General features: G+C 70.1%; 68 protein-coding genes (2 of these 68 only partly in view). 58 read left to right on the plus strand and 10 right to left on the minus strand.

The window, feature by feature from the left end:
• Together ABTZ54_RS05365 and ABTZ54_RS05370 are read right to left on the minus strand one after the other, a co-directional pair.
• Positions 1 to 435: the 5' portion of a phage tail tube protein gene (locus ABTZ54_RS05365; protein ID WP_351657455.1), read on the minus strand. The gene continues 177 nt to the left of window position 1, outside the view; only the first 435 of its 612 coding nucleotides appear in the window; the start codon lies at positions 433 to 435; its stop codon lies off the left edge, out of view.
• A gap of 150 nt (positions 436 to 585) precedes the next feature.
• A complete protein-coding gene (locus ABTZ54_RS05370; protein ID WP_351657457.1) occupies positions 586 to 996 on the minus strand; it encodes a phage tail termination protein in 411 nt (136 codons plus the stop codon).
• 321 nt (positions 997 to 1317) lie between these two features.
• Between ABTZ54_RS05370 and ABTZ54_RS05375 the strand changes: the two genes are divergently transcribed.
• Complete coding sequence (locus ABTZ54_RS05375; protein WP_351657459.1) at positions 1318 to 2148, plus strand: ATP-grasp domain-containing protein; 831 nt, start codon at positions 1318 to 1320, stop codon at positions 2146 to 2148.
• Between the two features lie 70 nt (positions 2149 to 2218).
• Here the strand turns inward: ABTZ54_RS05375 and ABTZ54_RS05380 are convergent, their stop codons facing one another.
• Genes ABTZ54_RS05380 through ABTZ54_RS05390 form a run of 3 tightly spaced genes read right to left on the minus strand, consistent with a single transcriptional unit; the run spans position 2219 to position 3502 of the window.
• A complete protein-coding gene (locus ABTZ54_RS05380) occupies positions 2219 to 2428 on the minus strand; it encodes a hypothetical protein (protein WP_351657461.1) in 210 nt (69 codons plus the stop codon).
• Complete coding sequence (locus ABTZ54_RS05385) at positions 2422 to 3165, minus strand: hypothetical protein (RefSeq protein ID WP_351657463.1); 744 nt, start codon at positions 3163 to 3165, stop codon at positions 2422 to 2424. Before ABTZ54_RS05385 ends, ABTZ54_RS05380 begins: the two co-directional genes overlap by 7 nt.
• Positions 3158 to 3502, minus strand: a complete 345-nt coding sequence (locus tag ABTZ54_RS05390; protein WP_351657464.1) for a WhiB family transcriptional regulator — start codon at positions 3500 to 3502, stop codon at positions 3158 to 3160. Before ABTZ54_RS05390 ends, ABTZ54_RS05385 begins: the two co-directional genes overlap by 8 nt.
• Positions 3503 to 3745: 243 nt before the next feature.
• Here ABTZ54_RS05390 and ABTZ54_RS05395 point away from each other — a divergent pair, with 243 nt between their 5' ends.
• The 6 genes from ABTZ54_RS05395 to ABTZ54_RS05420 all read left to right on the plus strand — a co-directional run bounded on the left by ABTZ54_RS05395 (position 3746) and on the right by ABTZ54_RS05420 (position 11689).
• The gene (locus tag ABTZ54_RS05395; RefSeq protein ID WP_351657466.1) at positions 3746 to 4195 is read left to right on the plus strand and encodes a helix-turn-helix domain-containing protein; all 450 of its coding nucleotides are present in this window, start codon (positions 3746 to 3748) and stop codon (positions 4193 to 4195) included.
• A gap of 311 nt (positions 4196 to 4506) precedes the next feature.
• A complete protein-coding gene (rpsL, locus tag ABTZ54_RS05400) occupies positions 4507 to 4878 on the plus strand; it encodes a 30S ribosomal protein S12 (protein WP_003948652.1) in 372 nt (123 codons plus the stop codon).
• A 2-nt stretch (positions 4879 to 4880) separates the two neighbouring features.
• Positions 4881 to 5351, plus strand: a complete 471-nt coding sequence (rpsG, locus tag ABTZ54_RS05405) for a 30S ribosomal protein S7 (protein ID WP_046908238.1) — start codon at positions 4881 to 4883, stop codon at positions 5349 to 5351.
• Positions 5352 to 5390: 39 nt separating this feature from the next.
• Positions 5391 to 7517 (plus strand): elongation factor G, encoded by a 2127-nt coding sequence (gene fusA / locus ABTZ54_RS05410; RefSeq protein WP_351657468.1) that lies wholly within the window; start codon positions 5391 to 5393, stop codon positions 7515 to 7517.
• A gap of 149 nt (positions 7518 to 7666) precedes the next feature.
• Positions 7667 to 8860, plus strand: a complete 1194-nt coding sequence (gene tuf / locus ABTZ54_RS05415; protein WP_351657470.1) for an elongation factor Tu — start codon at positions 7667 to 7669, stop codon at positions 8858 to 8860.
• Between the two features lie 297 nt (positions 8861 to 9157).
• Positions 9158 to 11689: an N-acetylmuramoyl-L-alanine amidase gene (locus tag ABTZ54_RS05420; protein WP_351657472.1), complete on the plus strand. Its 2532-nt coding sequence runs from the start codon at positions 9158 to 9160 to the stop codon at positions 11687 to 11689.
• A gap of 61 nt (positions 11690 to 11750) precedes the next feature.
• Here ABTZ54_RS05420 and ABTZ54_RS05425 read toward each other — a convergent pair whose 3' ends face one another.
• On the minus strand, positions 11751 to 13727 hold the full coding sequence (locus tag ABTZ54_RS05425) for a PIG-L family deacetylase (protein WP_502997182.1): 1977 nt from the start codon (positions 13725 to 13727) through the stop codon (positions 11751 to 11753).
• Positions 13728 to 13966: 239 nt separating this feature from the next.
• Here ABTZ54_RS05425 and ABTZ54_RS05430 point away from each other — a divergent pair, with 239 nt between their 5' ends.
• The 33 genes from ABTZ54_RS05430 (at position 13967) to truA (ending at position 33515) form a co-directional block, all read left to right on the plus strand.
• A complete protein-coding gene (locus ABTZ54_RS05430) occupies positions 13967 to 15127 on the plus strand; it encodes a hypothetical protein (RefSeq protein ID WP_351657474.1) in 1161 nt (386 codons plus the stop codon).
• A 25-nt stretch (positions 15128 to 15152) separates the two neighbouring features.
• Positions 15153 to 15977, plus strand: a complete 825-nt coding sequence (locus ABTZ54_RS05435; protein ID WP_351657476.1) for a hypothetical protein — start codon at positions 15153 to 15155, stop codon at positions 15975 to 15977.
• A gap of 422 nt (positions 15978 to 16399) precedes the next feature.
• Positions 16400 to 16708, plus strand: a complete 309-nt coding sequence (gene rpsJ / locus ABTZ54_RS05440) for a 30S ribosomal protein S10 (protein ID WP_003948644.1) — start codon at positions 16400 to 16402, stop codon at positions 16706 to 16708.
• Between the two features lie 11 nt (positions 16709 to 16719).
• Positions 16720 to 17364, plus strand: a complete 645-nt coding sequence (rplC, locus tag ABTZ54_RS05445) for a 50S ribosomal protein L3 (protein WP_351657478.1) — start codon at positions 16720 to 16722, stop codon at positions 17362 to 17364.
• A gap of 7 nt (positions 17365 to 17371) precedes the next feature.
• Entirely contained in the window at positions 17372 to 18022 is a 651-nt protein-coding gene (rplD, locus tag ABTZ54_RS05450; RefSeq protein ID WP_351657480.1) for a 50S ribosomal protein L4, read from the plus strand.
• On the plus strand, positions 18022 to 18345 hold the full coding sequence (gene rplW, locus ABTZ54_RS05455; RefSeq protein ID WP_024755407.1) for a 50S ribosomal protein L23: 324 nt from the start codon (positions 18022 to 18024) through the stop codon (positions 18343 to 18345). Before rplD ends, rplW begins: the two co-directional genes overlap by 1 nt.
• Positions 18346 to 18385: 40 nt before the next feature.
• The gene (gene rplB / locus ABTZ54_RS05460) at positions 18386 to 19222 is read left to right on the plus strand and encodes a 50S ribosomal protein L2 (protein WP_351657482.1); all 837 of its coding nucleotides are present in this window, start codon (positions 18386 to 18388) and stop codon (positions 19220 to 19222) included.
• Positions 19223 to 19234: 12 nt separating this feature from the next.
• Positions 19235 to 19516 (plus strand): 30S ribosomal protein S19, encoded by a 282-nt coding sequence (gene rpsS / locus ABTZ54_RS05465; RefSeq protein ID WP_015035577.1) that lies wholly within the window; start codon positions 19235 to 19237, stop codon positions 19514 to 19516.
• Between the two features lie 42 nt (positions 19517 to 19558).
• Positions 19559 to 19906, plus strand: a complete 348-nt coding sequence (gene rplV / locus ABTZ54_RS05470; protein WP_004571827.1) for a 50S ribosomal protein L22 — start codon at positions 19559 to 19561, stop codon at positions 19904 to 19906.
• Entirely contained in the window at positions 19906 to 20739 is an 834-nt protein-coding gene (gene rpsC, locus ABTZ54_RS05475) for a 30S ribosomal protein S3 (RefSeq protein ID WP_046908247.1), read from the plus strand. The genes rplV and rpsC overlap by 1 nt, the downstream gene beginning before the upstream one ends.
• A gap of 5 nt (positions 20740 to 20744) precedes the next feature.
• A complete protein-coding gene (gene rplP / locus ABTZ54_RS05480; protein WP_351657484.1) occupies positions 20745 to 21164 on the plus strand; it encodes a 50S ribosomal protein L16 in 420 nt (139 codons plus the stop codon).
• Positions 21164 to 21388 carry a 50S ribosomal protein L29 gene (gene rpmC, locus ABTZ54_RS05485; protein ID WP_351657486.1) on the plus strand — a complete coding sequence of 75 codons (225 nt, stop codon included), beginning with the start codon at positions 21164 to 21166 and terminating at the stop codon, positions 21386 to 21388. The genes rplP and rpmC overlap by 1 nt, the downstream gene beginning before the upstream one ends.
• A complete protein-coding gene (rpsQ, locus tag ABTZ54_RS05490; RefSeq protein ID WP_046908249.1) occupies positions 21388 to 21669 on the plus strand; it encodes a 30S ribosomal protein S17 in 282 nt (93 codons plus the stop codon). The genes rpmC and rpsQ overlap by 1 nt, the downstream gene beginning before the upstream one ends.
• Positions 21670 to 21782: 113 nt before the next feature.
• Entirely contained in the window at positions 21783 to 22151 is a 369-nt protein-coding gene (gene rplN, locus ABTZ54_RS05495) for a 50S ribosomal protein L14 (RefSeq protein ID WP_003956455.1), read from the plus strand.
• 2 nt (positions 22152 to 22153) lie between these two features.
• Positions 22154 to 22465: a 50S ribosomal protein L24 gene (gene rplX / locus ABTZ54_RS05500; RefSeq protein ID WP_024755412.1), complete on the plus strand. Its 312-nt coding sequence runs from the start codon at positions 22154 to 22156 to the stop codon at positions 22463 to 22465.
• Entirely contained in the window at positions 22462 to 23019 is a 558-nt protein-coding gene (gene rplE, locus ABTZ54_RS05505; RefSeq protein ID WP_351657769.1) for a 50S ribosomal protein L5, read from the plus strand. Before rplX ends, rplE begins: the two co-directional genes overlap by 4 nt.
• A gap of 5 nt (positions 23020 to 23024) precedes the next feature.
• Positions 23025 to 23210: a type Z 30S ribosomal protein S14 gene (locus tag ABTZ54_RS05510; RefSeq protein WP_003948630.1), complete on the plus strand. Its 186-nt coding sequence runs from the start codon at positions 23025 to 23027 to the stop codon at positions 23208 to 23210.
• Positions 23211 to 23433: 223 nt separating this feature from the next.
• Complete coding sequence (rpsH, locus tag ABTZ54_RS05515; RefSeq protein ID WP_132912404.1) at positions 23434 to 23832, plus strand: 30S ribosomal protein S8; 399 nt, start codon at positions 23434 to 23436, stop codon at positions 23830 to 23832.
• A 20-nt stretch (positions 23833 to 23852) separates the two neighbouring features.
• Positions 23853 to 24392 (plus strand): 50S ribosomal protein L6, encoded by a 540-nt coding sequence (gene rplF / locus ABTZ54_RS05520; RefSeq protein ID WP_351657490.1) that lies wholly within the window; start codon positions 23853 to 23855, stop codon positions 24390 to 24392.
• A 3-nt stretch (positions 24393 to 24395) separates the two neighbouring features.
• Positions 24396 to 24779, plus strand: coding sequence for a 50S ribosomal protein L18 (gene rplR, locus ABTZ54_RS05525; RefSeq protein ID WP_351657492.1), 384 nt, complete (start codon positions 24396 to 24398; stop codon positions 24777 to 24779).
• A gap of 45 nt (positions 24780 to 24824) precedes the next feature.
• Entirely contained in the window at positions 24825 to 25427 is a 603-nt protein-coding gene (gene rpsE, locus ABTZ54_RS05530; RefSeq protein WP_017239585.1) for a 30S ribosomal protein S5, read from the plus strand.
• A complete protein-coding gene (gene rpmD, locus ABTZ54_RS05535) occupies positions 25427 to 25609 on the plus strand; it encodes a 50S ribosomal protein L30 (RefSeq protein WP_005313525.1) in 183 nt (60 codons plus the stop codon). The genes rpsE and rpmD overlap by 1 nt, the downstream gene beginning before the upstream one ends.
• 1 nt (position 25610) lies before the next feature.
• Entirely contained in the window at positions 25611 to 26066 is a 456-nt protein-coding gene (gene rplO, locus ABTZ54_RS05540; protein ID WP_188269137.1) for a 50S ribosomal protein L15, read from the plus strand.
• Between the two features lie 213 nt (positions 26067 to 26279).
• The gene (secY, locus tag ABTZ54_RS05545; protein WP_351657495.1) at positions 26280 to 27599 is read left to right on the plus strand and encodes a preprotein translocase subunit SecY; all 1320 of its coding nucleotides are present in this window, start codon (positions 26280 to 26282) and stop codon (positions 27597 to 27599) included.
• Positions 27599 to 28246 (plus strand): adenylate kinase, encoded by a 648-nt coding sequence (locus ABTZ54_RS05550; protein WP_351657497.1) that lies wholly within the window; start codon positions 27599 to 27601, stop codon positions 28244 to 28246. Before secY ends, ABTZ54_RS05550 begins: the two co-directional genes overlap by 1 nt.
• Before the next feature lie 106 nt (positions 28247 to 28352).
• Positions 28353 to 29204 carry a type I methionyl aminopeptidase gene (map, locus tag ABTZ54_RS05555; RefSeq protein ID WP_351657499.1) on the plus strand — a complete coding sequence of 284 codons (852 nt, stop codon included), beginning with the start codon at positions 28353 to 28355 and terminating at the stop codon, positions 29202 to 29204.
• A 139-nt stretch (positions 29205 to 29343) separates the two neighbouring features.
• Entirely contained in the window at positions 29344 to 29565 is a 222-nt protein-coding gene (gene infA / locus ABTZ54_RS05560; RefSeq protein WP_003956442.1) for a translation initiation factor IF-1, read from the plus strand.
• Positions 29566 to 29627: 62 nt separating this feature from the next.
• Positions 29628 to 29741: a 50S ribosomal protein L36 gene (gene rpmJ / locus ABTZ54_RS05565; protein WP_003956441.1), complete on the plus strand. Its 114-nt coding sequence runs from the start codon at positions 29628 to 29630 to the stop codon at positions 29739 to 29741.
• 206 nt (positions 29742 to 29947) lie between these two features.
• Positions 29948 to 30328 (plus strand): 30S ribosomal protein S13, encoded by a 381-nt coding sequence (gene rpsM, locus ABTZ54_RS05570; protein ID WP_030214048.1) that lies wholly within the window; start codon positions 29948 to 29950, stop codon positions 30326 to 30328.
• 66 nt (positions 30329 to 30394) lie between these two features.
• Positions 30395 to 30799: a 30S ribosomal protein S11 gene (rpsK, locus tag ABTZ54_RS05575; protein WP_003956432.1), complete on the plus strand. Its 405-nt coding sequence runs from the start codon at positions 30395 to 30397 to the stop codon at positions 30797 to 30799.
• A gap of 139 nt (positions 30800 to 30938) precedes the next feature.
• Entirely contained in the window at positions 30939 to 31961 is a 1023-nt protein-coding gene (locus tag ABTZ54_RS05580) for a DNA-directed RNA polymerase subunit alpha (protein WP_003966937.1), read from the plus strand.
• A 166-nt stretch (positions 31962 to 32127) separates the two neighbouring features.
• Positions 32128 to 32571 (plus strand): 50S ribosomal protein L17, encoded by a 444-nt coding sequence (gene rplQ / locus ABTZ54_RS05585; protein ID WP_351657501.1) that lies wholly within the window; start codon positions 32128 to 32130, stop codon positions 32569 to 32571.
• An 86-nt stretch (positions 32572 to 32657) separates the two neighbouring features.
• Positions 32658 to 33515, plus strand: a complete 858-nt coding sequence (gene truA / locus ABTZ54_RS05590; protein WP_351657503.1) for a tRNA pseudouridine(38-40) synthase TruA — start codon at positions 32658 to 32660, stop codon at positions 33513 to 33515.
• Here the strand turns inward: truA and ABTZ54_RS05595 are convergent.
• Positions 33486 to 34451 carry a hypothetical protein gene (locus ABTZ54_RS05595; protein WP_351657505.1) on the minus strand — a complete coding sequence of 322 codons (966 nt, stop codon included), beginning with the start codon at positions 34449 to 34451 and terminating at the stop codon, positions 33486 to 33488. The two genes, truA and ABTZ54_RS05595, sit on opposite strands and share 30 nt — an antisense overlap.
• 56 nt (positions 34452 to 34507) lie before the next feature.
• Here ABTZ54_RS05595 and ABTZ54_RS05600 point away from each other — a divergent pair, with 56 nt between their 5' ends.
• The 4 genes from ABTZ54_RS05600 to glmM all read left to right on the plus strand — a co-directional run bounded on the left by ABTZ54_RS05600 (position 34508) and on the right by glmM (position 38878).
• Complete coding sequence (locus ABTZ54_RS05600) at positions 34508 to 36130, plus strand: ABC-F family ATP-binding cassette domain-containing protein (RefSeq protein ID WP_351657507.1); 1623 nt, start codon at positions 34508 to 34510, stop codon at positions 36128 to 36130.
• A 247-nt stretch (positions 36131 to 36377) separates the two neighbouring features.
• Complete coding sequence (rplM, locus tag ABTZ54_RS05605) at positions 36378 to 36821, plus strand: 50S ribosomal protein L13 (RefSeq protein WP_351657509.1); 444 nt, start codon at positions 36378 to 36380, stop codon at positions 36819 to 36821.
• A 44-nt stretch (positions 36822 to 36865) separates the two neighbouring features.
• The gene (gene rpsI / locus ABTZ54_RS05610) at positions 36866 to 37378 is read left to right on the plus strand and encodes a 30S ribosomal protein S9 (protein ID WP_030750225.1); all 513 of its coding nucleotides are present in this window, start codon (positions 36866 to 36868) and stop codon (positions 37376 to 37378) included.
• Positions 37379 to 37519: 141 nt separating this feature from the next.
• Positions 37520 to 38878, plus strand: coding sequence for a phosphoglucosamine mutase (gene glmM / locus ABTZ54_RS05615; RefSeq protein ID WP_351657511.1), 1359 nt, complete (start codon positions 37520 to 37522; stop codon positions 38876 to 38878).
• 76 nt (positions 38879 to 38954) lie between these two features.
• On the opposite strand, the gene ABTZ54_RS05620 is transcribed toward glmM, so the two are convergent.
• Positions 38955 to 39920 carry a DUF389 domain-containing protein gene (locus ABTZ54_RS05620; RefSeq protein WP_351657513.1) on the minus strand — a complete coding sequence of 322 codons (966 nt, stop codon included), beginning with the start codon at positions 39918 to 39920 and terminating at the stop codon, positions 38955 to 38957.
• A gap of 2 nt (positions 39921 to 39922) precedes the next feature.
• Positions 39923 to 40924, minus strand: coding sequence for a type I pantothenate kinase (coaA, locus tag ABTZ54_RS05625; RefSeq protein WP_502997183.1), 1002 nt, complete (start codon positions 40922 to 40924; stop codon positions 39923 to 39925).
• A gap of 104 nt (positions 40925 to 41028) precedes the next feature.
• Here coaA and ABTZ54_RS05630 point away from each other — a divergent pair, with 104 nt between their 5' ends.
• The 9 genes from ABTZ54_RS05630 to ABTZ54_RS05670 all read left to right on the plus strand — a co-directional run bounded on the left by ABTZ54_RS05630 (position 41029) and on the right by ABTZ54_RS05670 (position 49997).
• Positions 41029 to 41772 (plus strand): hypothetical protein, encoded by a 744-nt coding sequence (locus ABTZ54_RS05630; protein ID WP_351657517.1) that lies wholly within the window; start codon positions 41029 to 41031, stop codon positions 41770 to 41772.
• 40 nt (positions 41773 to 41812) lie between these two features.
• Positions 41813 to 43660: a glutamine--fructose-6-phosphate transaminase (isomerizing) gene (glmS, locus tag ABTZ54_RS05635; RefSeq protein ID WP_351657519.1), complete on the plus strand. Its 1848-nt coding sequence runs from the start codon at positions 41813 to 41815 to the stop codon at positions 43658 to 43660.
• 16 nt (positions 43661 to 43676) lie between these two features.
• Entirely contained in the window at positions 43677 to 44045 is a 369-nt protein-coding gene (locus ABTZ54_RS05640) for a holo-ACP synthase (RefSeq protein ID WP_351657521.1), read from the plus strand.
• A 148-nt stretch (positions 44046 to 44193) separates the two neighbouring features.
• On the plus strand, positions 44194 to 45627 hold the full coding sequence (locus ABTZ54_RS05645) for an NAD(P)H-hydrate dehydratase (RefSeq protein WP_351657523.1): 1434 nt from the start codon (positions 44194 to 44196) through the stop codon (positions 45625 to 45627).
• Between the two features lie 396 nt (positions 45628 to 46023).
• Positions 46024 to 46836, plus strand: a complete 813-nt coding sequence (locus ABTZ54_RS05650) for a L,D-transpeptidase family protein (RefSeq protein ID WP_502997189.1) — start codon at positions 46024 to 46026, stop codon at positions 46834 to 46836.
• Between the two features lie 31 nt (positions 46837 to 46867).
• Entirely contained in the window at positions 46868 to 48016 is a 1149-nt protein-coding gene (gene alr, locus ABTZ54_RS05655; protein WP_351657527.1) for an alanine racemase, read from the plus strand.
• A 17-nt stretch (positions 48017 to 48033) separates the two neighbouring features.
• Entirely contained in the window at positions 48034 to 49173 is a 1140-nt protein-coding gene (locus ABTZ54_RS05660) for an alpha/beta fold hydrolase (RefSeq protein WP_351657529.1), read from the plus strand.
• A 36-nt stretch (positions 49174 to 49209) separates the two neighbouring features.
• The gene (tsaE, locus tag ABTZ54_RS05665; protein WP_351657531.1) at positions 49210 to 49719 is read left to right on the plus strand and encodes a tRNA (adenosine(37)-N6)-threonylcarbamoyltransferase complex ATPase subunit type 1 TsaE; all 510 of its coding nucleotides are present in this window, start codon (positions 49210 to 49212) and stop codon (positions 49717 to 49719) included.
• Positions 49720 to 49829: 110 nt separating this feature from the next.
• Positions 49830 to 49997 carry a hypothetical protein gene (locus ABTZ54_RS05670; RefSeq protein WP_351657533.1) on the plus strand — a complete coding sequence of 56 codons (168 nt, stop codon included), beginning with the start codon at positions 49830 to 49832 and terminating at the stop codon, positions 49995 to 49997.
• Positions 49998 to 50019: 22 nt separating this feature from the next.
• Here ABTZ54_RS05670 and ABTZ54_RS05675 read toward each other — a convergent pair whose 3' ends face one another.
• Positions 50020 to 50589 (minus strand): L,D-transpeptidase, encoded by a 570-nt coding sequence (locus tag ABTZ54_RS05675; RefSeq protein WP_351657535.1) that lies wholly within the window; start codon positions 50587 to 50589, stop codon positions 50020 to 50022.
• A gap of 120 nt (positions 50590 to 50709) precedes the next feature.
• On the opposite strand from ABTZ54_RS05675, the gene tsaB reads away from it, so the two are divergent.
• The 5 genes in view from tsaB to ABTZ54_RS05700 are tightly spaced (at most 37 nt apart) and all read left to right on the plus strand, a layout consistent with a single transcriptional unit that may run on beyond the window.
• Entirely contained in the window at positions 50710 to 51366 is a 657-nt protein-coding gene (tsaB, locus tag ABTZ54_RS05680) for a tRNA (adenosine(37)-N6)-threonylcarbamoyltransferase complex dimerization subunit type 1 TsaB (protein WP_351657537.1), read from the plus strand.
• 20 nt (positions 51367 to 51386) lie between these two features.
• A complete protein-coding gene (rimI, locus tag ABTZ54_RS05685) occupies positions 51387 to 51857 on the plus strand; it encodes a ribosomal protein S18-alanine N-acetyltransferase (protein WP_351657772.1) in 471 nt (156 codons plus the stop codon).
• Entirely contained in the window at positions 51847 to 52968 is a 1122-nt protein-coding gene (tsaD, locus tag ABTZ54_RS05690; RefSeq protein WP_351657539.1) for a tRNA (adenosine(37)-N6)-threonylcarbamoyltransferase complex transferase subunit TsaD, read from the plus strand. Before rimI ends, tsaD begins: the two co-directional genes overlap by 11 nt.
• 14 nt (positions 52969 to 52982) lie before the next feature.
• Positions 52983 to 53243: a hypothetical protein gene (locus ABTZ54_RS05695; RefSeq protein WP_351657774.1), complete on the plus strand. Its 261-nt coding sequence runs from the start codon at positions 52983 to 52985 to the stop codon at positions 53241 to 53243.
• A gap of 37 nt (positions 53244 to 53280) precedes the next feature.
• A protein-coding gene (locus ABTZ54_RS05700; protein ID WP_351657541.1) for a polysaccharide deacetylase family protein crosses the window boundary here: on the plus strand, positions 53281 to 54045 show its 5' portion. Its footprint extends 105 nt past the window's final position; the window shows 765 of its 870 coding nt (coding positions 1–765); the start codon lies at positions 53281 to 53283; its stop codon lies beyond the right edge, outside the window.

A 54045-nucleotide genomic window follows, 5' to 3' on the forward strand; every position in this document is an offset into this window, starting at 1 on the left:
GGTGGAGCCGCCGGCCTTGACGTCGGTGAACTCCAGGCCGAGGGCGCGGACGTCCGCGAACGGACGCTCGGCGATCTCGTAGCGGTAGGTGTCCACGGCCGGGGCCGCGTCCTGCTTGACGGCGTCGCCGCCCATGAAGAACGGCAGCGTGTCCTCGTTGAACTGCAGCATCGAGAACTTCAGCGACAGGTCACGGGCCGAGTAGATGTAGTGGATCGGGGAGACCGACTGCCACGAGTCGATGGCCTCCAGCTTGTCCTTCTTGGAGAAGGTCACGCCGTCGCTGGAGGTGAAGCCGAGGTCCTTCCAGCCCGCGCCCGTCCAGTCGGCGGCGGAGTCGGCGCCGAAGGCGGTCGGGGCGGCGTTGCCCGCGGTGGCGACGTAGAGCTTGCCGGCACCTGCGACGCGGATCTCGGCGGAGTTGTTACCTGCCATGGTGATGTTTCTCCTTGATGAGAGGGGTGTGGGAAAGCACCGCCCCGGAGAGCCGGATGTCCGGTCCCGGGTACGGCAAAGGCCCCGCCGGTCGGCGAGGCCTGGTCTGTGGGGGCGGCCGTCACGGAGGTGACGGCCCGCACGGGACCGTTACGGAGCGACGGTCAGGGAGAGCTGGATGAGGCAGAGGTAGCGGTTGGCGCCCCGGTAGAGGTAGTCGGGCGTCCAGCGCGGACCGTCCATCTCCTCCACGTCCTGGACGAGGCTGTTGCCGAGCGCCTTGCCGAGCGTGCCCAGCAGCGATTTGCGGGCGGCGTTGGCGAGCAGGTGGGCCGCGGGCTTGGTCGGCGCGTAGACCTCGAACTCGATCAGCGGCTTGTCCAGGTGCAGGTCGCCGATCCAGGCGCCGCCGCGGCGGTTGACCAGGACGGCGCTCTGCGTCCCGTCGAAACCGGCGGGCGCCTGGGCGGCGACCGTGGCACCGGCGAGCGCCGGGTCGGCCTTGAGGACGTCGACGACCAGCTTCTCGACGTCCGGGAACGCACTCGGGGGAGTGGTCATGACGGTTCTCCTCGGAGGAAGGGGAGGGTGCTGCGGGCGGGGTGCCGTCCGGGGCGCTCACGCGGGGGAGGGGAGCGGGGGCGCGGAGCGCGGACCCGGACGGCGAACGGCGAAGCCGCCGCCCGTCCCGCGGGCGCAGCTCCGCCGCTGCACCAACTGTGACAGAGAGCGTGCGCGCACGCAACTAGTTCGGGGATCCGGGCCGGAATTCCTCGGGGATTCCCTGGAGATTCCTTGGAGCAGCGGCAGTCGTACGGCTCTGACCTGGGGATTCGCCCAGCGGATAGGTTGGCCCGGTCGTCCCCGAACAAGGAGCCGCCCGTGCCCACCGCCCGCCGCCCCCGTCTCCTCTACGTCACCGACCTCGCCTACCCGGCCCGCGGACGGCGCTACTGCGACGAGGACATCGACCTCACCGCCCGGCTCCGCGCCGAGTTCGACCTCGCGCTCTGCCACCCGCGCGACGCCGCCGCCCTCATGGACGCCTTCGACGCCGTCGTCGTCCGCAACAGCGGGCCCGTCCTGCACTACCAGGAGGCGTACGACGCCTTCCGCGCTCGCGCGGGCGCCCTCGGCACCCGGGTCTACAACCCGCTGCACGGGCGCGGCGACATGGCCGGCAAGCGGTACCTGCTCGACCTCACCGCCGCCGGGCTGCCCGTCATCCCGACCGTCGACCGGGCCGAGGACCTCGGCCGGCTGCCCGGCGCCGGGACGTACGCGGTCAAGCCCAAGGCCGGCGCCGACTCCATAGGGCTGCGCTTCCTCCCGTACGAGGAGCTCGCCGGACTCGCCTACGGCGACGTCCTCGTCCAGCCGCGGATCGACTTCCGGTACGAGGTGTCCTTCTACTTCGTCGACGACCGCTTCCAGTACGCCCTGTACGCCCCCGACCCCGCGAAGCGCTGGGAGCTTGAGCCGTACGAGGCCGACGAGGCCGATCTGCGCTTCGCCCGCCGGTTCGTCGACTGGAACACCCTCGACCACGGCATCCAGCGCGTCGACGCCTGCCGGACGCCCGAGGGCGAGCTGCTCCTGGTCGAGCTGGAGGACCTCAACCCGTACCTCTCCCTCGACCTCGTACCGGAGGCCGTGCGCGAGCGCTTCGTGGCCGCGCTGAGCGAGTCGCTGCACGCCTTCCTCAAGGTTTAGGCGCGGGGGAACGCAGAAGCGCCCCCCGTCTCGTACGAGACGGGGGGCGCTTCGTGCTTCTGCGGATTCCTCAGGCGGTACGCGGGCGGCGGCGGGCCGCTCGTTCCGCGGCGAAGACGTCCTCCAGGCGGAACAGCTGCGCCCGGCCGGCCTTGCCCGCGGCCCGCAGGTGGCCCAGCTGGACCCACTTGCGGATCGTCGCCGGGGCGACCCCCGCCTCCACGGCGGCGAGCGTGCCCGGGATCAGCGCCGGCAGGGAAAGCGCGGTCGAGCTCAGCATGAGGTCTCCTTCGTGTCGTCCATCGCCGCTTCGATCTCGTCCGTACGCGTGCCCGACGCGTCCGCGAGCTCCGTCCACGCGTCCTCCGGCCACAGGTGCCGGTAGGCCGGGTCGTCCTGGCAGCCGCAGGCCTCGTCGGCGCACACGCACGCCGGGTTCACGCACAGCACCGCGCGCCGGTCCGGGAAGGCCCGCAGCGACACCGAGTCGCACCAGGGGCAGCGCCCCGACACCCGTACGACCGTCTCCGCGTCGCCCAGCGTCCGCGCGCAGCGGCGGGCCATCCGGCGGATCTCGTCCCGCACGTGCCGGGCCAGCACCGGGTGGGCGGCGATCGTGTCCAGCGTCCCGGTGACCCGGCGCAGCCGCTCCACGACGCCCGCGCGGCGCGGCCGGGGCAGTCCGAGCCGGGCGCAGACCGCCTCCTCCAGCTCCACCACGCCGTCGGTGATGTCGCGGATCGCGTCGGAGATGTGCAGGCGGATCGGGGCGGCGCCGTGGCCGGGCACGGAGAGGCCGTGCCGCTGCTCGAGGAGCAGCGCCTCGCGGCGCTCCGCGCGGATCAGCTCGTCGCGCCCGGGGTGGGGGGCGGTCGGCGCGGTCCCGGCGGGGGAGCGGCGGCCGGGGGCGAGCTCCTCGGCGAGCTCGGGGAACTGCCGGACGAGGGAGGCGGTCCAGAGCACGATGTCCCGGACCACCCGCTCGTCGGCGGGACCGTCGTACACGTGCTCAGCCACGGTCGCCTCCGGCGAGGGCGGCGCCCGCGGCGTCGAGGGCGAGCGCGGTGTCCATGGCGGTGTCCGTCGGGGTGGCGCCGTCCGGCGTGGCCGGCTCGCCGCGGCGGCGGCGGGGCTTCACCGGGCGTCCGTTGCGCCACAGGCGGCCGGCGCAGACGCCGTCGAACCAGCTCTCGGCGGGGGCGACGGCCGTCTCGCACTCGCGGCGGACGGGGCAGACGGCGCAGGCGCGCAGGGCGGGGGCCGCCTCTTTGCCGCGGCGTGAGAACACGACGGACGGGGAGAGGTCGGCACACGCGGCGGCGGCCTGCCAGGGGGAGGAGTCGGGCTGGTGCAAGGAGGTTCTCCACGTTCCGGGGCCCCAGACGCCCCTGAGGCCAGTGGGGCCCTTGGGACTCAGGAGACCGACGAGTGCGGCGGCGAGAACACTGACATGTTGCGTGCGAGCTCGCAACTATCTTTGTGGGGACTCCTTCACCGATTCGACACGGTTGCGTGCTCGAAAGCACGTAATTCCGTGCGCGCAAGCACGCTAAAGTAAGGGGCTCGAAGGGTGGGGGAGTTAAGGGAGCGGTACACCATGAGCACTCAAGGGCTCGACGAGTTCGCAGGCTGGGTCGAGGGTCTGATGCGAGCGCGCGGCTACGACATCGACAGCCCCCGCGGCGGTGGGAAGTCCCGGATCGCGGACGAGGCCGGAGTGCACCGTGCCGCCGTGACCCGGCTGCTGCAGCGGCAGAGCATGCCCGACCTGGAGACCATGCGCAGGATCGCCCCGCTCCTCGGGGTCTCCGTCCGCGACATGCTCATCCGGTCCGGCCGTGTGACCCCGGAGGAGCTGCCGCTCGCGGCGGACCTGCTCCCGCCGGGGGACTGGCAGCCGACCATGCAGGACTTCGCGCGCTGGCTCGGCGTCCCGGACGAGCGGATGGAGGTCTTCGTGAAGGTCGTCACCCAGTTCCTGGAGCCCGAGGCGGAGGGCGCCGACACCCGCACCGCGGGCGAGTCCCGCCGCGCGGCCCAGGACTGACCGGCGCGCTCCTCGCCCGCCGGGTCGCCCACCGGTCCGGGGGGCGTTCTCCCGCACCGCCCGGACCGGCCTGCGCGTGGCCATTTGTTTTGACCGGAGTCCATGCGATAGGTACGCTCATGCCTTGTGCCTGGGGTGTGCCCGGAGTCGTATGCGTGTCCTCAACCGCAGACCGAGTCCGAGACCGGCCACCGCAATCCGCGCCCCTCTCCGCCTCTGGCGGAGGTGCGCCGGATTCGACACACCCGACCGCGTGGGTCGGCGATGTTCCAGGTTAGTTTCACCGACGGTACACAGAAACCGGAGAAGTAGTGCCTACGATCCAGCAGCTGGTCCGGAAGGGCCGGCAGGACAAGGTCGAGAAGAACAAGACGCCCGCACTCGAGGGTTCCCCTCAGCGTCGCGGCGTCTGCACGCGTGTGTTCACGACCACCCCGAAGAAGCCGAACTCGGCCCTCCGTAAGGTCGCGCGTGTGCGTCTGACCTCGGGCATCGAGGTCACGGCCTACATCCCGGGTGAGGGCCACAACCTGCAGGAGCACTCGATCGTGCTCGTCCGCGGTGGCCGTGTGAAGGACCTTCCGGGTGTTCGCTACAAGATCATCCGCGGTTCCCTCGACACGCAGGGCGTCAAGAACCGTAAGCAGGCTCGCAGCCGCTACGGCGCCAAGAAGGAGAAGTAAGAATGCCTCGTAAGGGCCCCGCCCCGAAGCGCCCGGTCATCATCGACCCGGTCTACAGCTCTCCTCTTGTCACCTCGCTGATCAACAAGATCCTGCTGGACGGCAAGCGTTCCACCGCCGAGCGCATCGTGTACGGCGCCATGGAGGGTCTTCGTGAGAAGACCGGTGCTGACCCGGTCGTCACGCTGAAGCGCGCTCTCGAGAACGTCAAGCCGTCCCTCGAGGTCAAGTCCCGCCGTGTCGGTGGCGCCACCTACCAGGTGCCGATCGAGGTCAAGCCCGGTCGCGCGTCCACCCTGGCGCTGCGCTGGCTGGTCGGCTACTCCCGCGCCCGTCGCGAGAAGACCATGACCGAGCGCCTCATGAACGAGCTCCTCGACGCCTCCAACGGCCTCGGTGCTTCGGTCAAGAAGCGCGAGGACACGCACAAGATGGCCGAGTCCAACAAGGCCTTCGCGCACTACCGCTGGTAGTCGCAACCCACATCGAGACCGAGAGAAGACTGAAGCCTTATGGCTACCACTTCGCTTGACCTGGCCAAGGTGCGCAACATCGGCATCATGGCCCACATCGACGCGGGCAAGACGACCACCACCGAGCGGATCCTGTTCTACACCGGCGTTTCGTACAAGATCGGTGAGGTCCACGACGGCGCCGCCACGATGGACTGGATGGAGCAGGAGCAGGAGCGTGGCATCACGATCACCTCTGCTGCCACCACCTGCCACTGGCCGCTCGAGAACGTCGACCACACGATCAACATCATCGACACGCCGGGCCACGTCGACTTCACCGTCGAGGTGGAGCGTTCGCTGCGCGTGCTCGACGGTGCTGTCACCGTGTTCGACGGCGTGGCCGGCGTCGAGCCCCAGTCCGAGACCGTCTGGCGTCAGGCGGACCGCTACGGCGTTCCGCGTATCTGCTTCGTCAACAAGCTGGACCGGACCGGTGCCGAGTTCTTCCGCTGCGTCGACATGATCGTGGACCGCCTCGGCGCGACCCCGATCGTCATGCAGCTCCCGATCGGTGCCGAGGCCGACTTCCAGGGCGTCGTCGACCTCGTCCGCATGAAGGCTCTCGTCTGGTCCGCCGACGCGAGCAAGGGCGAGATGTACGACGTCGTCGACATCCCGGACACCCACACCGAGCTCGCCGAGGAATGGCGCGGCAAGCTGGTCGAGGCCGTGTCCGAGAACGACGAGCAGCTCATGGAGCTGTTCCTGGAGGGCGTCGAGCCCACCGAGGAGCAGATCTACGCCGCCGTCCGTCGCATCACCATCGCCTCGGGCAAGGGTGGCGACACCACGATCACCCCGGTGTTCTGTGGCACCGCGTTCAAGAACAAGGGCGTCCAGCCCCTGCTCGACGCGGTCGTGCGCTACCTCCCCTCGCCCCTGGACGTCGAGGCCATCGAGGGCCACGACGTCAAGGACGCCGAGCTGGTCGTCAAGCGCAAGCCGTCCGACGACGAGCCGCTGTCGGCCCTCGCGTTCAAGATCGCGAGCGACCCGCACCTCGGCAAGCTCACCTTCGTCCGGATCTACTCCGGTCGCCTGGAGGCCGGCACCGCGGTGCTGAACTCCGTCAAGGGCAAGAAGGAGCGCATCGGCAAGATCTACCGCATGCACGCGAACAAGCGTGAGGAGATCGACTCGGTGGGCGCCGGCGACATCGTCGCCGTCATGGGCCTGAAGCAGACCACCACCGGTGAGACGCTGTGCGACGACAAGAACCCGGTCATCCTGGAGTCCATGGACTTCCCGGCGCCGGTCATCCAGGTCGCGATCGAGCCCAAGTCCAAGGGTGACCAGGAGAAGCTGGGTGTCGCCATCCAGCGTCTCGCGGAGGAGGACCCCTCCTTCCAGGTTCACTCTGACGAGGAGACCGGCCAGACCATCATCGGTGGTATGGGCGAGCTTCACCTCGACATCCTCGTCGACCGTATGCGTCGCGAGTTCAAGGTCGAGGCGAACGTCGGCAAGCCGCAGGTCGCGTACCGCGAGACGATCCGCAAGGCCGTCGAGCGCGTGGACTACACCCACAAGAAGCAGACCGGTGGTACCGGTCAGTTCGCCAAGGTGCAGATCGCGATCGAGCCGATCCTGGACGGCGACGCGTCGTACGAGTTCGTGAACAAGGTCACCGGTGGCCGCATCCCGAAGGAGTACATCCCTTCGGTCGACGCGGGTGCGCAGGAGGCCATGCAGTTCGGCATCCTGGCCGGCTACGAGATGACTGGCGTCCGCGTCATCCTTCTCGACGGTGGCTACCACGAGGTCGACTCCTCCGAGCTCGCGTTCAAGATCGCCGGCTCGCAGGCCTTCAAGGAGGCCGCGCGCAAGGCTTCTCCCGTCATCCTTGAGCCGATGATGGCCGTCGAGGTCACCACGCCCGAGGACTACATGGGTGAGGTCATCGGCGACATCAACTCCCGCCGTGGCCAGATCCAGGCCATGGAGGAGCGTCACGGTGCTCGCATCGTGAAGGGCCTCGTGCCCCTCTCGGAGATGTTCGGCTACGTCGGAGACCTCCGCAGCAAGACCTCGGGTCGCGCAAGCTACTCGATGCAGTTCGACTCCTACGCCGAGGTTCCGCGGAACGTCGCCGAGGAGATCATCGCGAAGGCCAAGGGCGAGTAACTCTTCCGAGTTCACGCTTTAGGCTTGACACCAGTCGCCGGGGTTTCACCCCGGAACCCCGAGGACGGGCCCCGGCGACTGGCATCCCAGCAAAGATCACCTGGCGCCGATGAAGCAAGGCGTACAGAACCACTCCGCAGGAGGATTCAGTGGCGAAGGCAAAGTTCGAGCGGACTAAGCCGCACGTCAACATCGGTACCATCGGTCACATTGACCACGGTAAGACGACCCTCACGGCCGCCATTACCAAGGTGCTGCACGACGCGTACCCGGACCTGAACGAGGCCTCGGCCTTCGACCAGATCGACAAGGCTCCCGAGGAGCGCCAGCGCGGTATCACGATCTCGATCGCGCACGTCGAGTACCAGACGGAGTCGCGTCACTACGCGCACGTCGACTGCCCCGGTCACGCTGACTACATCAAGAACATGATCACGGGTGCCGCGCAGATGGACGGCGCCATCCTCGTGGTCGCCGCCACCGACGGCCCGATGCCGCAGACCAAGGAGCACGTCCTCCTTGCTCGCCAGGTCGGCGTTCCGTACATCGTCGTCGCCCTGAACAAGGCCGACATGGTGGACGACGAGGAGATCCTGGAGCTCGTCGAGCTCGAGGTCCGTGAGCTCCTCTCCGAGTACGAGTTCCCGGGCGACGACCTGCCGGTCGTCCGCGTCTCGGCGCTCAAGGCGCTCGAGGGCGACAAGGAGTGGGGCGAGAAGCTCCTCGGCCTCATGCACGCCGTGGACGAGGCCATCCCGCAGCCCGAGCGTGACGTCGACAAGCCGTTCCTGATGCCGATCGAGGACGTCTTCACGATCACCGGTCGTGGCACCGTCGTCACCGGTCGTATCGAGCGTGGTGTCCTCAAGGTCAACGAGACCGTCGACATCATCGGCATCAAGACCGAGAAGACCACCACCACGGTCACCGGTATCGAGATGTTCCGCAAGCTGCTCGACGAGGGCCAGGCCGGTGAGAACGTCGGTCTGCTCCTCCGTGGCATCAAGCGCGAGGACGTCGAGCGCGGCCAGGTCATCATCAAGCCGGGCTCGGTCACGCCGCACACCAACTTCGAGGCCCAGGCGTACATCCTGTCGAAGGACGAGGGTGGCCGTCACACCCCGTTCTTCAACAACTACCGCCCGCAGTTCTACTTCCGTACCACGGACGTGACCGGCGTCGTGACCCTCCCCGAGGGCACCGAGATGGTCATGCCGGGCGACAACACCGCCATGAGCGTTGAGCTGATCCAGCCCATCGCCATGGAGGAGGGCCTCAAGTTCGCCATCCGTGAGGGTGGCCGGACCGTCGGCGCCGGCCAGGTCGTCAAGATCACCAAGTAAGTTCTCACGAACTTCGGTGGTTTGACCTGGTAGCTCGACAGAGCACCTGGAAGGGCCCCGCACCGCTTAGGCGGAGCGGGGCCCTTCTCTTTACCCACCCCAGTGGCAGGCGCAAACCTGACGTGCCGTAGCATGCGGCCGGTCAGCCGTGTCATGGCCACATACAGGGGTGGAGACGACTTGAGTTCGGGACGTGGAGTACGTCGCAAACAGAGCAAGCGTGTACGTCGTACGGCGATCGCGGCGGCCCTCGCCGCGGCTACGGTGCTGGGGTTCCAGGCCGCGGCGAACGGTGCGGTGTTCGGAGAGGCGGGCGCCACGCCCGAGCCCCCGAGCGTCTACAGCGCCAAGGGTGACGAGACCGGACCCGTCAAGAGCGAGGTCCAGAAGCTGGCCCTGACGATCAAGGGCCACGGCGAAGCGCTCCTGTCCCAGCGTGGCACCCAGCGCTTCGGCCTCCTCGGCGTGTCCTGGACGGACCCCGAGGCGAAGATCAAGGGCAAGATCCAGGCCCGGTCCCGCGACGCCGAGACGGGCGAGTGGACCGAGTGGATGGACCTCCAGCCCTACCCCGCGCTGCTCGACGGCAAGCGCGCCGGCGCCCGCGGCTCCACCGAGCCGATCTGGGTCGGCGCCTCCGACGGCGCCGAGGTGCGGGTCACCGACGGTGCCGCCAGCGGGACGCTCCCGGCCGGCCTCCGGCTGGACCTGGTCGACCCCGGCGCGCCCTCGAAGGCCGCCGGTGACCTGAACGCGGAGAACACGGCCTTCCGTGCCGACCTCCCGCCGACCCCGACCGGTCCCCCGTCGTCGGCCCCGCGGCCGACGATCGTCTCCCGCGCCGAGTGGGGCGCCGACGAGACCCTGAACAACGAGGGCCCGATCTACCTGCCCGGCGGGAAGATCAAGGCCGCGTTCGTGCACCACACGACGGACGCGGAGTACAACTGCGCCGATTCGGCGGCGGTCGTCCGGGCGATGCACGTCTACCACGTGAAGACCAACGGCTGGCGCGACCTCGGCTACAACTTCCTCGTCGACAAGTGCGGCACGATCTTCGAGGGCCGCCAGGGCGGCGTCGACCAGCCGGTCCTGGGTGCGCACACCTACGGCTGGAACTCCGAGTCGACCAGCGTCTCGATCATCGGCGACTACACCAGCAAGGCCGCGCCCGACGCCGCGCTCGCCTCGGCGGGCAAGGTCATCGCGTACAAGCTGGGCCAGTACGGCGTCAGCCCGGCCGGCAAGGCCACGCTGACCGCCGGTGCCACCCAGAAGAACTTCTTCGGCACCCAGTTCACGGCCGGCCAGACGTACAGCTTCGACGCGGTCTCCGGTCACCGCAACGGCTTCAACACCGAGTGCCCCGGCACCATGCTGTACCCGCAGCTGCCGGAGATCCGCTCGTACGCCACGGCGGCCGACGCCAAGCTCAAGATCGACTCGATCGGCGGCGCCGCGACCTGGAACGGGAGCGGGTACGACACCGCCGGGCCCGCGACCGTGAACTGGTCCACCGTGACGTCGAACGACCTCATCGACAAGTTCGATGTGCTCGTCGACGGGGAGGCCGTCACCTCGGCCGCGGCCAACGCCCGCAGCGTGGTGACTGCCGTCAAGGGCCCCGGCACCCACAAGGTGGCCGTCCGCACCACGTACAAGACGGGCAGCACCACGGTGTCCTCCGCGGTCGACGTGACCAGCACGGAGAAGACCTTCAAGCCCGTTGCCCCCACCCGCCTCATGAACACCATCGCGGGCGTCGGGGTTCCGAAGGCCAAGGTCGGCGCCGGCAAGGAGGTCGTTCTCCAGGTCGCCGGTGTGCAGGGCATTCCGGCCAATGGCGTCGGCGCGGTCGTGCTGAACGTGACGGCCACCAACCCGACGGCGTCCAGCTTCGTGTCGGTGTACCCGAACGGGACGCCCCGTCCCACCACGTCGAACCTGAACTTCAAGGCCGGCGTGTCGATCCCGAACCTCGTCGTCGTCCCGGTCATCGACGGCAAGGTGCGGTTCTACAACCACGCCGGCTCGGTCGACCTGCTCGCCGACATCACCGGCTACTACACCAAGGACGCCGGCGGTTCGACCTTCGCCACCACCGGGCCCGCGCGCATCATGAACACCATCGCGGGCCAGGGTGTGCCGAAGAAGCTCGGCGCCGCGGCGACGGCGTCCCTCCAGGTCACGGGCGTCTCCGGGATCCCGTCCAAGGGCGTCACCGCAGTCGTGATGAACGTGACGGCGACCAACCCGACCAGTGCCGGGTACGTCTCCGTGTTCCCGAGCGGGACCGCACGGCCCAGCACCTCGAACCTGAACTTCAAGGCGGGCCAGTCGATCCCCAACCTGGTGATCGTCCCGGTCGGCGCCGACGGGAAGGTCAGCTTCTACAACCACGCCGGTACCGTCGACCTGCTGGGTGATGTCACCGGCTACTTCACCACCGACACCACCCAGGCGAAGCACGTCAACATCGGCCCGAAGCGCCTGATGAACACCATCGCGGGCGAGGGTGTCCGGAAGGGCAAGATCGGTGCCAAGGAGGCCGTCACACTCCAGGTGACGGGTGCCAACGGCATCCCCGCCAGTGGCGTCACCGCCATCGTGATCAATGTGACCGCCACCAACCCGACCAGCTCGGGCTGGGTCTCGGTCTACCCGAGCGACCAGACGCGGCCGCCCGTGTCGAACCTGAACTTCACCGCCGGACTCTCGATCCCGAACCTCGTGGTCGTCCCGGTCAGCCCCGACGGGAAGGTCAGCTTCTACAACCACGCCGGCTCGGTCGACCTGCTCGCCGACATCACGGGTTACTTCACCAAGTGACCTGAGCTGTAAAGGCTGTTGAGGGCCCGTCTCCCCTAGGGGAGACGGGCCCTCAGCGCGTTCAGGGGCGCCAGAACCACGGCCGCGCGTCCGCCCCCAGGCCGATCGCCGCCCCCTCGTGCGGGACCGGGTCGCCGACCGGGGCCGGGCCCTTCGTGCGGGTGTGGGTGCGGCCGTCGCGGTGGAGCTGGACGTGGTGGTGGAGGTCGCGGCCGACGAGGAGCGGGCCGGGGGTCGCGGACAGGAGGCCGTAGCCGTCGAAGGCGGGGGCCGTGCCGGTCGTCGTGCGCAGGCGGGACTCGGCCGGGCGGCGGTAGAAGACCTGGACGCCGTCCGCCGCCGGGACCGCCGCCACCGGGTCGCCGGCGAGGGGGAGCGGGGCGGCGGGGGAGCCGTCGATCCAGTGGCGTACGGCGTCACGGCCCGCGGCCAGCAGGTGCACCCGGCCGGCGGCGTCGGTCAGCGCGGTCAGGCCGTCCTGGAGCTCGCCCTGGGGCGGGAGCGCCCGCCACGGGCCCCAGGCGCCGTCGGCCGCCCGTACTCGCGTGGCCACGCCCTTGTCCGCGTCGCGTACGAAGAGGTGGACCCGGCCGTCGGGCGCCGTCACGGCCACCGGCGCGCCGATCCGGCGGCCCCGGTCGTCGGAGCGCTCCGGATTGCCCAGGCCCCGCCAGGCCAGGAAGGGCCCGCCGGGGGAGCGCTGCTCCAGGACGACGAGCTCGCGCCGGTTCGGGCCGCCGCGCCCGGCCAGGGCGGCGAAGCGCACCGCGAAGAGCAGCACCCGCCCGTCGCGGAGCACCGCCCGGCCCAGCGCGGGCGCCAGCGGGCCGCCGCCCAGGTCCTCGGGCGCGCCGAAGCGCCCGGAGCCGGGGGCCGTCTCGCGCCAGCGGACCGCGCGCAGCCCGAGCACGCCGTACGCGTCGAGCCGCCCGTCCGGCCCCCCGGCGACGGCGGGGCCCTGGGCGGGCCAGCGGTAGTGGGTGGAGCGCACCCAGCCCTTCCGGTTGGTGAGCGGCCGGTCGCCACCGACGCCGTAGTCCCCGCACCCGGAGGGGTTGCCGCACTCCCAGGAGGGGTCGCCCCCGTAGGGGACGAGGTGGGCGGCCTTCTCGGCGAGGACCGTCGGCGGGAGGTTCTTGGGCCAGTGGCGGTTGTAGTAGCCCCGGAAGGACGTCGTGGTGAACGCCGGGACGGGCTCCCCGGCGGCGGTGGCGTCGGCGACCCGGCGCAGCAGCGCCGCCCAGGTGAAGCAGGCGACGGCGGTGTGGTCGCCGTGGTCGGAGTAGCCGGGCTGCTCGCTGTCCCGTTTGCTGGTGGCCGCGTCGCTGTGCTGGATGTCCGGGTCGGGGTCGAGGGTGTGCACGACCGTCGGCCGGTACGTGGCCAGGAGCCCGGCGAGGACCTCGGTCAGGCCGTCGTGGTCATAGGTGTCGGAGCGGGTCACGGGGGAGTCCGCGGACAGGTGGGTGCGCACGTCGAGCGCGCGGTCCTCCCACAGCGCGGGGAGCGCCATGTAGCGGCGCGAGGTGTGCATGGGCAGGTTGAGGAAGACCAGCTCGACCCGGCGCCCGCCGTACGCGAGCGTGTCGACCTCGGCCCGCCGCCCGCCCGCGAGCCCGGTGATTCGTTTCTGCCAGGGCGTGAAGCGGTCCGCGCCGAGCGCCTCCGCGTACGCCTGCCGCAGGCCCTGGTGGCGGGCGGAGGAGTAGGCGGCCCGGTCGGGCGGGGTCTCGGGCATGCCCTTGATCCAGTTCTTGCCCGTGTGCTCGCCCGCCGTGACGTACACGGAGACGAGCGGGACCCCGGCGTCGAGCAGCCGCTGGGCGTCGGGGTTCATGAAGTACAGGTCGTCGTCCGGGTGGGCGGCGAACTGCATCAGCAGCGCCCGTCCGCCGTACGAGACCGGCCGGCCGGGCGCCGGGTCGGCGCTCTTCTCCAGGCGGGGCCGGTCGGGTACGGAACATCCCGCCGCCGTCGCGGCGGCCACCGCGACCGCGCCCGCGAGCACTCCGCGCCGCGCCACTCTTCTGCTGTCCACCGGTGTACGTCCCCCGTGCGTCGTGCTGCGTACTGGGCCTTGTGCGTCTGGCTAGACGGCTTTTCGATTCCCCGGGTTCTACGGTAGGCGGCCGTTCGTACGTCCGATTCACCCGGTCACGAACTGATCAAGAGGTCTGATCAGGCCTTTCCGCCCCCAGAGCGGCGTGAGAACGTCCGGATCGCACGATGTGACACAGCTACACAGCTACACAGCAGCACCGGGGTGGGAACAGAAGCATGAGTGAGAAGCCGTCCGTCTCCGACGAGGAATGGGCCTCGTTCGTCGAGTCCGCGCGCGAACAGGGACTCGGTACGCAGGCCCAGGACAAGCTCCTGAGGAAGGCCAAGGCCCCCAAGCGGCCGAAGCCGCCCAAGGCGCCCAAGCCGCCGAAGCGCCAGGAGCCGGCGGGCTGGCGCACCGGGCCCGCCTGGCAGGAGATCAACGGCACCGGCCGCCGCAGGCGCCGCGCCAAGGCCGCGCTCGGCATCACCCTGGTCGCCGCCCTCGCGCTGGTCGCCGTACGCCCCCAGCTGGTCACCGACCACCTGCCGGAGAGCATGACGTCCGCGCTGCCGTCCAGCTGGACCGGCCGCCCCGAGGACACCACCCCGCTCGCCGCCGAGACGGCCCGCCCGACCGCGCCGCCGGAGACGGTCGACCCGCACCGGCCGACCCTGGAGGAGCCCTTCAAGGGCTCCCCGGCCCTGCGCTGGGCGAACGGCGCGGCCGGTATCGAGCCGCCGCCGGCGAAGGCGACCGGCTGGATGTCGAAGGACCAGGTCACGACCGCCCTCAAGCGCTCCAAGGAGTTCCTGGTCGCGTCGAACCTGGACCCGGCGACGCTCGGCGGCAAGCGCCCGGACGCGGCCATCGAGCTGCTGGACCCGCGGCAGGAGGACGTCCGGGGGGTCGTCGACCGGATGCTCACGAAGCCGTCCGAGAAGCACAACCCGATCTGGCTGTTCAGCCGCTTCGACCCGGCCGAGACACGGCTCGTCGGCCACGTGGTCAAGACGCGCGGCCGGATGACCCTGGCCGAGGGGAAGCAACCGGGCGAGGTGCTCGTCCACGCCGACTACACCTTCGTCTACCCGGTGGTGAAGACCCGCCCCGGCTTCGACGAGGTGGCCAGGACCATCGTGCGCCGCCAGATGACCTTCGCCCTGTACGACCCGTCCAGGATCCAGGCGACCCCGGGCAAGCTCTTCGTGCTCCGCTGGGACTCGACCGCGTACAACGACGCCTGCTCCCGGCGGGCGACGGGGTTCCTGCACCCGGAGTTCAGCGAGGACTGGGCCGGCAAGGCACCGAACACCGGGCCCGACCACGACCCGTACGACCGGACCAAGGACCTCGACCACGAGGCGAAGGGGTGCGGGCGGGTCTCCCGCACCTGATCCGCCCGTCGCAAGGAACAGAAGCATGCCCTCCCGCCGTACCGCATCGCTCACCGCCGCCGCCCTCGCCCTGGCCGCCGTCACGGCGCTGCTCCCGGGCGAGCCCGACCGTGCCCCCGGACCCGTCGCCGACGGGCCGGTCACGGCCGCGGAACCCTTCCGGGGCTCGCCCGCCGCCGCCTGGGCGGACGGTGCCGCCGGGATCGTCCCGCCCGAGGCCAGGGCGGTGGGCGGGATGTCCCGGAGCCAGGTCGCCGTGGCCCTCGACCGGGTGGCGGACTTCCTGGTGGCCGCCAACCTGGAGCCGCAGGCGCTCCGGGGCGAGACCTCCCTGCCCGCGCTCTCCCTGATCGACTCCGAGGACGGCGCCCGCGCCGAGGCCCAGGGCTGGCTGGAGCGCCCCGACGTGGACCGGGGGAACCCGCTGTGGCTCTTCACGCGCTTCGACCCGGCGGAGTCACGCCTGATCGGCGCCGCGAAGACCCGGGGCACGATGACCTTCGAGGCGGCCCCGGACCCCGGAGCCGTACGGATCAGGGCGGTCTACACCTTCGTCTACCCCGTGGCGGACGCGGTGCCCGGGCGGGACCGGGCGACGCGGGCGATCGTGCGCCGCGACGTGACCTTCGACGTGTACGACCCCGAGCAGTGGGACATGGACTCCGGCACCCTCACCCCCGTCGCGTACGCCTACCACCTGGCCAACCACGACTGCGGGGCCTTCAACGGGGTGGTCCATCCCTGGTTCGGCGGGGAGGCGGTCACGCCCGGCCGGGGGATCGACCCGTACGCGACGGACGTGGCGGTCGGGGAGCTGCCGGGGGACTGCACCGGGGTCTCGCGACTCTGAGCGCGTGCCCCTGCGTGTTCCGCTACGTGACGTGGGGTACAGTCTTCGCCCCCGATTGGCGGCGGGATGGCCGCGTATGGCAGACTGTCGGGGTTGCTCGGTTGAGTGCCGATGCTGCGCGCCTCCCGTCGGGAGGACCGGAAGCGAGTCCCACAGTACTCGTCGCCTCCAGGGGCGGACGTACGGGAATCTTCTGGGAAGCGTCAGCGGGGTGCCTGCCAGGCACTCGGTGGGTGTTCCACCCCCGTCTCGCGGTCCACGGCCCGCATCCCCTTGGTTGGGAATTCTTCCGGGAATTCTTCGTAGAGGGAATGCGACACGCCCGACCGCGTGGGTCGGAGGAGGGGCGGTGTTCTTCGCAAAAAGGACACAGCCGGCCGGGTTCCAGAGCGTTACGACAGAGACAGGACTACGAAGTAGCCATGGCGGGACAGAAGATCCGCATCCGGCTCAAGGCCTACGACCACGAGGTCATCGACTCCTCGGCGAAGAAGATCGTCGAGACGGTGACCCGCACTGGTGCGTCGGTCGCGGGCCCGGTGCCGCTGCCCACTGAGAAGAACGTGTACTGCGTCATCAAGTCGCCGCACAAGTACAAGGACTCGCGCGAGCACTTCGAGATGCGCACGCACAAGCGCCTCATCGACATCCTCGACCCCACGCCGAAGACCGTCGACTCGCTCATGCGTCTCGACCTGCCGGCTGGTGTCGACATCGAGATCAAGCTCTGAGGACGCGCGAGATGGCTAAGAACATCAAGGGCATCCTGGGCGAGAAGCTCGGCATGACGCAGGTCTGGGACGAGAACAACCGGGTCGTCCCGGTGACCGTCGTCAAGGCCGGCCCGAATGTCGTCACCCAGGTGCGTACGAACGACAACGACGGCTACGAGTCGGTCCAGATCGCCTTCGGCGAGATCGACCCGCGCAAGGTGAACAAGCCCCTCAAGGGCCACTTCGCCAAGGCCGACGTCACCCCGCGCCGCCACCTGGTGGAGCTCCGCACCGCTGACGCCTCCGAGTACACGCTCGGCCAGGAGATCACCGCCGAGGTCTTCGAGGCCGGCGTGAAGGTCGACGTCACCGGTAAGAGCAAGGGCAAGGGCTTCGCCGGTGTCATGAAGCGCCACAACTTCCGTGGTGGCAAGGCTTCGCACGGTGCCCACCGCGTGCACCGCAAGCCCGGTTCCATCGGTGGCTGCGCCACCCCGGGCCGTGTCTTCAAGGGCATGCGCATGGCCGGTCGCATGGGCAACGAGCGTGTGACCACCCAGAACCTGACCGTCCACGCCGTTGACGCCGAGAAGGGTCTGCTGCTCATCAAGGGCGCCGTCCCCGGCCCGAACGGTGGCCTCGTCCTGGTCCGCACCGCGGCCAAGGGGGTTTGAGGAACCGATGAGCACCATTGACATCCTGTCGCCCTCCGGCGACAAGACCGGCACCGTCGAGCTCCCCGCGGAGATCTTCGGCGCGAAGGTCAGCGTCCCGCTGATCCACCAGGTCGTCGTCGCGCAGCTGGCCGCCGCCCGTCAGGGCACGCACAAGGTCAAGACGCGTGGCGAGGTCCGTGGTGGTGGCCGCAAGCCGTACCGCCAGAAGGGCACCGGCCGCGCCCGTCAGGGCTCGACCCGCGCGCCTCAGTTCGCCGGTGGTGGCGTCGTGCACGGTCCCGTGCCGCGTGACTACTCGCAGCGGACCCCGAAGAAGATGAAGGCCGCCGCCCTCCGCGGTGCCCTGTCGGACCGGGCGAACCACTCCCGCATCCACGTCGTCACCGGCGTGGTCGAGGGTGAGATCTCCACCAAGGCCGCGAAGACGCTGTTCGCGAAGATCTCGGAGCGCAAGAACCTGCTCCTGGTCGTCGAGCGTTCCGACGAGGCCGCGTGGCTGTCCGCCCGCAACCTGCCCCAGGTGCACATCCTGGAGCCGGGCCAGCTCAACACGTACGACGTGATCGTCTCCGACGACGTGGTCTTCACCCAGGCCGCCCTCGAGTCCTTCGTGTCTGGCCCCCAGACCGCTGAGACCGAAGGGAGCGACGCCTGATGACTGAGGCCGTCGTCACCAGCAAGACCTTCTCGGACCCGCGCGACATCCTCGTCAAGCCGGTCGTCTCGGAGAAGAGCTACGCCCTGCTGGACGAGAACAAGTACACGTTCATCGTCGCGCCTGGCTCCAACAAGACCCAGATCAAGCAGGCCGTCGAGGCGGTCTTCTCGGTCAAGGTCACCGGGGTCAACACGATCAACCGCCAGGGTAAGCGCAAGCGCACCAAGGCCGGTTTCGGCAAGCGCAAGGACACCAAGCGCGCCATCGTGACCCTTGCCGAGGGCAACCGTATCGACATCTTCGGCGGTCCGACCGCCTAAGGGCGGTCTGGATCGTCCGGAATCGGACGAGGACTGAGAAATGGGAATCCGCAAGTACAAGCCGACTACGCCGGGCCGCCGTGGCTCCTCCGTAGCCGACTTCGTCGAGATCACGCGGTCCACGCCGGAGAAGTCGCTGGTCCGCCCCCTGCACAGCAAGGGCGGCCGTAACAACACCGGTCGGATCACGGTTCGACACCAGGGCGGTGGCCACAAGCGTGCCTACCGTCTGATCGACTTCCGTCGCCACGACAAGGACGGCGTGCCGGCCAAGGTCGCTCACATCGAGTACGACCCCAACCGCACCGCTCGCATCGCGCTGCTGCACTACGCGGACGGCGAGAAGCGCTACATCATCGCCCCCAAGGGTCTGACGCAGGGTGACCGCGTCGAGAACGGCCCCGGCGCTGACATCAAGCCCGGCAACAACCTGGCGCTCCGCAACATCCCGGTCGGTACCACGATCCACGCGATCGAGCTCCGTCCCGGTGGCGGCGCCAAGTTCGCGCGCTCGGCTGGTGCCTCCGTGCAGCTGCTCGCGAAGGAGGGCGTGATGGCCCACCTTCGTATGCCGTCCGGTGAGATCCGTCTCGTCGACGCCCGCTGCCGCGCCACCATCGGCGAGGTCGGCAACGCCGAGCAGTCGAACATCAACTGGGGTAAGGCCGGCCGTAAGCGCTGGCTGGGCGTTCGCCCGACCGTCCGCGGTGTGGCGATGAACCCGGTTGACCACCCGCACGGTGGTGGTGAGGGCAAGACCTCCGGTGGTCGTCACCCGGTCTCCCCGTGGGGTCAGAAGGAGGGTCGTACTCGTTCGCCGAAGAAGGCTTCGAACAAGTACATCGTCCGCCGCCGCAAGACGAACAAGAAGCGCTAGGAGCGGGTTTAGATGCCGCGCAGTCTCAAGAAGGGACCCTTCGTCGACGGCCACCTCGTCAAGAAGGTGGACGCCCAGAACGAAGCCGGTACCAAGAACGTCATCAAGACCTGGTCCCGTCGCTCGATGATCATCCCGGCCATGCTCGGCCACACGATCGCGGTGCACAACGGCAAGACCCACATTCCGGTGTTTGTCACCGAGTCGATGGTCGGCCACAAGCTCGGCGAGTTCTCGCCGACGCGCACCTTCCGGGGTCACGTGAAGGACGACCGGAAGTCGAAGCGCCGCTAGTAGCGGGGTGGAATGACCATGACAGACACTGGAAGGACAACCATGGAAGCCAGGGCCCAGGCGCGGTACATCCGCGTCACGCCCATGAAGGCCCGCCGCGTGGTGGACCTTATCCGTGGCATGGACGCCACGGAGGCTCAGGCGGTCCTGCGTTTCGCCCCGCAGGCCGCGAGCGTGCCGGTTGGCAAGGTGCTGGACAGCGCCATCGCCAACGCCGCGCACAACTACGACCACACTGACGCCTCTTCGCTGGTCATCAGCGAGGCGTACGTGGATGAGGGCCCGACCCTGAAGCGGTTCCGTCCGCGTGCTCAGGGCCGTGCCTACCGGATCCGTAAGCGGACCAGCCACATCACCGTGGTCGTCAGCAGCAAGGAAGGAACCCGGTAATGGGCCAGAAGGTTAACCCGCATGGGTTCCGGCTCGGCATCACCACGGACTTCAAGTCCCGTTGGTACGCCGACAAGCTGTACAAGGACTACGTCAAGGAAGACGTCGCCATCCGTCGGATGCTGACGTCCGGCATGGAGCGCGCCGGCATCTCGAAGGTTGAGATCGAGCGCACCCGTGACCGCGTCCGCGTGGACATCCACACGGCTCGCCCGGGCATCGTCATCGGTCGCCGCGGCGCCGAGGCCGACAAGATCCGTGGCCAGCTGGAGAAGCTGACCGGCAAGCAGGTCCAGCTGAACATCCTCGAGGTCAAGAACCCCGAGATGGACGCTCAGCTGGTGGCCCAGGCCGTCGCCGAGCAGCTGTCCTCCCGCGTCTCCTTCCGTCGCGCCATGCGTAAGAGCATGCAGGGCACGATGAAGGCCGGCGCCAAGGGCATCAAGATCCAGTGTGGTGGCCGTCTCGGCGGCGCCGAGATGTCCCGCTCGGAGTTCTACCGCGAGGGCCGTGTGCCCCTGCACACGCTCCGCGCGAACGTCGACTACGGCTTCTTCGAGGCCAAGACGACCTTCGGCCGCATCGGTGTGAAGGTCTGGATCTACAAGGGCGACGTCAAGAACATCGCCGAGGTCCGCGCCGAGAACGCTGCTGCCCGCGCGGGCAACCGCCCGGCCCGTGGCGGCGCTGACCGTCCGGCCGGCCGCGGTGGCCGCGGTGGCGAGCGTGGCGGTCGCGGTCGCAAGCCGCAGCAGGCTCAGGCTGCCGAGGCCCCCAAGGCCGACGCTCCCGCCGCCGCTCCGGCTGCTGAGAGCACCGGAACGGAGGCCTGACCGAAATGCTGATCCCCCGTAGGGTCAAGCACCGCAAGCAGCACCACCCGAAGCGCAGCGGTATGTCCAAGGGTGGCACGCAGGTTGCGTTCGGCGAGTACGGCATCCAGGCCATGACTCCGGCGTACGTGACCAACCGTCAGATCGAGGCCGCGCGTATCGCGATGACCCGCCACATCAAGCGTGGCGGCAAGGTCTGGATCAACATCTACCCGGACCGCCCGCTCACGAAGAAGCCTGCCGAGACCCGCATGGGTTCCGGTAAGGGTTCTCCGGAGTGGTGGATCGCGAACGTCAAGCCCGGTCGGGTGATGTTCGAGCTGTCCTACCCGAACGAGAAGATCGCGCGTGAGGCTCTGACTCGTGCGGCTCACAAGCTGCCGATGAAGTGCAAGATCGTTAAGCGCGAGGCAGGTGAGCTGTGATGTCGGCCGGTACCAAGGCGTCCGAGCTGCGCGAGCTGGGCAACGAGGAGCTTGTCAACAAGCTCCGCGAGGCCAAGGAAGAGCTGTTCAACCTCCGCTTCCAGGCGGCGACGGGCCAGCTCGAGAACCACGGTCGGCTCAAGTCCGTCCGTAAGGACATCGCCCGGATCTACACCCTGATGCGCGAGCGCGAGCTGGGCATCGAGACGGTGGAGAACGTCTGATGAGCGAGAACAACGTGACTGAGAAGACCGAGCGCAACGCTCGCAAGGTCCGCGAGGGCCTCGTCGTCAGCGACAAGATGGACAAGACCGTCGTCGTCGCTGTCGAGGACCGCGTCAAGCACGCGCTGTACGGCAAGGTCATCCGCCGTACCAACAAGCTCAAGGCTCACGACGAGCAGAACGCTGCGGGCGTCGGCGACCGTGTCCTCCTCATGGAGACGCGCAAGCTGTCCGCCTCGAAGCACTGGCGCGTCATCGAGATCCTCGAGAAGGCCAAGTAAGCACCTGAGGATTCCCTCAGGTTCGTTCCGCCAGGCTCCGCCGGGGGCCGTGGCGCTCTGACCGAGCGCCGTGGCCCCTGGCGGGGAACCGGCAGACAAATCAGGAGATAGACGTGATCCAGCAGGAGTCGCGACTGCGTGTCGCCGACAACACTGGTGCCAAGGAGATCCTTTGCATCCGTGTTCTCGGTGGCTCGGGTCGCCGCTACGCGGGCATCGGTGACGTCATCGTCGCCACCGTCAAGGACGCGATCCCCGGTGGCAACGTGAAGAAGGGTGACGTCGTCAAGGCGGTCATCGTTCGCACCGTCAAGGAGCGCCGCCGCCAGGACGGCTCGTACATCCGCTTCGACGAGAACGCCGCCGTCATTCTGAAGAACGACGGCGACCCTCGCGGCACCCGTATCTTCGGCCCGGTGGGCCGTGAGCTGCGCGAGAAGAAGTTCATGAAGATCATCTCGCTCGCGCCGGAGGTGCTGTAAGCATGAAGATCAAGAAGGGCGACCTGGTCCAGGTCATCACCGGTAAGGACAAGGGCAAGCAGGGCAAGGTCATCACGGCCTTCCCCCGCGAGAACCGCGTCCTGGTCGAGGGTGTCAACCGGGTCAAGAAGCACACCAAGGCCGGCCCCTCGCAGGCCGGCGGCATCGTGACGACCGAGGCTCCGGTCCACGTCTCCAACGTCCAGCTGGTCGTGGAGAAGGACGGCAAGAAGGTCGTCACGCGTGTCGGTTTCCGCTTCGACGACGAGGGCAACAAGATCCGCGTTGCCAAGCGGACGGGTGAGGACATCTGATGGCTACCACCACTCCGCGTCTCAAGACGAAGTACCGCGAGGAGATCGCGGGCAAGCTGCGTGACGAGTTCAAGTACGAGAACGTCATGCAGATCCCCGGCCTCGTGAAGATCGTGGTCAACATGGGTGTCGGCGACGCCGCCCGTGACTCGAAGCTCATGGACGGTGCCGTCCGTGACCTGACCACCATCACCGGTCAGAAGCCGGCCATCACCAAGGCCCGCAAGTCCATCGCGCAGTTCAAGCTGCGTGAGGGTCAGCCGATCGGTGCGCACGTCACGCTTCGTGGCGACCGCATGTGGGAGTTCCTGGACCGCACCCTGTCGCTCGCGCTTCCGCGCATCCGCGACTTCCGCGGCCTGTCCCCCAAGCAGTTCGACGGCCGTGGCAACTACACCTTCGGTCTCACGGAGCAGGTCATGTTCCACGAGATCGACCAGGACAAGATCGACCGTGTCCGGGGTATGGACATCACCGTGGTGACCACGGCGACCAACGACGACGAGGGCCGTGCCCTTCTGCGTCACCTCGGCTTCCCGTTCAAGGAGGCGTAAGCGAGATGGCGAAGAAGGCTCTCATCGCGAAGGCTGCCCGCAAGCCCAAGTTCGGCGTGCGTGGCTACACGCGCTGCCAGCGCTGTGGTCGTCCCCACTCCGTGTACCGCAAGTTCGGCCTGTGCCGCGTGTGCCTTCGTGAGATGGCTCACCGTGGCGAGCTGCCGGGCGTGACCAAGAGCTCCTGGTAATTCCCCCTCGCCCTCTGGGCGTTGAGGAATGACCGGAGTCTCTCGGTAAGCATTGGGTTGGCGGAGGCCCACCCCCGCATGGCTTAGGCTAGTGGGGTTGGGCGTCCGCCGCCCGTACGACTTACTACGCCGTAGGTCCACCGCACCGCACCCGCCCCGTCTCGGATCGGGGAGAGGGATGGTGCACCAGGAAACCCCGGCGAGAGAGGCCGAAGGCCAATTCATGACCATGACTGATCCGATCGCAGACATGCTCACGCGTCTGCGTAACGCGAACTCGGCGTACCACGACACCGTGACGATGCCGCACAGCAAGATCAAGTCGCACATCGCGGAAATCCTCCAGCAGGAGGGCTTCATCACCGGCTGGAAGGTCGAGGACGCCGAGGTCGGCAAGAACCTCGTTCTCGACCTGAAGTTCGGTCCGAACCGTGAGCGCTCCATCGCGGGCATCAAGCGGATCTCGAAGCCGGGCCTCCGGGTTTACGCGAAGTCCACCAACCTGCCGAAGGTTCTCGGCGGCCTGGGCGTGGCGATCATCTCCACGTCCCACGGTCTCCTGACCGGCCAGCAGGCGCAGAAGAAGGGCGTGGGTGGGGAAGTCCTCGCCTACGTCTGGTAGTCGGGAACGGAGGAAAAGCTATGTCTCGCATTGGCAAGCTCCCCATCCCGGTTCCCGCCGGCGTGGACGTCACCATCGAGGGCCGCACGGTCACGGTGAAGGGTTCCAAGGGCACCCTGATCCACACCGTTGCCGCTCCCATCGAGATCGTTAAGGGCGAGGACGGCGTTCTCAACGTCACCCGTCCCAACGACGAGCGTCAGAACAAGGCCCTGCACGGCCTGTCCCGCACGCTGGTGGCCAACATGATCACCGGTGTGACCCAGGGGTACGTGAAGGCGCTCGAGATCAGCGGTGTCGGTTACCGCGTGGCCGCGAAGGGCTCCGCTCTGGAGTTCCAGCTCGGCTACAGCCACTCGATCGTGGTGGATGCCCCCGAGGGCATCTCCTTCAAGGTCGAGTCGCCGACCAAGTTCTCGGTCGAGGGCATCGACAAGCAGAAGGTCGGCGAGGTCGCCGCCAACATCCGCAAGCTGCGGAAGCCCGACCCGTACAAGGCCAAGGGTGTCAAGTACGCGGGCGAGGTCATCCGCCGCAAGGTCGGAAAGGCTGGTAAGTAAGCCATGGCATACGGTGTGAAGATCGCCAAGGGCGACGCTTACAAGCGCGCTGCCAAGGCGCGCCGTCACCAGCGCATCCGCAAGCACGTGTCGGGTACGGCGGAGCGTCCGCGCCTCGTCGTGACGCGTTCCAACCGCGGTATCACCGCCCAGGTCATCGACGACCTCAAGGGTCACACCCTTGCGTCCGCGTCGAACCTGGACGCGTCGGTCCGTGGTGGCGAGGGTGACAAGTCCGCGCAGGCCAAGCAGGTCGGTGCCCTGGTCGCTGAGCGCGCCAAGGCCGCCGGCATCGAGGCCGTCGTGTTCGACCGTGGTGGCAACAGGTACGCCGGGCGCATTGCCGCTCTGGCTGACGCCGCCCGCGAAGCCGGGCTGAAGTTCTAAGCCCCGGTTCCGGGACTAACGGACGTAACAGAGAGAGGTAATCCAATGGCTGGACCCCAGCGCCGCGGCAGCGGTGCCGGTGGCGGCGAGCGGCGGGACCGGAAGGGCCGCGACGGTGGCGCTGCCGCCGAGAAGACCGCGTACGTTGAGCGCGTTGTCGCGATCAACCGCGTCGCCAAGGTTGTCAAGGGTGGTCGCCGCTTCAGCTTCACCGCGCTGGTCGTGGTGGGCGACGGTGACGGCACTGTAGGTGTCGGTTACGGCAAGGCCAAGGAAGTTCCCGCGGCCATTGCCAAGGGTGTCGAGGAAGCCAAGAAGAACTTCTTCAAGGTTCCGCGCATCCAGGGCACCATCCCTCACCCGATCCAGGGCGAGAAGGCCGCGGGCGTCGTCCTGCTCAAGCCGGCTTCCCCCGGTACCGGTGTGATCGCCGGTGGCCCGGTGCGCGCCGTGCTCGAGTGCGCCGGCGTTCACGACATCCTGTCGAAGTCCCTGGGCTCCGACAACGCGATCAACATCGTGCACGCGACCGTGGCGGCCCTCAAGGGCCTGCAGCGTCCCGAGGAGATCGCGGCTCGCCGTGGTCTGCCCCTCGAGGACGTCGCCCCCGCGGCTCTGCTCCGTGCGCGTGCGGGAGCGGGTGCGTAATGGCTCGCCTCAAGATCACGCAGACGAAGTCGTACATCGGCAGCAAGCAGAACCACCGCGACACGCTGCGTTCGCTCGGGCTCAAGCGCCTGAACGACGTCGTCGTCAAGGAGGACCGCCCCGAGTTCCGCGGAATGGTGCACACCGTCCGCCACCTCGTGACGGTCGAGGAGGTTGACTGACATGGCGGAGAACAACCCGCTGAAGGCCCACAACCTCCGGCCTGCCCCCGGCGCCAAGACCGCCAAGACCCGTGTGGGTCGTGGTGAGGCGTCGAAGGGTAAGACGGCCGGTCGTGGTACCAAGGGCACGAAGGCCCGTTACCAGGTTCCGGAGCGCTTCGAGGGTGGGCAGATGCCCCTCCACATGCGCCTCCCGAAGCTCAAGGGCTTCAAGAACCCGTTCCGCACCGAGTACCAGGTCGTGAACCTGGACAAGCTGGCCGCGCTCTACCCGCAGGGTGGCGAGGTCACGGTGGCCGATCTGGTCGCCAAGGGTGCGGTTCGTAAGAACCAGCTCGTCAAGGTGCTCGGCACCGGCGAGGTCTCCGTGGCGCTGCAGGTGACGGTCGACGCCGTCTCCGGCTCCGCCAAGGAGAAGATCGCCGCTGCCGGCGGCACCGTCACCGAGCTCGTCTAAGACGACTCGATGGCTTGAACATCCGACCGGGGATGCCTCTCAAAAGGGGCATCCCCGGTTGGTCGTTCCTAGGGGGCCATAGTCGCCGGTAAGGTGGCGTCCACTGTCCTAGAGTGCGTGCGGTATGCCCGTGTGTTCTCCAGGCGGCTCATATTCGTCGAACCTCAAGACCGTCACCTCTGACGCACGTGCGCGGGGGTCGCAGGAGGCACCGTGCTCACCGCGTTCGCCCGGGCGTTCAAGACGCCCGACCTGCGCAAGAAGCTGCTCTTCACGCTGGGCATCATCGTGCTGTACCGCCTCGGGGCCCACATCCCCGTGCCGGGCGTCAGCTACGAGGCCGTGCAGCAGTGTGTGGACCAGGCGAAGCAGGGGAACAACAGCCTGTTCGGCCTGGTCAACATGTTCAGTGGCGGGGCGCTGCTGCAGATCACCATCTTCGCGCTCGGCATCATGCCGTACATCACGGCGAGCATCATCCTGCAGCTGCTGACCGTCGTCATCCCGCGTCTGGAAGCCCTCAAGAAGGAGGGACAGTCCGGCACCGCCAAGATCACGCAGTACACGCGTTATCTGACGGTCGCGCTGGCGGTCCTCCAGGGCACCGGCCTCGTGGCCACGGCTCGGACGGGCGCGCTGTTCAGCGGCTGCTCCGTCGCGAACCAGGTCGTCCCGGACCAGTCGATCTTCACCACCGCCACCATGGTCATCACGATGACCGCCGGCACCTGTGTGGTCATGTGGCTCGGTGAGCTCATCACCGACCGCGGCATCGGCAACGGCATGTCCATCCTGATGTTCATCTCGATCGCGGCCGGCTTCCCGGGCGCGCTCTGGGCCATCAAGGAGAGCGGCAAGCTGGCCAAGGGCTGGATCGAGTTCGGCACCGTCATCGCCATCGGCTTCGTCATGGTGGCCCTCGTCGTCTTCGTCGAGCAGGCCCAGCGCCGCATTCCGGTGCAGTACGCGAAGCGGATGATCGGCCGCAGGTCGTACGGCGGTACGTCCACGTACATCCCGCTCAAGGTGAACCAGGCAGGTGTGATTCCTGTCATCTTCGCCTCGTCGCTGCTCTACATCCCGGCGCTGGTCGCGCAGTTCTCGAACTCGACCGCCGGGTGGAAGACCTGGATCGAAGCCCACTTCGTCAAGGGTGACCACCCCTACTACATCGCCGCGTACTTCCTCCTGATCGTGTTCTTCGCCTTCTTCTACGTGGCGATCTCGTTCAACCCCGAGGAAGTCGCCGACAACATGAAGAAGTATGGTGGCTTCATCCCGGGTATCCGGGCTGGTCGCCCTACTGCCGAGTACCTGAGCTACGTGCTCAACCGGATCACTTGGCCGGGCTCGCTGTATCTGGGTCTGATCGCTCTTGTGCCGACGATGGCGTTGGCAGGCTTCGGTGGCGCCAATGCCAACTTCCCGTTCGGCGGGACGAGCATCCTCATCATCGTGGGTGTGGGTCTTGAGACCGTGAAGCAGATCGAGAGCCAGCTCCAGCAGCGCAATTACGAAGGGTTCCTCCGCTGATGCGAATCGTCCTCGTCGGACCGCCCGGGGCCGGCAAGGGAACGCAGGCCGCGTTCCTTGCCAAGAACCTGGACATCCCGCACATCTCCACGGGCGACCTGTTCCGTGCGAACATCTCGCAGGGCACCGCGCTGGGTCTTGAGGCCAAGGGCTTCATGGACCGCGGCGAGCTCGTGCCGGACGAGGTGACGATCGGGATGGCCAAGGACCGCATGGAGCAGCCGGACGCCGTCAAGGGCTTCCTGCTCGATGGGTTCCCGCGCAACGAGGCTCAGGCCAAGGCTCTGGATGTGGTCCTCAAGGCCGAGGACATGCAGCTGGACGCGGTCCTGGACCTGGAGGTCCCCGAGGACGAGGTCGTGAAGCGGATCGCGGGTCGCCGCATCTGCCGTAACGACTCCTCGCACGTCTTCCACGTGACGTACAACGCCCCGAAGTCCGAGGGCGTCTGCGACATCTGCGGTGGCGAGCTCTACCAGCGCGACGACGACTCCGAGGAGACCGTCCGCCGGCGCCTGGAGGTCTACCACACGCAGACCGAGCCGATCATCGACTACTACCGGGCGCAGGACCTGGTCGTGACGATCTCCGCGCTCGGCAAGGTGGACGAGGTCACGGCGCGTGCGATGGACGCGCTGAAGAAGTAACCCCACGGTTCGTCGATACGGCCGCGGTGCCCTTCCGGGGCGCCGCGGCCGTATCGTTGTTCTGTCCCGTACACACGTAGTACTCGCAAGGAAGGCCCCCGTCACGATGGTGCAGATCAAGACCCCCGAGCAGATCGCGAAGATGCGCGAGGCGGGACTGGTCGTCGCGGCCATCCACGCGGCCACCCGCGAGGCGGCGGTGCCCGGCGCGACCACGCGCGATCTGGACGAGGTCGCCCGCAAGGTGATCGCCGACCACGGCGCGAAGTCGAACTTCCTGGGGTACGGGGGCTTCCCCGCGACGATCTGCACCTCGGTGAACGAGGTCGTCGTGCACGGCATCCCCGACGAGAAGACCGTCCTGAAGGACGGCGACATCATCTCGATCGACGCCGGCGCGATCATCGACGGCTGGCACGGGGACGCGGCGTACACCGCCTTCGTGGGCACCGGGCACGCGCCCGAGCTGGTCGAGCTCTCCCGGGTGACCGAGGAGTCGATGTGGGCCGGCATCGCGGCGATGAAGCTGGGCAACCGGCTCGTCGACATCTCGAAGGCGATCGAGACGTACATCAAGCGCCAGCCCCGTCCCGCCGTCGGCGACCACAGCCTCGGCCGCTACGGGATCATCGAGGACTACGGCGGCCACGGCATCGGCACCGAGATGCACATGGACCCGCACCTGCTGAACTACGTCTCCCGCAAGCGCGGCAAGGGCCCGAAGCTGGTCCCCGGCCTCTGCCTGGCCATCGAGCCGATGGTCTCCCTGGGCACCCCGCACACCGAGGTCCTCTCCGACGACTGGACCGTCATCACGACCGACGGCACCTGGTCCTCCCACTGGGAGCACTCGATCGCCCTGACGGAGGAGGGCCCGCTGGTCCTCACGGCGGTCGACGGGGGCAAGGCGAAGCTGGCGGAGCTCGGCGTGGTGGCCGCGCCGGATCCGCTGGCGTAACGATCTTCCACGCGGGGCAGACTTCCCGGATTCGTCTTTTGGAAGGCCCTGACGTAGACTGATGCGTCGGCTCTCGTGTACCCGTGTGTCCGCACTCGGAGTGAGAGTCGATCAAGGTAGCCGATTCGAAGGGCGAAGCGTGGCCAAGAAGCAAGGTGCCATCGAAATCGAGGGCACCGTGATCGAGTCCCTGCCGAACGCCATGTTCAAGGTGGAGCTCCAGAACGGTCACAAGGTCCTCGCGCACATCTCCGGCAAGATGCGGATGCACTACATCCGTATCCTTCCGGACGACCGGGTCGTCGTGGAGCTGTCTCCGTACGACCTGACGCGTGGCCGGATCGTCTACCGGTACAAGTAGATCTTGCCCGCACCCGTGCGTCCGCGCGGGTGGTGGCACTGACCCGGAGAACCTCACATCCCATGAAGGTCAAGCCGAGCGTCAAGAAGATCTGCGACAAGTGCAAGGTGATCCGCCGCCACGGCCGGGTCATGGTCATCTGCGACAACCTGCGCCACAAGCAGCGCCAGGGCTGACGCACGCCGACCGACCTGCATCTCGCAGTCTTCGCGCGACGCATAGCAATACGTACATAAGCAGAGCCCGTCGGGCCGTGATCGCACGGTTGACGGCACCTCCGGCGGGGGCCGGGGACCCGGGTCGTACCACTTCTCTGGTAACAGGGCGGTCGGCGGTCGGGAGCGGTTCTGCAGCAGACCCCCGAGAACACAGGAGCCATTGAATGGCACGCGTTTCCGGTGTTGACATCCCGCGCGAAAAGCGCGTGGTGGTCGCACTCACCTACGTCTTCGGCATCGGGCGTACCCGGTCCGAGGAGATTCTCGCCGCGACCGGCGTGAACCCGTCCACCCGTGTCCGCGAGCTTGCCGAGGAAGACCTCGTCAAGATCCGCGAGTACGTGGACGCCAACCTCCAGACCGAGGGTGACCTCCGTCGCGAGATCGCCGCCGACATCCGCCGCAAGGTCGAGATCGGCTGCTACCAGGGTCTGCGCCACCGTCGTGGCCTGCCCGTCCGCGGCCAGCGCACCAGCACGAACGCTCGTACCCGCAAGGGCCCGCGTCGCGCCATCGCCGGTAAGAAGAAGCCGGGCAAGAAGTAGTCCTCAGCGGACGCTTGACCAAGCGGTCTTCGCTGTAGGACCGACCACCTCCCGTAGGAGTAAGAGATGCCCCCCAAGGGTCGTCAGGGCGCTGCCAAGAAGGTGCGCCGCAAGGAAAAGAAGAACGTCGCTCACGGGCACGCCCACATCAAGAGCACGTTCAACAACACGATCGTCTCGATCACGGACCCCTCGGGCAACGTGATCTCCTGGGCCTCCGCCGGCCACGTCGGCTTCAAGGGCTCGCGCAAGTCCACCCCCTTCGCCGCGCAGATGGCCGCCGAGTCGGCCGCCCGCCGCGCGCAGGAGCACGGCATGCGCAAGGTCGACGTCTTCGTCAAGGGTCCCGGCTCCGGCCGTGAGACCGCGATCCGCTCCCTCCAGGCCACCGGCCTCGAGGTCGGCTCGATCCAGGACGTCACCCCCACCCCGCACAACGGCTGCCGTCCGCCGAAGCGCCGCCGCGTCTGACGCGGTGACGCCTGTGCGTCTTTGAGTGTCCGGGCGGTACGACCCCGTAAGGGGACGTGCCGCCCGTACCCTTGGCTGTACCCCGCAGTATCTGTCGGGCGTCAAATAGTGGGCGCTCACAAACGAAGGAAACGAAGACATGCTTATCGCTCAGCGTCCTTCGCTGACCGAAGAGGTCGTCGACGAGTTCCGCTCCCGGTTCGTCATCGAGCCGCTGGAGCCGGGCTTCGGCTACACCCTCGGCAACTCCCTCCGCCGCACCCTCCTCTCGTCGATCCCCGGCGCTGCTGTCACCAGCATCCGCATCGACGGTGTCCTGCACGAGTTCACCACCGTGCCGGGCGTCAAGGAGGACGTCACCGACCTCATCCTGAACATCAAGCAGCTGGTCGTCTCCTCGGAGCACGACGAGCCGGTCGTGATGTACCTGCGCAAGCAGGGTCCGGGTCTGGTCACCGCCGCCGACATCGCGCCCCCGGCCGGTGTCGAGGTGCACAACCCCGACCTCGTCCTCGCCACGCTCAACGGCAAGGGCAAGCTGGAGATGGAGCTGACCGTCGAGCGCGGTCGCGGCTACGTCTCCGCCGTGCAGAACAAGCAGGTGGGCCAGGAGATCGGCCGTATCCCGGTCGACTCCATCTACTCGCCGGTGCTCAAGGTCACGTACAAGGTCGAGGCGACCCGTGTCGAGCAGCGCACCGACTTCGACAAGCTGATCGTCGACGTCGAGACCAAGCAGGCCATGCGCCCGCGTGACGCCATGGCGTCCGCCGGTAAGACCCTGGTCGAGCTGTTCGGTCTGGCGCGCGAGCTCAACATCGACGCCGAGGGCATCGACATGGGCCCGTCCCCCACGGACGCCGCCTTGGCCGCGGACCTCGCGCTGCCGATCGAGGAGCTTGAGCTCACCGTTCGTTCGTACAACTGCCTCAAGCGCGAGGGCATCCACTCCGTGGGTGAGCTCGTGGCGCGTTCCGAGGCCGACCTGCTCGACATCCGCAACTTCGGTGCGAAGTCGATCGACGAGGTCAAGGCGAAGCTGGCCGGCATGGGCCTGGCGCTCAAGGACAGCCCGCCCGGATTCGACCCGACCGCCGCGGCGGACGCCTTTGGCGCCGACGACGACGCGGATGCGGGCTTCGTCGAGACCGAGCAGTACTAAGAGCTCGGGCCTCACGGTCCGTACCCGGGTGCGGGTGCGCTGTGCTTGATCGCGCAGTTCCCCGCGCCCCTTCGGGGCTCGACCCCGATCTTCGACAGGCGACCGCCTGCTCGGATACTGACCCCGGTACCTCATACGGCCGGGGCAGACACCAAGGAGAAACACCATGCCGCGTCCCGCGAAGGGTGCCCGCCTCGGCGGTTCCGCCGCTCACGAGAAGCTGCTGCTCGCCAACCTGGCGAAGTCGCTGTTCGAGCACGGCCGCATCACGACGACCGAGGCCAAGGCCCGCCGTCTGCGTCCCGTCGCCGAGCGCCTCATCACCAAGGCGAAGAAGGGCGACATCCACAACCGTCGCCTGGTGCTGCAGACGATCACCGACAAGGGCATCGTCCACACCCTCTTCACCGAGATCGCGCCGCGCTACTCGGAGCGTCCGGGTGGTTACACCCGTATCACCAAGATCGGCAACCGCCGTGGTGACAACGCGCCGATGGCCGTGATCGAGCTGGTCGAGGGCGAGATCGCCAAGAAGGCGACCGTCGCCGAGGCCGAGGCCGCCACCGTGCGCGCCGTCAAGGAGGCCGACGAGGCCGCCCAGGACGCCTGAGCGTTCTGAAGGATCTCGTGTGCGGGCCCGCACCCCTCGGGGTGCGGGCCCGTTCCGCATGTACAGGCTTTGAGAGGATGGGGCGCGTGAGCGACGACGTGCAGCCCGGTTTCGTACGGGTACGGCTGGACCTTTCGTACGACGGCAAGGACTTCTCCGGCTGGGCCAAGCAGGCCAGCGGGCGGCGCACCGTCCAGGGCGACATCGAGGACGCCCTGAAGACCGTCACGCGCTCCCCGCAGACGTACGACCTCACCGTCGCCGGCCGTACCGACGCCGGTGTGCACGCCCGTGGCCAGGTCGCCCACGTCGACCTGCCCGTCGCCCTGTGGGAGGAGCACCGCGAGGCGCTGCTGCGGCGGCTCGCCGGGCGTCTCTCCCATGACGTACGGGTGTGGCGGCTGTCCGAGGCCCCGGCGGGCTTCAACGCGCGTTTCTCGGCGGTCTGGCGCCGCTACGCCTACCGCGTCACCGACAACCCGGGCGGCGTCGACCCGCTGCTGCGCGGCCACGTCCTGTGGCACGACTGGGCCCTGGACATGGACGCCATGAACGAGGCGGCCGCCGCGCTCGTCGGCGAGCACGACTTCGCCGCGTACTGCAAGAAGCGGGAGGGCGCGACCACCATCCGCACCCTCCAGGAGCTGCGCTGGGAGCGGCGTCCCGACGGTGTCCTGGAGGCCACGGTCAAGGCCGACGCCTTCTGCCACAACATGGTCCGCTCGCTGGTCGGCGCGATGCTGTTCGTCGGCGACGGGCACCGGCCGGTGGAGTGGCCCGGCAAGGTGCTCGCCGCCGGCGTGCGGGACTCGGCCGTGCATGTCGTACGGCCGCACGGCCTCACCCTCGAAGAGGTCGGCTACCCCGCCGACGACCAGCTCGCCGCCCGCAGCAAGGAGGCGCGCAACAAGCGCTCACTCCCCGGGAGCGCCGGCTGCTGCTGAGGCCTGGGCGCGGCCGCGGGCGTAGATCTGGTTGAAGGCGAAGGTGCCCAGGTCGTCGGCGGTCTGGAAGACCGCCTTGTCGCCCTTGGTGACCTTGGTGCCGTTGGTGAAGCCGGTCTGGGTGAGGTAGACGTACCGGCCGATGGAGTTGGTGCGCCGCAGGCAGACCGTCGCGTGGCAGAAGTCGCCGACGCCCGCGCCCGCGAGCGGCGCGATGCCGCCGCTCGCCTGCTTCTTCGCCTTGAGGGCCTGGTCGTCGGTGGGGAAGACGGCCACGCCGACGGTGACGGCGACGCCGTCCTTCACGTACGTGGCGCGGATCACCCGGGTGCAGCCGTTGGCCTTGAGGACCGAGCCGAGCCCGCCCTGGGTGACGGCGGCGCAGTCGGTCGTCGAGGAGGTCGCGCCCTTCTGGTACGGGCGCGCGTTCATGGTCAGCTTCTTGCCGGGGAAGAGGCCCTCGGCGCTCAGCGGCGCCTTGTCCTTCTTGGCGTCGGAGATGAAGTCCATCGGGTTCGGCGGGGGCAGCGGGGCGACCGAGGAGAAGGTCGGCGCGGGGCTGGCGGAGTCCGTGGGGGCGGCGGAGCCGGTCGGGCCGGGGCCGCCGGTCGCGGCCTGGTCGTTGCTCTTGTTCGTGAGCACGACGGCGGTGGCGACGACCGCGCCCACGGCGAGGACCGCGAGGACGCCGCCGCCGATGAAGAGGCCGCGCCTGCGCTTGTTACGGGCGGCGGAGGCGTCGGCGAGGGCGCCCCAGTCCGGGGTGTGGCCGGCCTGCGCCCCCGGGAAGGGGTTCGGCTGCGGGGGTCCCGGCTGCGGAGCCCCCTGGAAGCCCCCCTGCGGGCCGCTCTGCCACTGTTGCGGCGGCGGCGTCTGTCCGTACGGCTGCTGCTGTTCCGGGCCCTGCTGCGGCCACTGTGGTCCCCCAAAGCTCATGCCGCGCATCCTAATCCGCTTGGGATCGCGGGGGTCGGGCGGTGACAATGCCCCTCATGGGACATGTCGAGGCCGCGCATCTGGAGTACTACCTTCCGGACGGGAGGGTCCTGCTCGGGGACGCCTCCTTCCGGGTCGGAGAGGGCGCCGTCGTCGCCCTGGTCGGGGCCAACGGCGCCGGCAAGACGACCTTGCTCCGGATGATCGCCGGTGAGCTCCAGCCGCACGGCGGCAGCGTCACCGTCAGCGGCGGGCTCGGTGTGATGCCGCAGTTCGTGGGCTCCGTGCGGGACGAGTCCACCGTCCGTGACCTGCTGGTCTCGGTGGCGCCCGCGCGCATCAAGGCCGCCGCGAAGGCGGTCGACGAGGCCGAGCACCGGATCATGACCGTCGACGACGAGGCCGCGCAGATGGCGTACGCGCAGGCCCTCAGCGACTGGGCGGAGGTCCAGGGGTACGAGTTCGAGACCCTCTGGGACATCTGCACGACGGCCGCGATGGGCGTGCCGTACGACAAGGCGCAGTTCCGTCAGGTCCGCACGCTCAGCGGCGGCGAGCAGAAGCGGCTGGTCCTGGAGTACCTGCTGCGCGGCAACGACGAGGTGCTGCTGCTCGACGAGCCGGACAACTATCTGGACGTCCCCGGCAAGCGCTGGCTGGAGGAGCGGCTGCGGGAGACCCGTAAGACCGTGCTCTTCATCTCCCACGACCGGGAGCTGCTGTCCCGGGGCGCGCAGAAGATCGTGGCCGTGGAGCCCGGTCCCGCCGGGTCCGACGTGTGGGTGCACGGCGGCGGTTTCGACACCTTCCACGAGGCGCGGCGGGAGCGGTTCGCGCGCTTCGAGGAGCTGAAGCGGCGCTGGGAGGAGAAGCACGCCCAGCTGAAGAAGCTGGTGGTCAACCTGCGGCAGGCGGCCGCGGTCAGCCACGAGATGGCCTCGCGCTACGCGGCGGCGCAGACCCGGCTGCGGAAGTTCGAGGAGGCGGGCCCGCCGCCGGAGCCGCCGCGCGAGCAGGACATCCGGATGCGGCTGCGCGGCGGGCGCACCGGGGTGCGGGCCTTCACGGCGGAGAACCTGGAGCTGACCGGCCTGATGAAGCCGTTCTCCCTGGAGATCTTCTACGGGGAGCGGGTCGCCGTCCTGGGCTCCAACGGCTCCGGCAAGTCGCACTTCCTGCGGCTGCTGGCCGGTGACCCGTCGGTGGCCCACACGGGTACGTGGAAGCTGGGCGCGCGGGTCCTGCCCGGCCACTTCGCGCAGACCCACGCCCACCCGGAGCTCTTCGGCCGCCCGCTGGTCGACATCCTGTGGTCGGACCACGCCAAGGACCGGGGCGCGGCGATGTCGATGCTGCGCCGCTACGAGCTGGAGCGCCAGGGCGACCAGGCCTTCGACAAGCTGTCCGGCGGCCAGCAGGCCCGCTTCCAGATCCTCCTCCTGGAGCTGGCCGGCACCACCGCGCTGCTCCTGGACGAGCCCACGGACAACCTGGACCTGGAGTCGGCGGAGGCCCTCCAGGACGGCCTGGAGTCGTACGAGGGCACGGTCCTGGCCGTCACCCACGACCGCTGGTTCGCGAAGAGCTTCGACCGCTACCTGGTCTTCGGCTCGGACGGGGTCGTACGGGAGACGTCGGAGCCGGTGTGGGACGAGCGGCGGGTGGAGAGGGCGCGCTGACCCGGAGCGGGTGCGCTGACCTGCGGGCCCGCGGCATTTTGACCCGTCGGGGGTGCCGCGGGTACTGTTGCGGTTTGTTATGCGTATTGGCTTCGTCGTTCTCCGGCGAAAGGCCGCTACGCAGGTTCCCTGGAGCAGTTACCAGTGGCTCGCATACGGGCGATACGTCCCGGCAGTGCAGGCCCCAGCTGCATGATCGCTTCAGGTGTGTCTGGACTCCATCCACTGAAGAAGCGAAGGCTACGAAGTGCGTACGTACAGCCCCAAGCCCGGCGACGTGACTCGCCAGTGGCACATCATCGACGCGCAGGACATCGTCCTGGGCCGTCTCGCGACGACGGCTGCGAACCTCCTGCGAGGCAAGCACAAGCCCGTCTACGCGCCCCACATGGACATGGGCGACTTCGTCATCATCATCAACGCTGACAAGGTCCACCTGTCCGGCAACAAGAAGACCCAGAAGATGGCGTACCGCCACTCTGGCTACCCGGGTGGTCTGCGCTCCGTCCGCTACGACGAGCTGCTCGCCAAGAACCCCGAGAAGGCCGTCGAGAAGGCCATCAAGGGCATGATCCCCAAGAACTCCCTGGGCCGTCAGATGATCTCGAAGCTGAAGGTCTACGCGGGCGAGAACCACCCGCACGCTGCCCAGCAGCCGGTTCCGTTCGAGATCACCCAGGTCGCGCAGTAGTTCCGGCCACACCCCCTAAGAACGAAAGAAATCTGAGGAGCATCGTGGCCGAGACCACCCCCGAGACCCCCGTCGACGAGTTCGAGGGCGTCGAGGAGTACACCACCGAGACCGAGATCGTCGAGGGTGACTACACCTCCGAGTCCCTCGCGTCCCGCTTCGGCGACCCGCAGCCGGCCGCCGGCCTGGGCCGTCGCAAGAACGCCATCGCCCGCGTCCGGATCGTTCCGGGCACCGGCAAGTGGAAGATCAACGGTCGCACCCTTGAGGACTACTTCCCCAACAAGGTGCACCAGCAGGAAGTCAACGAGCCCTTCAAGGTGCTCGAGCTCGACAACCGCTACGACGTCATCGCCCGCATCGCGGGTGGCGGCGTGTCCGGCCAGGCCGGCGCCCTGCGCCTCGGCGTGGCCCGTGCGCTGAACGAGGCGGACGTCGAGAACAACCGCCCGGCGCTGAAGAAGGCCGGCTTCCTCTCCCGCGACGACCGTGCGGTCGAGCGCAAGAAGGCCGGTCTCAAGAAGGCCCGTAAGGCTCCGCAGTACAGCAAGCGTTAATCACGCCTGCTCGGTCTGCTTGTCCGTACGCCCCGGCGGCACTGCCCGTGCCGCCGGGGCGTACGGCTTTTTCACACCTTGGTTTCATAATCTTGGGGCAGAACCCCGGACACCCTGGGCACGTACATTCGGAGGACAGCTGTGGGACTTCTCTTCGGCACGGACGGAGTGCGCGGCGTGGCCAACGCCGACCTGACGGCGGAGCTGGCGCTCGGTCTGTCGGTCGCGGCCGCGCACGTGCTCGCCGAGGCGGGCACCTTCGAGGGCCATCGGCCGACGGCGGTGGTCGGCCGTGACCCGCGTGCCTCGGGAGAGTTCCTGGAGGCCGCGGTCGTCGCGGGCCTCGCCAGCGCGGGCGTGGACGTGCTGCGCGTCGGCGTGCTGCCGACGCCCGCCGTGGCGTATCTGACCGGCGCCCTCGGCGCCGACCTCGGCGTGATGCTCTCGGCCTCGCACAACGCCATGCCCGACAACGGCATCAAGTTCTTCGCGCGCGGCGGGCACAAGCTGGCCGACGAGCTGGAGGACCGGATCGAGTCCGTGTACGAGGAGCACCGCACCGGTGCCCCGTGGGACCGTCCGACCGGCTCCGGCGTCGGCCGGGTCAGCGACTACGACCAGGGCTTCGACAAGTACGTGGCCCACCTCATCGCCGTCCTCCCCAACCGGCTCGACGGGCTGAAGATCGTCCTCGACGAGGCGCACGGCGCCGCGGCCCGCGTCTCGCCCGAGGCCTTCTCCCGGGCCGGCGCGACCGTCGTCACCATCGGCGCCGAGCCGGACGGCCTCAACATCAACGACGGCTGCGGCTCCACCCACCTGGGCATGCTGAAGGCCGCCGTCGTCGAGCACGGCGCCGACCTCGGCATCGCGCACGACGGCGACGCCGACCGCTGCCTGGCCGTGGACGCGACGGGCGCCGAGATCGACGGCGACCAGATCCTCGCCGTGCTCGCGCTCGCGATGCGCGAGGCCGGGACGCTGCGCGGCGACACCGTCGTCGGCACCGTCATGTCGAACCTGGGCTTCAAGCTGGCCATGGAGCGCGAGGGCCTCGCCCTCGTCCAGACCGCGGTCGGCGACCGCTACGTCCTGGAGGCCATGAAGGAGCACGGTTACGCGCTCGGCGGCGAGCAGTCCGGCCATGTCATCGTGCTCGACCACGCCACCACCGGCGACGGCACCCTCACCGGTCTGATGCTGGCCGCCCGGGTCGTGGCCACCGGCAAGTCCCTCGCCGAGCTGGCCGCCGTCATGGAGCGGCTTCCGCAGGTCCTGGTCAACGTGCCGGACGTCGACAAGTCCCGCGTCGCCACCTCGGGCGAGCTGTCCAACGCCGTCACCGAGGCCGAGCGCGAGCTCGGCTCCACGGGCCGCGTGCTGCTGCGCCCCTCGGGCACCGAGCCGCTGGTACGGGTGATGGTCGAGGCGGCCGACATCGAGCAGGCGCGCGCGGTGGCGGGACGGCTCGCGGATGTCGTGAAGTCGGCGCTCGGGTAGGGCGGGTGACGGTCCGTCGGCCCCCTTCGCGCGGGAAGCGCGGAGGGGGCCGACGCCGTCTCAGGAGGTCAGGCGGTCAGGAGGACTCGCCGTTGGCGCCCTTGGCCTTGCGGACCCACTGCCCGCGCTGGGTGCGCCACAGCAGCACCTGCCCGAACAGGGTGACCGTGCCGGCCAGGATGATGCCGGTCAGGTTGAGCACCAGCTGCTCGATGGAGCCCCACATCTGGCCGTACTGCCCGTAGCTCAGCGCCACGGCCGCGTTCGCGGCGGCCGGCACCGTCGTCACGGAGATCGCGACGCCGATCAGCGCGCCCGACTTCGTCGAGGTGAGCGAGAGCGTGCCCGCCGCGCCCGCGAGGAGGGCGACGACGAAGGAGAACGGGTCCGGCTTCCAGATGAAGCCGGTGTTGTGGCGCGGCGCGTCGAGCTGCTCCACGCTGAACAGGCCGAGCGCGTCCATCCCCAGGCTGAAGACGGTCGTCGCGACGATCGCCGCCGCGAAGCCGACGATCAGCGCGTACGAGGAGCGCAGCACCAGCTTCGAGGAGCGCCGCACGATCCCGGTGCAGATGCCGGCCAGCGGGCCGAACTCCGGGCCGACGGCCATCGCGCCCACGATCAGGATCGCGTTGTCGAGGACCACGCCGCAGGCCGCGATCATCGTCGCGAGGATCATGAACGCGCTGTAGGTGATGGTGAGGGTCGACTCCTCGTGGGTGGCGTCGGTCAGCTGCTCCCAGACGACCGCGTCCGCGGCCTGTCCCGGAGCCTCCTCCTCGGCCGCCGTGGCCCGGTTCGACAATGAGAGGTCGATGTCCTCGACGGCGATCGAGCCGTCCTGATCGATCTTCAGGTCCCGCATGCCGTTGATGAGTTCGTGGCCGGCTTCGCGGGCCACGTCGCACATCACGAGGTCCCCGACCGGCTCGCGGGCGGCGCCCGGCAGGACCACCACGTGGGTGGTGCCCACGGTCCGGTCGATGAGGGCGACCGCCGCCTCCGTACGGTCGGGCGGGACGATCATCCGTAGGTGCAGCATCCTCAGAGCTTACGGAGGCTCAGCCGCTGCACCTTGTGATCGGGGCCCTTGCGCACCACGAGCGTCGCGCGGCCGCGGGTGGGGGCCACGTTCTCCAGGAGGTTGACCTTGTTGACGGTCCGCCACATCGTGCGGGCGTAGTCCAGGGCCTCCTCCTCGGAGACCGTGGTCCAGCGCCGGAAGTACGAGGACGGGTCCTGGAAGGCGGTGTCGCGCAGCTTGCGGAAGCGGTTGAGGTACCAGCGCTCGATGTCCTCGGGGCGCGCGTCCACGTACACGGAGAAGTCGAAGTAGTCGGCGAGGCCGACGCGGGTGCGCCCGTCCTTGCCGGGCAGGGCCGGCTGGAGGACGTTGAGCCCCTCGACGATGAGGATGTCCGGGCGGCGCACCACGAGCCGCTCGCCGGGCACCCGGTCGTAGATCAGGTGCGAGTAGACGGGCGCGGTGACCTCCTCCTTGCCCGCCTTGATGTCCGCGACGAACCGGGTCAGCGCCCTCCGGTCGTACGACTCGGGGAAACCCTTCCGGGACATCAGCCCGCGGGCCCTGAGCTCCTCCATCGGGTACAGGAACCCGTCGGTGGTCACCAGCTCCACCCGCGGGTGCTCGGGCCAGCGCGCGAGCAGCGCCTGGAGCAGTCGGGCCACGGTCGACTTCCCGACCGCGACCGACCCGGCGACCCCTATGACGAACGGCGTGCCGCGCTGCTCGGCCCGCTCCCCGAGGAAGGTGTTCAGCGCCCCGCGCAGCCCGCTGGTGGCCTGCACGTACAGGTTGAGCAGCCGCGACAGCGGCAGATAGACGTCCCGCACCTCGTCGAGGTCGATGACGTCCCCGAGCCCGCGCAGCTGCTCGACCTCCTCGGCGGACAGCGGCAGCGGCGTCTTGTCCCGCAGCGCGCTCCACTGGTCCCGAGTGAGATCCACGTACGGCGTCGGCTCGGGCCCCCGCCTGGCTCCGTTGCCGGCGGGACCGTTCGGGCTTCGTGGCGGCGAAGTGATCACCCCGCCATTGTCGTGGGTGCCGGGCGTTCGTGGGCCGTGGGGTGGGTCACGCGGTAAACGGGTTGTGGGGCGCGGTCCCGGACGGTGATCATTCCGTCATGCGCATGTCTGTTCGTACCGCCGTAACCGCCGCCTCCGCCGCCTCCCTGGCCCTGCTCCTCACCGCCTGTGGGGGAGCCGCCGACGACGCCAAGCCGAAGGGGGACAACGACGCCTCCGCCTCGGCCGCCGCCAAGCCCGACGTCAAGGCGCTGAGCGCGGCCGAGCTGGACAAGCTGGTCGTCGCGCAGGCGGACGTCCCGGGCTACCTGGTGAAGAAGACGGACGCCGCGGACGTCGTGAACGGCGGGGACGTCGGTGCCGACAAGGCGGCCTGCGAGCCGCTCGCCGAGGCCATGTCCTCGGTCGCCACCGGCACCCCGGGCGCCAGCGTGCAGCGCAAGGCCATCCAGGCGAAGAAGAAGACCGCCACCTCCCCGGACGACGTCCTCGGCGCGCTCGGCGCCCCGGCGAGCGCCGTCACGCTCGGCTCGTACGCGGGGGAGGGCGCCCAGCAGGCGTTCGCCTCGCTCAAGGCCGCCGGGGACGCGTGCGGGAGCGGGTTCACCGTCAGCTCCAGCGGGGAGAAGACCAAGGTCACCAAGGTGACCCCGGAGGCCGTGACCGCGGGCGACGAGGCGCTGGGCTTCACCGTCGTCAGCGACATGGAGGGCCAGCCCTTCGTGAGCAACCTCGTCGTCTTCCGCAAGGGCAACAACCTCGCCACCTTCTCCACCATCAGCGTCAGCGGCAAGGTCAAGGAACTGCCCAAGGATCTGGTCGACGCGCAGGCGGCCAAGCTGCGCTGAGTCGGGGCGGTAGGGGTCCTTCCGCCGTAGGCTGCGCGCTATGTGTGGGATTGTGGGCTACGTAGGCGGACAGTCGGCACTCGATGTCGTGATCGCCGGTCTGAAGAGGCTCGAATACCGGGGCTACGACTCGGCCGGGGTCGCGGTGCTCTCCGACGGGGGGCTCGCCGCGGCCAAGAAGGCCGGCAAGCTGGTCAATCTGGAGAAGGAGCTGGTGGACCGCCCGCTGTCGAGCGGCTCCACCGGCATCGGCCACACCCGCTGGGCCACCCACGGCGGGCCCACCGACGCCAACGCGCACCCGCATCTCGACAACGCGGGCCGCGTCGCCGTCGTCCACAACGGCATCATCGAGAACTTCGCCGCCCTCCGGGCCGAGCTGGCCGACCGCGGCCACCGCCTCGGCTCCGAGACGGACACCGAGGTCGTGGCCCATCTGCTCGCCGAGGAGTTCTCCTCCGTCGGCGACCTCGCCGAGGCCATGCGGATGGTGTGCGGGCGGCTCGAAGGGGCCTTCACCCTGGTCGCCGTCCACGCCGACCAGCCGGACGTCGTCGTCGGCGCCCGCCGCAACTCCCCGCTCGTCGTCGGCGTCGGCGAGGGCGAGAACTTCCTCGCCTCCGACGTCTCCGCCTTCATCGCCCACACCCGCTCGGCCATCGAGCTCGGCCAGGACCAGGTCGTCGAGCTCACCCGCGAGGGCGTCACCGTCACCGGCTTCGACGGCGCCCCCGCCGACGTACGCGCCTTCCACGTCGACTGGGACGCCTCCGCCGCCGAGAAGGGCGGCTACGCCTCCTTCATGCTCAAGGAGATCGCCGAGCAGCCCAAGGCCGTCGCCGACACCCTGCTCGGCCGGATCGACGCCGAGGGGCGGCTGCGCCTCGACGAGGTGCGCATGCCCGACGCCGTGCTCCGCGAGGCCGACAAGATCGTCATCGTCGCCTGCGGCACCGCCTTCCACGCCGGGCTGATCGCCAAGTACGCGATCGAGCACTGGACCCGGATCCCCTGCGAGGTGGAGCTGGCCAGCGAGTTCCGCTACCGGGACCCGATCCTCGGGCAGCGCACCCTGGTCGTCGCGATCTCGCAGTCCGGCGAGACCATGGACACCCTGATGGCGCTGCGGCACGCCCGCGAGCAGGGCGCCAAGGTGCTCGCCGTCTGCAACACCAACGGCTCGACCATCCCGCGCGAGTCCGACGCCGTGCTCTACACCCACGCCGGACCCGAGGTCGCCGTCGCCTCCACCAAGGCCTTCCTGACCCAGCTCGTCGCCTGCTACCTGCTCGCGCTCTACCTCGGGCAGGTGCGCGGCACCCAGTGGGGCGACGAGATCGACGCCGTCGTCCGCGAGCTGGCCCGGATCGGCGACGAGGTCGAGCGGGTCCTGGAGACCATGGAGCCGGTCCGCGCCCTCGCCCGCTCGCTCGCCGACCGGGACACGGTGCTGTTCCTCGGCCGGCACGTCGGCTACCCCGTGGCCCTCGAAGGCGCGCTGAAGCTGAAGGAACTCGCGTACATGCACGCCGAGGGCTTCGCCGCCGGCGAGCTCAAGCACGGCCCGATCGCCCTCATCGAGGAGGGCCTGCCGGTGGTGGTCGTCGTGCCCTCGCCGCGCGGCCGGTCCGTGCTGCACGACAAGATCGTCTCGAACATCCAGGAGATCCGGGCCCGGGGCGCGCGCACGATCGTGATCGCCGAGGAGGGCGACGAGGCCGTCGTCCCGTACGCCGACCACCTCATCCGCATCCCCGCGACGCCTACGCTTCTCCAGCCGCTGGTCTCCACCGTGCCGCTCCAGGTCTTCGCCTGCGAACTGGCGACGGCCCGGGGCAACGAGGTCGACCAGCCGCGCAACCTGGCCAAGTCCGTGACCGTGGAGTGAGTGGGGCAGTGAGCAGATGATCATCGGGGTGGGGATCGACGTGGCGGAGATCGACCGCTTCGCCGCGTCACTGGAACGTACGCCGGGGCTCCTCCAGCGCCTCTTCGTCGAACGGGAGCTGCTGCTCCCCAGCGGCGAGCGGCGGGGCACCGCCTCGCTGGCCGTCCGCTTCGCCGCCAAGGAGGCCCTCGCGAAGGCGCTCGGCGCCCCGGCGGGGCTGCACTGGACGGACGCCGAGGTGTACGTCGAGGACACCGGGCAGCCACGGCTGCGGGTGCGCGGGACGGTGGCGGCGAAGGCGGCCGAGCTGGGCGTACGGCACTGGCACGTGTCGCTGAGCCATGACGCGGGGGTGGCGTCGGCGGTGGTGATCGCGGAGGGGTAGGGGCTGCTCTGACGGATCGGGGCCGGTTCGGGGCCGGTTCGGCCGAGGCGTCCGGTGCGGTGCGGTGTGGTGTGACGCGGCGAAGTGCCGTGCCAGGCGTCGTGGCCTGCTCTGGCGGGGCGGGCTCCGAGCGGGGAGGGTGGGTGCCATGCGTACCGCTCATCGCGTCGAGACCGTACGGGCCGCCGAGGCCGAACTGATGGCCCGCCTGCCGGAGGGCGCGCTCATGCAGCGGGCCGCCGCCGGGCTGGCCGCCGCCTGCTGCGCGCTCCTGCCGAGGGTGTACGGGGCGCGGGTCGTGCTCCTGGTCGGCAGCGGCGACAACGGGGGCGACGCCCTCTACGCCGGGGCCCGGCTCGCCCGGCGCGGGGCCGGGGTGACGGCCGTGCTGCTCGGGGCGCGGGCCCACGAGGGCGGGCTCGCGGCGCTGCGGGCGGCCGGGGGCCGGGTGGTCGGCGCGCACGACGACCCCTACGACGTGCTGGCCGTCGCCGACCTCGTCCTCGACGGGATCACCGGCATCGGCGGGCGGGGCGGGCTGCGGCCCGACGCCGTGCCCGTCGCGCGGGCGGCGCGCGGCTCCGACGCGGTCGTGGTCGCCGTCGACCTGCCGAGCGGCGTCGACGCGGACACCGGCGAGGTGCCGGGGGAGGCGCTGCGGGCCGACGCGACCGTCACCTTCGGCACGTACAAGCCGGGGCTGCTCGTCGACCCGGCGCGGGAGTACGCGGGCGCGGTGCGGCTCGTCGACATCGGGCTCTCGCTGCCGTCGGTCCCCGACCTGGAGGCGCTCCAGCACGCGGACCTGGCCCTGCTGCTGCCGGTGCCGGGGGCCGAGAGCGACAAGTACCGGCGCGGGGTCGTCGGCGTCGTCGCCGGGTCCGCCCGCTACCCCGGCGCGGCCGTCCTCGCCGTCGAGGGCGCGCTGCGGGGCGGCGCGGGCGCGGTGCGGTACGTGGGACCGGCCGGCGACGCGGTGATCGCCGCGCGCCCCGAGACGCTGGTGCACGCGGGACCCCCGGCGAAGGCGGGGCGGGTCCAGGCGTGGGTCGTCGGGCCGGGGCTCGGGGACGGTCCGGGCGTCGCCGAGGCGCTGGCCTCCGACGTCCCGGTCCTCATCGACGCGGACGGCCTGCGGGACCTGTCCCCGGCGGCCGTGCGGGCCCGTACCGCCGCCACCCTCCTCACCCCGCACGCGGGCGAGGCGGCGGCGCTCCTTGGCGTCTCCCGCGAGGAGGTCGAGGCGGGACGGCTCGCGGCCGTGCGCGCGCTGGCGGAACGGTTCGGCGCGACGGTCCTGCTGAAGGGCTCGACGACGCTGGTGTGCGGGCCGGGCGGTACGGGCCCGGTCCGGGTCAACCCGACGGGAACGTCCTGGCTGGCGACCGCAGGCAGCGGCGACGTCCTGTCCGGCCTGGCGGGCTCCCTCCTGGCCACCGGCCTCCCACCCCTGGACGCCGCCTCCGCCGCGGCGTACCTCCACGGCCTCGCGGCGCGGCGGGCGGCCCGGGGGGCGCCGGTGGCGGCGGGGGACGTGGCGGCGGAGCTGCCGGGGGCCTGGCGGGATGTGGTGGGGGGCTGAGACGGGCGGCCCGGCGGCCGGGCGCGCCGCGAGGCCCGGCGGCCCGGCGGCCCGGCGGCCCGGCGGCCCGGTGCCCGGCGGCCTGCGCTCGCCCCCGGCGGCCTGCGCTCGGCCTCGCGCCCCGCGCTTGCCCTGCGCCCGGCGCTTGCCCTGCGCCCTGCGCCCGGCGCTCGCCCCCGCGCCCCGCGCTCGCCCCCGCAGCCGGTCCGCTGGCAGGCGGGACGTGGTGGGCCGGCTGAGGCGCTCGCCCCCGCCCCGCCCTCCCCCCGCCCCGGACCGCCACTCGGCGGAACCCGTTGCTCCGCAAGGGGCCCACCGCAGGCGTCCCCGGGCCCGGCGGCGTGGGATGGGCGGGTGATCAGATCGAGAAGGCGCCGTCTTGGCGTCACCGTGCTCCTGCTCGTCCTCGCCGTCGTGCCGCCGCTGCCCGCTCTCGCCGACGCGCCCGAGCCCGGTGAGGTCCTGCTCCCCGGCGGGGTCGGCGCCGGGCGGGCCGAGTACCCGATGGACACGCCCGACCAGGTGTTGCCGCCGCTCCAGCCGGACGGGGACGTGCCGGTGCCGGTGCCTGCCGAGGAGGTGGACGAGCTGGTGGAGTTTCTGCCGCGCAGTGCCGTCGGGGCGGCCTGCACCGCTAAGGCCGGGCCGCATCAGCGGCGGGTCGAGCGGCTGCTGCGGCTGAAGGTGGACGGGAAGCAGTCCACGGCGGACTGCAAGGCCATCCGGGCGTTCCAGCAGAAGCAGAAGATCACGCCGGCCGTCGGCTACGCCGGGCCCGTGACCTGGGGCCGGGCCGAGTTGCTCGCCGCCCGCGCGAACCCTAACGCCGCCGGGAAGTGCCCCACGCGCTCGTACACCGTCGCCTGTGTCGATCTCGACCGGGAGCTGATGTGGGTGCAGAAGGGGAAGCGGGTCACGTATGGGGTGGTGAACGTGCGGAGTGGGCGGGCCGGGTACCGGACCAGGACCGGGTGGCACGAGGTCTACTGGCGGCACAAGAACCACTGGTCGTCCATCTACGACACGCCCATGCCGTTCTCCCAGTTCTTCAGCGGCGGGCAGGCCTTCCACGCCGTCTACGGGCAGATCTCGACGCCCACCGGCAGCCGCGGCTGCGTGAATCTGAGCTACGCGAACGCCAAGCGCCTGTGGGACGTGCTGCGCAAGGGGGACCGGGTCTATGTCTGGGGCAAGCGGCCGGAAGGGTGAGCGGGGCCGGGGACCTGAGAGACTGGCGGCGATGACTGAGACACCACAGCCCCGCCGAGCCCGCGCCGAGATCGACCTCGGCGCGCTGCGCGCGAACGTCCGCACGCTGCGCGCCCGGGTCGCCCCGCACGTTCAGATCATGGCCGTGGTCAAGGCCGACGCGTACGGGCACGGGGCCCTGCCCTGCGCCCGCGCCGCCGTCGAGGCGGGCGCGACCTGGGTCGGGACGGCGACCCCGCAGGAGGCGCTCGCGCTGCGGGCGGCCGGTCTGCGGGACGTGCGGATCATGTGCTGGCTGTGGACGCCGGGCGACCCGTGGGCGGAGGCCGTCGAGGCCGGGCTCGACATGTCGGTGAGCGGCATGTGGGCGCTGGCGGAGGTCGTCGAGGCGGCCCGGGAGACCGGCCGCCGGGCGCGGATCCAGCTCAAGGCCGACACCGGCCTGGGGCGCAACGGCTGCCAGCCCGCCGACTGGCCGGAGCTCGTCACCGAGGCGCTCAAGGCCGAGGCGCAGGGCCTGGTCAAGGTGACCGGCCTCTGGTCGCACTTCGCCTGCGCCGACGAGCCGGGGCATCCGTCGATCGCCGCCCAGCTCGACGTCTTCCGGACCATGCTCGACTTCGCGGAGAAGGCCGGGGTCGAGCCCGAGGTACGGCACATCGCCAACTCGCCGGCCACCCTGACCCTCCCCGAGACGCACTTCGACCTCGTCCGGCCCGGCATCGCCATGTACGGCGTCTCGCCCGCGCCCGAGGTCGGCACCTCCGCCGAGCTGGGGCTGCGGCCGGTGATGAGCCTCAAGGCGAGCGTCGCCCTGGTCAAGGACGTGCCGGGCGGGCACGGCGTGTCGTACGGGCACCACTACGTGACGCCGGGCGAGACCACGCTGGGTCTTGTCCCGCTCGGATACGCGGACGGCGTCCCCCGGCACGCCTCCGGGCGCGGCCCCGTGCTCGTGGACGGCAAGGTCCGCACGGTGGCCGGCCGGGTCGCCATGGACCAGTTCGTGGTGGACCTCGGCGGCGACCGGCCGGAGCCCGGCGCCGAGGCGGTGCTCTTCGGGCCCGGCGACCGGGGCGAGCCGACGGCGCAGGACTGGGCCGACGCGGCCGACACCATCGCGTACGAGATCGTCACCCGGATCGGCGCGCGCGTCCCGCGCGTCTACCTGGGCGAGTAAGAGGGGGCGGGGCGGCCGTGGGCGAGGAGACCTGGCGGCGGGCCGGCTGGGCCGGTGCCGCGATAGGCGTGCTCGCGGCCGGGGCCGCCGCCGGAGTCGCGGTCGAGCGGCTGACCGTCGGGCGTTCCGTACGGGAGAAGGCCCGGCTCGCACTGGACGCCGAGGGCCCCTACGGGGCGCTGCGCGGCGCCCCCGGCTGGGCGGTCGCCGACGACTCCACCCGGCTGTACTACGAGGTCGACGAGGTCGAGGGCGACGCGCCCGCGCCCCGCAGACGGCGCCTGTTCGGGCGGAAGGCCCCCGCGCCCGTCACGGTCGTCTTCAGCCACGGCTACTGCCTCAACCAGGACTCCTGGCACTTCCAGCGGGCCGCCCTGCGCGGTCTGGTCCGCGCCGTGTACTGGGACCAGCGCAGCCACGGGCGGTCCGGCCGAGGGGTCGACCAGGCGGGTCCCGACGGCGTGCCCGTCTCCATCGACCGGCTCGGCGACGACCTCAGGGCCGTCCTCGACGCCGCCGCCCCCGAGGGCCCGCTGGTCCTCGTCGGGCACTCCATGGGCGGGATGACGATGATGGCGCTGGCCGAGCGCCACCCGGAGCTGGTGCGCGAGCGGGTGGTCGGCGCCGCCTTCGTGGGGACCTCGGCCGGGCGGCTCGACGAGATCAGCTACGGGCTTCCGATGGCCGGCGTCAACGCGGTGCGGCGGGTGCTGCCCGGCGTGCTGCGGGCGCTCGGCTCGCGGGCGGAGCTGGTGGAGCGGGGGCGGCGGGCCACCGCCGACCTCTTCGCCGGGCTCATCAAGAAGTACTCGTTCTCCTCGAAGGACGTGGATCCGGCGGTCGTCCGGTTCGCGGAGCGGATGATCGAGTCGACCCCGATCGACGTGGTCGCCGAGTTCTACCCGGCGTTCGTCGAGCACGACAAGGCGGCGGCGCTCGCGGCCTTCCGCGAGCTGCCCGTGCTCGCGCTGGCCGGTGACCGCGACCTGGTCACCCCCAGCTCGCACACCGAGGCCATCGCCGACCTGCTGCCGGACGCGGAGCTGGTCATCGTGCCGGACGCCGGGCACCTGGTGATGCTGGAGCACCCGGAGGCGGTCACCGACCGGCTCGCCGACCTGCTTGGGCGGGTGGGCGCGGTGTCCGTCGTCGGGTAGCCGGAGCGGGCGCGCCGAGTAGGTAGGTTGGCGGGCATGGACACTCCGCTCAACCAGGCCACCCTCGAAGTCGACTCCCCGGAGCGCATGACGGAGCTGGGCCGCCGCCTGGCGAAACTGCTGCGCCCCGGCGACCTCGTGATGCTCACCGGCGAGCTCGGCGCCGGGAAGACCACGCTGACCCGCGGTCTCGGCGAGGGCCTGGGCGTCCGCGGGGCCGTGACCTCGCCGACCTTCGTCATCGCCCGCGTCCACCCCTCGCTGGTCGGCGGCCCCGCGCTGGTCCACGTCGACGCGTACCGCCTGGGCGGCGGGCTCGACGAGATGGAGGACCTGGATCTCGACGTCTCGCTGCCGGACTCCGTCGTGGTCGTCGAGTGGGGCGACGGCAAGGTCGAGGAGCTGACGGACGACCGGCTGCACGTGCTGATCCACCGGGTGGTCGGCGGGACCGAGGCCACCGACGACGCCGACGACGACCGGCGCACGGTCGTGCTCAACGGGATCGGCGGCCGGTGGGCCGGCGAGGACCTGCTGCTGGGCTGAACGTACGTAGGTTCCGACAACGTGTCGGGAAAATGTTGCGTGAGTGCTCCGAGCCGTGGTCACATGGAATCACGAGCTGGTTAGGTGTACCTAACCTACGGGAGGCATTCATGGCGACGCCGGAGCACGCCGTTCGGATGGACCGCACCGCGAACGGCGTCTCGATGAGAGACCTGCTGGCCTCCTGCGCCGCGGCCAGCGCCGTCTCGACGCCGCCGCGCGAGCCCGTGGAGCCGGGGGACGAGCAGGAGCCCCCGGTACGCGACGAGGCCGCGTAGCCCTACGGGGAAACCCGGGGTCCTACGCGACGACGACGACCTTCGCGCCGATCACCGCGAACGTCCACAGCGCGTCGCCGTCCGCCCGCTTCATCCGCACGCCGCCGGTCTTCTTCGCCGGGTCCGGCTTCGGCGTCGAGCCGTCCACCGCCGCGCTGAAGCCGATCGACACGTCCTGGACGGTCGCGAAGCGCACCACGTGCTCGATCTGCGTGCCGTCCGAGCCGCGCACCGCGCCGGAGCGCGAGGTCACCGCGTACACGCCGGGCGGCGGCGAGACCGTGCTGGGCATCACCGAGAAGGTGTGGGTGACCTGGTTCTTCTCGTCCACCAGCCACACCCGGCGGTCGTCGAGCGCGTACACCACGCGCTCGCCCTTGCCGGAGCTCGCGGGCAGCGCCAGCGGGTCCTTCGCCGGCTGCTTCGGCTTGCCGGTCGCCGGGGCCGCGGGGGCCGAGCTCGGCGTCTGCGGCTTGGCCGCGAGCTCGGCGGCCGACGGCGCGGCGGCCGAGGCCTGGTAGGCGAGGAAGCCGATCACGGCCACGGCGGCCGCGGTGAGCCCGGCCACGAATCCCGAGCTGCTCCGTGCCACCGCGCGCCCACCTTCTGTCGTACCTACGTATCGGTGCCTGACCGTAGCAGCCGCCGCCCCGTACGGGCGGGGCGCCGTACGCCGGACACGCCCCGCGCTCCGGCGCCGTAGGCTGTTCGCGTGCTCTTGCTCGCCATGGATACCGCCACACCCGCCGTCACCGTCGCCCTGCACGACGGGGACTCCGTCGTCGCCGAGTCGAGTCAGGTCGACGCCCGCCGGCACGGGGAGCTGCTGCTGCCCGCCGTCGACCGGGTCCTGAAGGAGGCCGGGCTGAAGCTGGACGCCGTGACCGGCCTGGTGGTCGGTGTCGGCCCCGGCCCGTACACCGGTCTGCGGGTCGGCCTCGTCACCGCCGCCGCCTTCTCCTCCGCGCTCGGCGTGCCGGTGCACGGCCTGTGCACCCTCGACGGCCTCGCGTACGCCTCCGGCATCGAGGGCCCCTTCGCCGTCGCGACCGACGCGCGGCGCAAGGAGGTCTACTGGGCCCGCTACGCCGACGCCCGCACCCGCGAGACCGACGCGGCCGTCGACCGCCCCGCCGACATCGCCGAGCGGCTCGCCGGACTGCCCGTGGTCGGCGCCGGCGCCCGGCTGTACCCGGAGGCCTTCCCCGACGCCCGCGACCCCGAGCACCAGTCGGCCGCCGCGCTCGCCGCCCTCGCGGCCGAGAAGCTGGCCGCGGGCGACGGCGGCTTCCTCGACCCGCAGCCGATGTACCTGCGCCGCCCCGACGCGCAGGTGCCCAAGAACTACAAGGTGGTCACGCCGAAGTGAGCGGCGCCGCACTGCGCGAGATGCGCTGGTGGGACATCGGCCCCGTGCTCACCCTGGAGGCCGAGCTGTTCCCCGAGGACGCCTGGTCCGAGGGGATGTTCTGGTCCGAGCTCGCGCACTCCCGAGGCCCGCGCGCGACCCGCCGCTATGTGGTGGCCGAGGACGCGTCGGGCGCGATCGTCGGGTACGCGGGACTCGCCGCGGCCGGCGGGCTCGGCGACGTCCAGACCATCGCCGTCGCCCGCGACCAGTGGGGCAGCGGCCTCGGCGGGCGGCTCCTCACCGACCTGCTCCAGCACGCCACGGCCTTCGAGTGCGACGAGGTCCTGCTCGAAGTGCGCGTGGACAACACCCGGGCCCAGAAGCTCTACGAGCGCTTCGGCTTCGAGCCCATCGGTTTCCGGCGCGGCTACTACCAGCCCGGAAACGTGGACGCGCTCGTGATGCGACTGACCGTTCAAGGAACTGAGACTGATTCTGATGGCTGCTGACGAACCGCTCGTACTCGGCATCGAGACCTCCTGCGACGAGACCGGCGTCGGCATCGTCCACGGGACCACCCTCCTCGCGGACGCCGTCGCCTCCAGCGTCGACACCCACGCCCGCTTCGGCGGCGTCGTGCCCGAGATCGCCTCCCGCGCCCACCTGGAGGCGATGGTCCCGACGATCGAGCGCGCCCTGAAGGAGGCCGGCGTCTCCCCGAAGGACCTCGACGGCATCGCCGTCACCGCGGGCCCCGGCCTCGCGGGCGCGCTGCTCGTCGGCGTCTCGGCGGCCAAGGCGTACGCGTACGCCCTCGGCAAGCCGCTCTACGGCGTCAACCACCTCGCCTCGCACATCTGTGTCGACCAGCTGGAGCACGGCCGGCTGCCCGAGCCGACGATGGCCCTGCTGGTCTCCGGCGGGCACTCCTCGCTGCTGCTCTCCTCGGACATCACCTCCGACGTGCGGCCGCTGGGCGCGACCATCGACGACGCGGCGGGCGAGGCCTTCGACAAGATCGCCCGCGTGCTCGACCTCGGCTTCCCCGGCGGTCCCGTCATCGACCGGCTGGCCCGCGAGGGCGACCCGAAGGCCATCGCCTTCCCGCGCGGTCTCAGCGGCTCCCGGGACCCCGCGTACGACTTCTCCTTCTCCGGTCTGAAGACCGCCGTGGCCCGCTGGATCGAGGCCAAGCGGAACGCGGGCGAGGAGGTGCCCGTACGGGACGTCGCCGCGTCCTTCCAGGAGGCGGTCGTCGACGTGCTCACCCGCAAGGCCGTCCGGGCCTGCAAGGACGAGGGCGTCGACCACCTGATGATCGGCGGCGGCGTGGCCGCCAACTCGCGCCTGCGGGCGCTCGCCGAGGAGCGCTGCGAGCGGGCCGGCATCCGGCTGCGGGTGCCCCGGCCGGGCCTGTGCACCGACAACGGGGCCATGGTCGCGGCCCTCGGCGCCGAGATGGTCGCCCGCAACCGGCCGGCCTCCGACCTGGAGCTGTCCGCCGACTCCTCGCTGCCGGTGACGGACCCGCACGTGCCGGGGGCGCACGGCCACGGCCACGATCACGTGCACGACCACGACCATGTGCACGAGGTCAGCAAGGAGAACCTGTACCCGTGACCACCGTGACCCTGATGTGGGAGGCCCGCGCCGTCGAGGGCCGGGGCGCCGAGCTGCTCGCCTGGGCGCGGGCCCAGGAGCTGCCGGCCGCGCCGCTGCGGCGGGAGACCTTCCGGGCGCCGCAGGACCGGGTCCTGGTGCTGACCTGGTGGGAGACGGCCGAAGGACTGGGCGCGGAGCTGCCCGAGCTGCCGGAGCCGGCGGCGGAGCTGCTCACCCGTCCGGTGCACCGCTGGCGCTTCGAATCGGTCGAGTCGGCCGAATCCTCGATGTAGGGGCAACCGTTCGAGCGGTTCGCGCATCCCACAGCGTGTGAAGAAGACCCTCGCGCTGTGGGCGGCGCTGACCACCGCGGCGCTGTTCGCGACCACCGGCTGCACGACGACGGCCGGCGCGGACGGCACCGCCCCGGGCGGCGGCACCGTGCCGCCGTCGGCCGCGTCCTCGCGGACGCCCGGCGGGACCGGCGCCTCCGACGGCCCCGGCACCGCCGACGCGCGGGCCGCCGCGTACCGCAAGTGGGGTCTCAAGCCCTTCGCCGAGCCGCCCGCGCCGCCCGCGAAGAAGCCGGTGACGCGCAAGGCGGGCGGGCCCGTGCCCGTGGTCAGCGACATCCCGACGACCGAGAAGATCGTCTTCATCACCATCGACGACGGTGCCGAGAAGGACCCCGAGTTCGTCGCGATGATGCGGGACCTGAAGATCCCCGTGACGATGTTCCTCACCGACGCGGCCATCCGCACCGACTACCGCTACTTCGCCCCGCTCGTCGCGCAGGGCCACGGCGTCGCCAACCACACCCTCACCCACCCCAACATGCGCACCCTCTCCGAGGAGGCCCAGCGCCGGGAGATCTGCGGCCAGCAGGAGAAGCTGACCAAGGAGTACGGGGAGCGGCCGCGCCTCTTCCGCCCGCCCTACGGCAACTGGAACGAGTCCACCAGGACCGCCGCCGCCGCGTGCGGGGTGGACGCGATCGTGCTGTGGCGCGAGTCCATGCAGATCAAGAACATGCAGTACCAGCGCGGGGACAAGAAGCTGCACCCCGGCGACATCATCCTGGCCCACTTCCGCGGC

Source organism: Streptomyces sp. NPDC094032 (genome assembly GCF_040303965.1).
GTDB lineage: Bacteria > Actinomycetota > Actinomycetes > Streptomycetales > Streptomycetaceae > Streptomyces.

Bases quoted from the DNA above. Each gene is read 5' to 3' on its own strand.
- ABTZ54_RS05370 (WP_351657457.1), bottom strand. From the start codon at position 996: ATGACCACTCCCCCGAGTGCGTTCCCGGACGTCGAGAAGCTGGTCGTC.
- ABTZ54_RS05380 (WP_351657461.1), bottom strand. From the start codon at position 2,428: ATGCTGAGCTCGACCGCGCTTTCCCTGCCGGCGCTGATCCCGGGCACG.
- ABTZ54_RS05395 (WP_351657466.1), top strand. From the start codon at position 3,746: ATGAGCACTCAAGGGCTCGACGAGTTCGCAGGCTGGGTCGAGGGTCTG.
- rpsG (WP_046908238.1), top strand. From the start codon at position 4,881: ATGCCTCGTAAGGGCCCCGCCCCGAAGCGCCCGGTCATCATCGACCCG.
- fusA (WP_351657468.1), top strand. From the start codon at position 5,391: ATGGCTACCACTTCGCTTGACCTGGCCAAGGTGCGCAACATCGGCATC.
- ABTZ54_RS05430 (WP_351657474.1), top strand. From the start codon at position 13,967: ATGAGTGAGAAGCCGTCCGTCTCCGACGAGGAATGGGCCTCGTTCGTC.
- ABTZ54_RS05435 (WP_351657476.1), top strand. From the start codon at position 15,153: ATGCCCTCCCGCCGTACCGCATCGCTCACCGCCGCCGCCCTCGCCCTG.
- rpsJ (WP_003948644.1), top strand. From the start codon at position 16,400: ATGGCGGGACAGAAGATCCGCATCCGGCTCAAGGCCTACGACCACGAG.
- rplC (WP_351657478.1), top strand. From the start codon at position 16,720: ATGGCTAAGAACATCAAGGGCATCCTGGGCGAGAAGCTCGGCATGACG.
- rplD (WP_351657480.1), top strand. From the start codon at position 17,372: ATGAGCACCATTGACATCCTGTCGCCCTCCGGCGACAAGACCGGCACC.
- rplW (WP_024755407.1), top strand. From the start codon at position 18,022: ATGACTGAGGCCGTCGTCACCAGCAAGACCTTCTCGGACCCGCGCGAC.
- rplB (WP_351657482.1), top strand. From the start codon at position 18,386: ATGGGAATCCGCAAGTACAAGCCGACTACGCCGGGCCGCCGTGGCTCC.
- rpsS (WP_015035577.1), top strand. From the start codon at position 19,235: ATGCCGCGCAGTCTCAAGAAGGGACCCTTCGTCGACGGCCACCTCGTC.
- rplV (WP_004571827.1), top strand. From the start codon at position 19,559: ATGGAAGCCAGGGCCCAGGCGCGGTACATCCGCGTCACGCCCATGAAG.
- rpsC (WP_046908247.1), top strand. From the start codon at position 19,906: ATGGGCCAGAAGGTTAACCCGCATGGGTTCCGGCTCGGCATCACCACG.
- rplP (WP_351657484.1), top strand. From the start codon at position 20,745: ATGCTGATCCCCCGTAGGGTCAAGCACCGCAAGCAGCACCACCCGAAG.
- rpmC (WP_351657486.1), top strand. From the start codon at position 21,164: ATGTCGGCCGGTACCAAGGCGTCCGAGCTGCGCGAGCTGGGCAACGAG.
- rpsQ (WP_046908249.1), top strand. From the start codon at position 21,388: ATGAGCGAGAACAACGTGACTGAGAAGACCGAGCGCAACGCTCGCAAG.
- rplX (WP_024755412.1), top strand. From the start codon at position 22,154: ATGAAGATCAAGAAGGGCGACCTGGTCCAGGTCATCACCGGTAAGGAC.
- ABTZ54_RS05510 (WP_003948630.1), top strand. From the start codon at position 23,025: ATGGCGAAGAAGGCTCTCATCGCGAAGGCTGCCCGCAAGCCCAAGTTC.
- rpsH (WP_132912404.1), top strand. From the start codon at position 23,434: ATGACCATGACTGATCCGATCGCAGACATGCTCACGCGTCTGCGTAAC.
- rplF (WP_351657490.1), top strand. From the start codon at position 23,853: ATGTCTCGCATTGGCAAGCTCCCCATCCCGGTTCCCGCCGGCGTGGAC.
- rplR (WP_351657492.1), top strand. From the start codon at position 24,396: ATGGCATACGGTGTGAAGATCGCCAAGGGCGACGCTTACAAGCGCGCT.
- rpsE (WP_017239585.1), top strand. From the start codon at position 24,825: ATGGCTGGACCCCAGCGCCGCGGCAGCGGTGCCGGTGGCGGCGAGCGG.
- rpmD (WP_005313525.1), top strand. From the start codon at position 25,427: ATGGCTCGCCTCAAGATCACGCAGACGAAGTCGTACATCGGCAGCAAG.
- rplO (WP_188269137.1), top strand. From the start codon at position 25,611: ATGGCGGAGAACAACCCGCTGAAGGCCCACAACCTCCGGCCTGCCCCC.
- ABTZ54_RS05550 (WP_351657497.1), top strand. From the start codon at position 27,599: ATGCGAATCGTCCTCGTCGGACCGCCCGGGGCCGGCAAGGGAACGCAG.
- map (WP_351657499.1), top strand. From the start codon at position 28,353: ATGGTGCAGATCAAGACCCCCGAGCAGATCGCGAAGATGCGCGAGGCG.
- rpmJ (WP_003956441.1), top strand. From the start codon at position 29,628: ATGAAGGTCAAGCCGAGCGTCAAGAAGATCTGCGACAAGTGCAAGGTG.
- rpsM (WP_030214048.1), top strand. From the start codon at position 29,948: ATGGCACGCGTTTCCGGTGTTGACATCCCGCGCGAAAAGCGCGTGGTG.
- rpsK (WP_003956432.1), top strand. From the start codon at position 30,395: ATGCCCCCCAAGGGTCGTCAGGGCGCTGCCAAGAAGGTGCGCCGCAAG.
- ABTZ54_RS05580 (WP_003966937.1), top strand. From the start codon at position 30,939: ATGCTTATCGCTCAGCGTCCTTCGCTGACCGAAGAGGTCGTCGACGAG.
- rplQ (WP_351657501.1), top strand. From the start codon at position 32,128: ATGCCGCGTCCCGCGAAGGGTGCCCGCCTCGGCGGTTCCGCCGCTCAC.
- ABTZ54_RS05595 (WP_351657505.1), bottom strand. From the start codon at position 34,451: ATGAGCTTTGGGGGACCACAGTGGCCGCAGCAGGGCCCGGAACAGCAG.
- ABTZ54_RS05600 (WP_351657507.1), top strand. From the start codon at position 34,508: ATGGGACATGTCGAGGCCGCGCATCTGGAGTACTACCTTCCGGACGGG.
- ABTZ54_RS05620 (WP_351657513.1), bottom strand. From the start codon at position 39,920: ATGCTGCACCTACGGATGATCGTCCCGCCCGACCGTACGGAGGCGGCG.
- ABTZ54_RS05630 (WP_351657517.1), top strand. From the start codon at position 41,029: ATGTCTGTTCGTACCGCCGTAACCGCCGCCTCCGCCGCCTCCCTGGCC.
- glmS (WP_351657519.1), top strand. From the start codon at position 41,813: ATGTGTGGGATTGTGGGCTACGTAGGCGGACAGTCGGCACTCGATGTC.
- ABTZ54_RS05640 (WP_351657521.1), top strand. From the start codon at position 43,677: ATGATCATCGGGGTGGGGATCGACGTGGCGGAGATCGACCGCTTCGCC.
- ABTZ54_RS05645 (WP_351657523.1), top strand. From the start codon at position 44,194: ATGCGTACCGCTCATCGCGTCGAGACCGTACGGGCCGCCGAGGCCGAA.
- alr (WP_351657527.1), top strand. From the start codon at position 46,868: ATGACTGAGACACCACAGCCCCGCCGAGCCCGCGCCGAGATCGACCTC.
- tsaE (WP_351657531.1), top strand. From the start codon at position 49,210: ATGGACACTCCGCTCAACCAGGCCACCCTCGAAGTCGACTCCCCGGAG.
- ABTZ54_RS05670 (WP_351657533.1), top strand. From the start codon at position 49,830: ATGGCGACGCCGGAGCACGCCGTTCGGATGGACCGCACCGCGAACGGC.
- rimI (WP_351657772.1), top strand. From the start codon at position 51,387: ATGCGCTGGTGGGACATCGGCCCCGTGCTCACCCTGGAGGCCGAGCTG.
- tsaD (WP_351657539.1), top strand. From the start codon at position 51,847: ATGGCTGCTGACGAACCGCTCGTACTCGGCATCGAGACCTCCTGCGAC.
- ABTZ54_RS05695 (WP_351657774.1), top strand. From the start codon at position 52,983: ATGTGGGAGGCCCGCGCCGTCGAGGGCCGGGGCGCCGAGCTGCTCGCC.